Raw genomic sequence first — 57,424 nt, 5'->3', positions numbered from 1 at the left:
CTTGCCTGATGGCAGGAATCGAGGTCGCTTATGAATTGAAAGATAAGACTGAGTATATTTTGGCTTCTTCGGCGGAAATTGTTTCGCCGGGATTTACTGAGATCTACGAAAAGTCGTTGCACTATCTTTTCGAGCCGACAGCCAATCTGCCGGATTCGGGAAAACTGTTTTCAATCATATTAATAACCTAACGGGGTATGAATGTTCGGGCACATTCAGCTTGATAAAAACATCCGCGGTGGCTCCATTGGCTACCTATGTGCATGGCCATTGCGACTATTCATTGGCAAATGAACTCGATACTTACCAAAGATTCGGTCGTTCCAGCTTCTCTCACTTGTTTTTCGATTTCGGACATTACTACAGTTCCTTGTTGAATACATCGGATGAAAAAGATGAGTTGACTCGTTTGCTAAGCGACTGTGTTATTTGGAAAGCTGCAACGCCTGCATTTATGAATGATTATGGCGGCTTTCCCATTCGCGAGCACTCCGGATTGACAACATACATCATTCAAGATAGATACCCTATCCTGAATGATGCATATGCTGAATTGAGTTGGAATGCGGATTTTGTTCCGGATGCTTACTAGATAGCCGTTCTTAGTCGCTCTTCAATGCTTGAAGAAGCTGTGGCATCATGGTCCAGATGGTGTTTTCTTCTTGTGCGGTGAAGAAATTACCGTCTACTTCCGACTTATTATCAGTGGCAATCCCATTGCGGATAGCTGCTTTGCCTAGTGGATGTACAGCTACTTTCTTGCCCTGAGTGATGCCGGTCAGGTCGAACATCATGGCGCCTGCGCAATGTCCGATCATTAACTTGCCTCTTTCTCCGAACGTCTTGATCACTTCAAGCAGGTTTACATTGTAGGCTTTGTCGGCGTTATCGCGAAATACTGGAATGGCATCTCCGCAGGCAAATACGAGTGCATCGTATTCATCTTCATGTCCTTTCAGATTGGCTATTACGTCGTCGGCAGACAGGCTGATGCCGGAGTTGGTCCGAATCTCTTTTTGATCGGCCACTGCAAATACTTTATATGAAATACCATTCTCGAAAAAGGCCTCTAAATACTGGAATAATCCGAAACCATTAACCGGATCGACTGCTAAAACAGCAACTCTTTTTGTCATAATTTAAATTATTAAGTGAGACAATAGTTATTTATAGTAAGTTTATTACTTTTGTGCGGCAAATGTATCTTTCTTACCTGAAAGAAACAAGAACGAACTTCATAATAAGAGACTTACGCAAAGGTAACGATTGCTGTAAGTCAGCTAACTACAAAAGGTTAAAGAATGATAAACTTCCATCCGACAGGAAATTGTCCCATAAGAGATGTATTGAGCCGTTTAGGCGATAAATGGTCAATGCTGGTTTTGGTAACTTTGCATACGAACGGTACCATGCGTTTCAGTGATATCCATCGAGCTATCGAAGATATATCTCAGCGTATGCTCACTGTAACATTGCGCACGCTCGAAGCAGATGGTTTGGTAGAGCGGAAAGTCTATGCCGAAGTTCCCCCGCGTGTGGAATATTGCCTTACTGATACAGGCCTTAGTTTAATACCTCATATACAAGGCTTGGTCGATTGGGCACTGAAAAATATGGTTCAGATTATCGATCATCGGAACGCTTAACTCTTTCGATAAACAGACAACTCACTGTCCGCTCAATCATTTGATGTGCTTGCATTAGCCAAAGAGAAAAATGACTGAGTGGACAGTGCGTGTGATTATCTGTCGTTCGACCAATCTATTTGCTTAGAGTAGTACATAACGAGAGCCAGAATAGCGAATAATCCCAAACTACCTGCTAGGAGCGCATAAGTCTCCAACTGTATGAGGATGAATATGTAGGCATATAGCGTACTCAACAATCCGCTAAGTATAAGCGCCGGTTTCTTTTTTCGAATAATACCCAACATATATCCTCCAATCAGTAGCACGGTCAATGCAGCTGATAATAGATAAGCCGGATTGAAGCCGATGTGCTCAGAGAAGGAGAGGAGTAGGCTGTAGAATAAGCAAAGTGCCAATCCCACCAGTAAATACTGAAAAGCGTGAATCTGTGTTTTATTCACAATTTCGCAGAAGAAAGTAACGGTGAAGGTCAACAGTATGATGAGGATTGCATACTTGGCCGTACGTGTAGACTGTTGATACTGTTCGACCGGTATCTTTAAATTAACGCCGAAACTAGAATTCTCAATATCTCTAATGTTGGCTTGGGTGTACTTATTCATCACCTGTGAGTAATTACGGTTTAGGTTCAACACTTGCCATTCGGCGGAGAAGTCCTTTTCAGTTACATCTCGTTGGGCCGGCAAGTAGTTGCCTGTAAAGCTGGGGGTATTCCAATTCGCTTGCAGATTAACCCGGGTTGTTCTACCCAGCGGGATGAAGTGGATGGATTGCGACCCTTTCAGTTTGATTTTTATCTCATAGGGAAGTTTTTGGTTTGTTTTCAGTGCGGATAAGTCGGCAATGGCATGTACGCCCGTATTGCTGATACCTCGATTATCCATACCCGGTTCAAAGACATAGGTCGAATCGCCTAAAGTAATATGCATCTGTTCGCTTATTCCTCTCATATCAGTCAGGTTTAAGCAAATGGCGGCTTTACTCAGCTCCAATTGGCTCATGTCTATTCGGTTTTTGATCAACTCTTCCGCACTGAATGAGCCTTTCAGCGTTAGCTCCGACTGATATACATTGACTTCGTAGGAGCTTCTTTGTAGTATTTGCGTAGTCAGGTTTCCGGTAATCTGTAAGTCATCCGGGAATAAAAGCAAGTTTTCGATGCTTATTTTTTGCTTTTCAATACCTTCTACTACATCCGGATATTGTAAACTCAGGTAAGGTCCGCTGATTGTTTGCGCCAGACTCCACTTTTCGCTTACTTCCATGATGGCTGTTTCTTGTGTCGACTTTCGTTCGCGGATCAAATCCTGAATCATAAACATCGGTATCATCAGCAGAAGAACTAATGCTGCTATGACTACTACTTTGATTGTTTTAGAAAAACGGGTGAGACATCCGGGAAGTTGTTTTTCACCTTCATTCGTTTCTTTGTTTAAATTCTCCATAAAATAGTTATTTAAGTAAGTTGTTAGTTTGATTTTAAGAACTTCTCTAGTGCTTCGATATGGGCTTGAAAGGCTTTTCGTCCCTCTTTAGTCGCTTGGAATGTGGTCCGGGGTTTTCGACCGATGAAGCTTTTATTGCAAGTGATATAGCTCAATTCTTCTAGCGCACGGGTATGGCTAGCCAGATTTCCGTCGGTTAATGAAAGCAGTTCTTTCAAAGCGTTGAAATCCAATTCTTCATTAACCATCAGAACCGCCATGATACCTAGCCGAACTTTGCTCTCGAATGCCTTATTGATATGTTGGAATGCTTCTATCATCGGTTGCTTTTTCTCTCGTAGTGTACATAGAACCAAATACCATATAGTAGGTGGAGGCCGCCAAAGCCGATCGTCCAGAATAAGAGTCCGTGACCGATAAAGAAACAGTCGACAATACCTATGAGTAAGAATCCATAGCCTAGCCAGGCAAAATTAGAATATGTATATTTAGAGGTGTTAACCAATGACAATCCATAAAACAATAGCATAATGGATGAGGTTAGTCCGTAGCTTTTATGCAGTATGAGGGAAAGGCAAAGCAAACCTCCGACTAATAGAGGGAGAGCGAAAGACCATAAAGTACGATAGGTAAGTTTACTGAAGAACTTTTGCTCAATCTTCTTCGCTTTGTAGTATGATAACACAAAGGCGGTGACGATTGAAGCGCCTAATACGACCAGTGCAGTGACTGTTATTTCTTGCAGGGTCAGCCCTGGCGATAATACTTTGGCGACTATAAAGGAGCTGCCAAAGAGTAGATTCCCGCCATTATTGCTGCTAAGCCACTAAAAGAAACGAACTTGGAAGACTTTTCCATTAATTCTTTGATCTCGTTTACCGATGCTAATGCTTTATCTTTATCCATATTAAAAGTACTTTGTACTGCAAAGTAATATAAAAGATTTGAGAAGACCAATTGTTTGATTGATTATTTGCATGAGTGATGCTTAAATTAATTCAGTATGAGTGTTTTATCTGCATAATCTTTCTTGGCAAGAAGATTAACTATTGGTATGTAGCAAATAAAAAGAGAAATGAAATTAGTCAAATGTTTGACTAATTCTTCAGGAATGACTACTTTTGCAGCCTGAAAGGTAAAAAGATGTTTTATGAGAGAAGGAGCAGAGTTTAGAGAACTTATGTTGCAGATTTTTCGAACCCGCATGGCTTTCCGCCGTTCCATGCAATGCACGTTGAAAAAGAATAATGCCGGTATTACATTTGAGATGCTTCAAGTATTGAGTAGCTTGTGGCATGAGCAAGGTATCAGTCAGCAAGTATTGGCCGAACGCACGGCAAAAGATAAAGCGTGTTTGACTAACTTGATGAACAACCTCGAAAAAAAAGGGTATGTTTTCCGCAAAGAAGATCCGACCGATCGCCGTAATAAGCTGGTATTTCTAACTCCGGAGGGAGAAGAGCTGCGCGAACAGATTCGTCCGGTGTTGGATCAGGTTTATGTAAGCGCTGAACATGCTATTGGTACGGTACGTGTTGAGAAAATGCTGGCGGAGCTAAAAGAAGTGCATGATGTCCTTGAAGATTTATAAAGGTTATCGGAGATGCCTCTTGGGTCTCATCTTGGCATACCAACCGGTTGCCGCTCAAACAGATTCATTGTTGCTTACCGTCGATCGACTTTTCGATCGGGGAGTTCAGCATAGCTTGCGACTTCAGGCTGATGATCTGAAAGAGTCGATGGCTAAGGAACGTTTGCAAACCGCCAAAGCGGCACGACTACCCGACATACAGCTTGGTTTGAAAGGAGGAGTACTTGGACAGCCAATTGTTTGGAAGCGCGGAATCACCGATCCGGCTTATCCCGAAGCGCCCGATTGGTCGCAGAACTATGCGGTTGATTTGGTACAGCCGATCTATCAGGGAGGAAAAATACGGAATACGGTACATAAAGCAGATATGGAGAAGCAACTCGCCGCTCTGCAAACATTGACTGATCGGGCGGAAATAAAACTAGCTTTGTTGAGTCAGTATATGGATCTGTTCACTCTTTATAAACAACGTGAAGTGTTGGTGCGAAACATCGAAGAGTCGGAATTGCGCTTGCGTGATATCCGACGCTTGAAGCGGGAAGGGTTGATTACGAATAATGATGTGTTAAGGAGTGAAATGCAACTGACCAATGACCGTTTGTCTCTGCAAGAAACAGAAAATAGTATTGCGCTTGTGTCGCAACAGTTAAACATCCTGATGGGGCAAGAAGAGGATTTGATACTGAAACCCGATACATCTATGCTCTACCCAGTTGTTGCGCTACAATCCTATGATGATTATATCACTCAGGCTTATACAAATGATCCGGAAATGAAGTTGGGACGGGCGATGACCGAACTGGCGCAAAATGAAATCCGGTTGGCTCGAGCTGCTTCGCTTCCCAGTGTGTCTCTCTATGCTTCGAATGCATTGGCTCGTCCGGTTTCTCGTACGTTGGCCGATATGTACAATAATAATTGGAATGTAGGAATTTCGGTTGCGTATTCTCTATCTTCGTTATATAAGAATAATCATAAGGTAAAAGAGAACCGGCTCACGAAATCATTGCGTACGAATGAAGAAGAGCAGAAAATGCAAAGGCTACGCGTAGAAGTACGCACTGCTTTCTTGCGTCACAAAGAGGCTTTGCAACGAGTCGAAGCACTTAAATTATCCATAAGGCAGGCGCAAGAGAATTATCGCATTATGCAGAATCGCTATCTGAATCAATTAGCCATACTGACCGATTTACTCGATGCGAACTCTGTTCGTTTGAATGCGGAATTGCAGTTGGTCACTGCCCGTACTCGTGTGATTTATACTTATTATCAACTTCAGAAGGTTTGTGGATACCTTTAATTAGATTGAACTGATATGGCAAATGCATTGAAGAAAAGACATCAAAAGCTGAAAAAGAGAAGAATTCGCAATATAATTCTGAATGTGGTATGTATTTCTTTGGCTTGTTCGGGGCTTTGGTGGACTGCCGCCTATTTCTGGCGACATATTAATTATGAAATAACAAATGATGCTTTTGTGGATCAATACGTTGCTCCACTGAATATTCGGGCTTCGGGTTATATAAAGGAGATACGTTTTCGGGAACATCAATATGTACATCAGGGAGATACCTTGCTGGTACTTGACAATCGGGAGTATCAAATTAAAGTGAAAGAGGCGGAAGCTTCCTTATTGGACGCGCATGGTTCGCGGGAAGTTCTTCATTCCGGTATTTCGACCTCACAAACAAATGTTACCGTGCAGGAAGCCAATATAGCCGAATCGAAAGCCCGGCTGTGGCAATTGGAGCAGGATTTTCATCGATTTGAACGTTTGTTGAAAGAAGAATCGGTTCCAGAGCAACAATATGAGCAGGCAAAGGCGGCTTATGAGGGTGCGAAGGCACGTTATCAGGCATTGCTTGCCCAGAAACAGGCGGCCTTATCACAATATTCGGAGACTACTAAGAAAACAACGGGAGCGGAGGCAGCGATTCTGCGCAAAGAAGCCGATTTGGATTTGGCAGAGCTGAATTTATCCTACACGGTTCTAACAGCTCCTTATGACGGAATCATGGGGAGGCGAACTATTGAACCGGGGCAATATGTACAAACGGGACAAACTATCTCTTTCTTGGTACGTAGCGATGATAAGTGGATTACGGCCAACTATAAAGAAACACAGATTACCAACATCTATATCGGGCAGCAGGTACGTGTTAAAATAGACGCTATGCCGGGAAAGCTCTTTTATGGTGCGGTCACTGCGATATCCGGAGCTACCGGATCTAAATATTCTCTCGTTCCTACTGATAACTCTGCCGGAAACTTTGTGAAAGTACAGCAGCGCATTCCTGTGCGAATAGACTTGAATGATGTAAGTCCGGATGAAATGGCTCAATTACGAGCTGGAATGATGGTCGAAACGGAGGCTTTGCGTCGATGAGTATCCTGAAAAGACTGGAGCTCCCGTACGACAATGGGTGCCCGACTGGCTTGGCATACTTTGCATCTTCATGGTTATTCTTCCCGTGATTATGTTGAACGGTTCGTATACCGGTAGTATGCTCGAAGTCTCGAATACCTTGGGTACGAATTCCGAGGATATTACGATGGGCTATTATGCGGCTTCGGCGGGTATGGCTATCGCTTATCCCATTATCCCTAAAGTATTGGCCGCTTTCTCTGTCAAACATCTGCTGTTGATCGATTTGGTCTTGCAGTTTTTCCTGAGTTGGATTTGTGCGCGTACGCAAAACGTTGATATCTTGATTATCTGTAGTTTTGTTATCGGATTCTTGAAAGGTTTTCTCATGCTGTGGTTTATTCGGTATGCGCAAAAGATCTTTAGTCCACAAAACGTCCGAAGCGAATTTTATTCCTATTTCTATCCGTTGGTCTATGGTGGCGGACAAGCTTCTATGTTGATTACCGCTCAGTTAGCATACCACTACAATTGGAAGTACATGTATTACTTCATGATGCTTCTGATCCTGGTTTCCATTGTGTTTGTGATTATTTGTTTCCGACACAATCGCCCTACGCGAACCATACCTTTGGCCGATCTGCATATTCGCGAAATGCTGGTTATATCAACGGGATTACTGATGTTGATGTACGTCATCAATTATGGTAAGATGCTCGATTGGATGGCTTCTACTAAGATCTGTGTCTATATTGTGATAGCCCCTGCATTGATTGCTCTATTTATTTGGATTCAATATCATTCGGATACTCCCTATGTCAACTTGGCTCCTCTGTATCAACCCAAGGCGATTATCGGCTATTTCTATATGATGCTCATCATGTTCTTTAGTAGTTCGACCACCTTGCTGACTAACTACCTGAGCGTGATTCTGAAAGTTGATAATACGCATACATATTCCCTGTATATCTATTTATTGCCTGGTATATACTGGGAGCTGTCATCTGTTTCTGGTGGTTTCGCTGGCAGCGCTGGCGCTTCCGTTTCCTGATTGCCGGTGGGATGGGATGTTTTGTGATATTCTTCGGCATTCTTTATTTGGGTATTTCGCCGGATAGTACATACGAGATGTTATATCTGCCTATCTTTTTCCGTGGATTAGGGATGCTGACCCTTATCATTGCCTTTGCTTTGTTCGCTGTGGAAGACTTGAATCCGAAGTTCCTATTGTCGAATGCTTTCTTTCTGATAATCTTTCGATCGGTACTTTCGCCTATTATGGCTACTTCTTTTTATAGCAATACGCTGTATCGGTTGCAACAAAAGTATATGTATTCCTTGTCGGAGTCTGTGACTGCAGTAGATCCGTTGGCGGCATCCCGTTATCATCAGGCTTTGCAGACGGCTCTTACGGGAGGAAAGGGTAGTGATGAGGCTGCACAGTTGGCAACAAATACGCTCTATGCTACCTTGCAACAGCAAAGCTTACTGCTTGCACTGAAAGAGATTTTTGGCTATTTGCTAGTCATCTCGATTGTTATAGCTGTTGTCTCACGTTTTATCCCGTTTCATAAAACAATCCGCGTTACCTTTGCTAAGACAGGCGACGATATGGTTTAAAATCCTTTCCATTATCGACCTGTGTAAACAAGAAGAGCCGGAGCAATTATAAGAAATCGTTCCGGCTCTGTTTTATATTAATCGAATGGAATTTATAAAGTAACCCCTGTTTTGAAGATGGCTATTTCACGATATCCTTTCTTTTCATTATTCACAAACTCACCACTGGCCACTTTGATGATGTAGTCAATGAAGTGTTCGCAAGTTTTCTCCATCGTTTCGTTTTCTACGATCACTCCGGCGTTGAAATCAATCCATCCCGGTTTGTTCTTTGCCAAGGTGGAATTGGTTGAAATCTTCATAGTCGGTACAAATGTGCCGAAAGGAGTACCACGTCCGGTAGTAAACAATACCATGTGACAGCCGCAGGCAGCCAATGCAGTCGAGGCAACCAAGTCATTTCCCGGTGCGGATAGCAGGTTTAAACCTTTTGTTTCCAAACGTTCGCCGTAAGGCATAACGCCTGCTACATAGCTTTTACCACATTTTTGTGTACATCCCAATGCTTTCTCTTCCAGTGTAGAGATTCCACCTGCTTTGTTTCCCGGAGATGGGTTTTCACCAACGGGCTCATTATGCGATAGGAAGTATTCTTTAAAGTCATTGATCAGGTGTACTGTTTGATCGAACAGGCCCTTATCCAAACAACGGTTCATTAGAATCGTCTCTGCACCAAACATTTCAGGAACTTCGGTCAGTACACTTGTACCTCCCTGAGCAATCAGGAAGTCGGAGAACATACCCAACAGAGGGTTAGCGGTAATACCCGAGAAACCGTCGGAACCACCACACTTCAATCCTACACGTAGTTCGGCCAAAGGTACATCCGTACGTTCGTCGGTTTTCACTTTGTCGTACAATTCGCGGAGAAGTTCCATGCCTTCTTCATATTCATCGCCCACTTTTTGTGTTACCATGAATTTTACACGATCCTTATCGTAGTCACCCAAGAATTCGCGGAACACATCCGGTTGGTTGTTTTCGCAACCCAGACCGACTACCAATACAGCGCCGGCATTCGGGTGAAGAACCATATCGCGGAGAATCTTTTTCGTATTCTCATGGTCATCTCCCAATTGTGAGCAACCGTAGTTGTGTGGATAAGCTACAATCGCGTCTACGTTCTTACCTTCGGTTTCACGGCGTAAGCCTTCGGCAAGTTGGTTAATAATTCCATTCACACAGCCTACAGTCGGGATGATCCAGATTTCATTTCTAACTCCTACGGCACCATTCTTGCGGCGATAGCCTTTGAATGTTAGGTCTTGGTGAGGGATATCCAACGAAACTTTTACCGGATTGTATGTATAATCCAGTAGTCCCGCAAGGTTTGTCTTTATATTCGACTCATTCATCCATTCGCCTTGCTTTTTGCTTTTCAAAGCATGACCGATGGGGTAACCGTATTTGATAACGTTTTCACCTTCGGCAAAATCTTTAAGAGCAAATTTATGACCGGCTGGAATATCTTCGTTTAATGTAATCTCAATACCATCTATGGATAGATGCTCTCCTGCCGGGAGGTTAACAATGGCAACGGCTACGTTGTCGGCAGGATTGATTTTTAAATACTTTGTTTCCATATAACTTGTTTGTAGTTAATTTATTACTTGCTATGATAATAATCAATTGTTTCAGCAGTTAGTAAGTCAATAGGCATATAATTAATACTGGTAACCTCTTTCTTGAAAATGAGATGGTCGCACAGTGATTTAATGCCGTTGAAACCTTGTAATTCGGGTTGTTGAGCAATCAGAAAAGAAACACTTCCTTCCTTTAGGCAGGTCACATTCCGTTCTAGTAAATCGTAGCCGATCAGCTTAAATTCCGTTCGCTTGCGATTCCGTAAATACTCACCGATAATAAATGCCTTGGAGTTAAATGTAATTCCGTTGTTAACCGTAGGGTGAGCACGGAAAAAATCGTCCAACATTTGATTGTCCCCATCATTGCTTTCGGCGCGCAAATCGAGTTCCAATATATTACATGACGGATGATACTCTTTCATGTACTGTCTAAATCCGATTTCTCTGTTCTCTTGCTGGTTCGAGCCGACAATACCTTCGTGTATCTTTCTGAATATCACGATTTCTTTCTCGTCTCTGGCTAGCAGCATCAACATCCGGGCGGCAAAGTATCCGCTTTGGCGAGAGTTCTGACCGTAGTAGGCTAAAGCAGCCGTATCTTTGATGTTGGAGTCTATATATATATAAGGTATATGCTGCTCATTGAGTCTGCCTATAAAATTCCGAGTATATTGAGGTGCAGTAGGAGCCATCATAATCCCGTCCGGTTCTTGGGCTAAGATCTCTTCGCTGGAAGCAGCGAACGAACGGTAGTCATACGGGTCGTAATAGCAGATTTTGACTGATGTGTTGAAGTCCGAGTAAGTCTCTACGGCTTCATTGATACCTTCTTCTACGGCAGTCCAATATTCACCGGCCAGATGTCGGGGCAATAAGCACCCAAATAGGTACTTCTTGTTGGAAGCAAGCGCACTGGCATACATGTTAGGCTGATAGTCTAACTGTTTGAGTATCTCTTCCACTCGTTTTTTACTCACTTCCGACACACCGCTTCGCCCATGTATTACACGGTCTACTGTGCCGACTGAGACGTTTGCCAGTCGGGCAATATCTTTAATTCTGATTCGTTCAGGCAACTTATTCATATCACTACCTTCGTTTATATACCGTTTTGTGCTCGAACACAATGATAAACTTATTTTTTTCGACACAAATATATAACAATTTTTGTAATTACGAAAATTATTGTATCTTTGTGCCCGCACACGGTGATTATGTGATTTGTGTTTTATATCAATTATCTATCATGTAATCAATGCATTATGCCTAAAATAGGTGTAAAATGATAAATTGAAAGTTAACAATATTAATTACTTGTATTTTTAAAACATAGAATTATGAGAAAGAAAGTCGTTACATTAGGTGAAATCATGTTGAGATTGTCAACTCCGGGCAATACCCGTTTTGTTCAATCTGATTCTTTTGATGTTGTGTATGGTGGTGGCGAAGCGAACGTAGCAGTGAGTTGCGCAAACTATGGACATGATGCCTACTTTGTAACTAAATTGCCCAAACACGAAATTGGACAGTCAGCCGTTAATGCTTTGCGCAAATATGGTGTGAATACGGATTTTATTGTTCGTGGTGGTGACCGTGTAGGTATTTATTTTTTGGAAACCGGTGCTTCGATGCGTCCTAGCAAGGTAGTTTATGACCGTGCTAACTCTTCTATCGCAGAAGCTGATATTGCTGATTTCGATTTTGATGCAATCATGAAAGGTGCTGATTGGTTCCATTGGTCGGGTATTACTCCAGCTATCTCCGATAAAGCTGCTGAATTGACTCGTCTGGCTTGTGAAGCTGCAAAGCGTAATGGTGTAACTGTTTCTGTGGATTTGAACTTCCGTAAGAAACTGTGGACAAAGGAAAAGGCACAATCTATTATGAAGCCTTTGATGGAATATGTTGATGTATGTATCGGTAATGAAGAAGATGCTGAACTTTGTCTGGGATTCAAACCGGATTCGAATGTAGAAGCAGGTCATACAGATGCTGAAGGCTATAAAGGCATTTTCCAACAAATGATGAAAGAATTCAATTTCAAATATGTGATCTCTACACTTCGTGAATCATTCTCTGCTAGCCACAACGGTTGGAAAGCGATGATTTATGACGGAAAAGAATTCTATATGTCTACTCGTTATGACGTTGAACCGATTGTTGACCGTGTAGGTGGTGGTGATTCATTCGCAGGTGGTGTAATCCACGGCTTGATGACTAAAGCTACTCAGGGTGAAGCTCTTGAGTTTGCTGTTGCTGCTTCTGCATTGAAGCATACAATCAATGGTGACTTTAACCTTGTTTCAATAGAAGAGGTAGAAGCACTTGCCGGAGGAGATGCCAGCGGACGTGTACAACGTTAATAGAATACTAAAAACAATCGTTTAAATAGAAGAGAAATGGCTAAATTCGATAAAATAGCAGTCTTAAATAAGATTGGCTCAACAGGCATGGTTCCTGTTTTCTATCACAAGGATGCAGAAGTTGCAAAGAAAGTAGTAAAAGCTTGTTATGACGGTGGAGTTCGTGCTTTCGAATTCACGAACCGTGGTGACTTCGCTCAGGAAGTATTTGCTGAAATCGTAAAGTTTGCTGCAAAAGAATGTCCTGAAATGGCTATTGGTATCGGTTCTATTGTTGATCCGGCTACTGCTGCTCTATACTTGCAGTTAGGTGCCTGTTTCGTAGTAGGCCCATTGTTCAATCCTGAAATTGCTAAGGTATGTAACCGTCGTCTGGTAGCTTATACTCCGGGCTGTGGATCTGTATCTGAAGTTGGTTTCGCACAGGAAGTGGGTTGCGATCTTTGCAAAGTATTCCCGGGTGATGTATACGGTCCTAACTTTGTGAAAGGCTTAATGGCTCCAATGTCATGGTCTAAGCTAATGGTTACAGGCGGTGTAGAACCTACCAAAGAAAACCTAACCGCTTGGATTAAAGCAGGTGTATTCTGTGTAGGTATGGGCTCTAAGTTGTTCCCGAATGATAAGGTAGCAGCTGAAGATTGGGCTTATGTAACAGCAAAATGCGAAGAGGCTCTCGGCTATATTGTTGAAGCTCGCAAAAAATAAGAAAAAGGAAGAGGCTGATTCTCTCAGCCTCTTTCAAATATGCCTCTAAGGGTTAGTTAGTTTGTTAGTACAGAGGCATATTTTTCATTTTGTTTAAAGGTGTTTTAAAGGGGACAGGCCATTGAAATGAGCAATCATTTTGATGGCTTGTTTTGTTACCCCCATATAATAAGGCGTACAAAGTTAAACAAAAAACAAGTTGTGGAGGTGATTACTTTACTCTTTTTTGTTAGTGGGAGTTCTTTGACCGGGTTTCTCTCTTTTTCTGCCGGTGGTTGAATATGTATAAAGGCAATAGGATGAGTAGCATACAGAAGAAGCTAATAAGTGGCAGATAGCGGTTGTAGGTATAATCTTCTTCTTGGGTAGAGCGGTTGGTCAGGCAAGAAAAACAAGCGCATTGGAGATCGCCTGATAGTGATGAATAGCACTGAAAATGAAAATCAGGATGCAGATGAGCATGGCGACGATTACCAAACATATATTTCTTTGGTAATGTGTCGGCTTCTTCTGAATTTTGTGCGACTGACTCATTGTCATATATTACTTTATTTCCTATGCAAAAATAGGAGTCAGCCGAAGGAGAAGCAATACCTAGAAAAGATGAAATGCACTTTATGCGAATACTTATATCTAGGTATTGGCGTCAAGCCGATTGATGAATTTAGCGGATAAAACCAATGATAACCTCGAAATAAGGTATCAAATTTCTATTATCAATAATGAAAATCATCATTAATAGTGATTGGCTGTTAAAAGAATAGTTTGTAACTTTGCCGACTGAAAAAATAAAAGAAGAGGTGAAACGACTGCTATTGCAATCCATGCGCTACTTTCTGCCGATACTTTTTGTATCTTATATGGCAAGCATTACTTTCTTTGGTCACGTGCATGTGGTCAACGGAGTGGTGGTAGTTCACTCGCACCCCTTTAAGAAGTCGGCAAATCACCAACACTCCACAGTTGAATTGCAACTGATTCACTTCCTTTCCATTCTGACTGTTGATGATCTTCCGCCAACTCTATCTATTGCTCAATTTATTCCTAGCTTACTATTTACATTACTAGATAATTGCCAATCTCTAAGTTGTCACGCTCCCTATCATGGAGTAGTGGGATTAAGGGCTCCTCCGGCTATTCATTTTCTGTAACTCAAGAACACAGATATGAGCCATCATTCATTAGGATGGCACTGGATATATCTGACTTTCATATCTATATTTTACGAAAACGAATAAGAACGAAAAATGAAACAATACATATTTTCGCTTCTCTTTCTGTGTTGTGCATTATTGCCTGCATTGGAAGGAAAAGCAGCTCTTCCTGAACAGCCGGAGTTACGTAAGTCGGACGCTAACATTATGGGGCATATTTTGGATAAAAAGACTCAGGAACACTTGCCTTACATAACTATATCTTTAAAAGGAACGACCATCGGTACAGTGACTGATGCTACAGGTCATTACTTTCTGAAAAATCTACCCGAAGGAAACTTTGTACTTGTAGTCAGTTGTGTGGGATATAAAACCGTAAGTCGCAATGTTACTTTGAAAAAAGGGCGTACGTTGGAAGAAGATTTTGAAATCGAAGAAGATGCCGTATCACTCGATGGGGTAGTAGTATCCGCCAATCGGAACGAAACGACACGCCGTATGGCTCCTACACTTGTGAACGTGGTAGACTTGAAGATATTTGAGAATACCAATTCTACAACACTTGCCCAAGGGTTGAGCTTTCAGCCGGGTGTACGTGTAGAGTCCAACTGTCAGAACTGCGGATTCCAACAAGTACGTATCAATGGTTTGGACGGGCCTTATACCCAGATTCTACTCGATTCCCGTCCGATCTTTAGTGCGCTTTCCGGTGTGTATGGAATCGAGCAGATTCCTGCCAGTATGATTGAACGTGTGGAAGTGATGCGTGGTGGAGGATCCGCTTTGTTCGGTTCATCTGCCATTGCCGGAACGATTAACATTATAACTAAAGAGCCGATCCGCAACTCAGGCATGTTGTCGCATACCATTACCGGTATAGGCGACGGAGATGCTTTCGACAACAGTACGGCTTTAAACGCGTCTCTGGTGACAGACGATCAGCGTGCCGGACTCTATATCTTCGGACAGAATCGGCACCGTGCAGCTTACGATCATGATGGTGACGGATACTCGGAACTGCCCAAGCTACACGGACAAACAGTCGGCTTTCGTTCCTACCTGAAAACGACTACCTACTCGAAGTTTACTCTTGAGTACCATCATATGGAAGAGTTCCGTAGGGGAGGCGACTTGTTGAATCGTCCGCCTCATGAAGCCAATGTAGCCGAACAGACCGAACACTCTATTAATGGTGGAGGCTTAAAGTTCGATTATTATTCTCCTGATGCCAAACATCGCTTTAATGTATTTACATCGGCCCAACACATCAATCGGGATAGTTATTATGGGGGAGGACAAGATCCGAACGCTTATGGTAACACAACCGATCTGAACTGGATGGCAGGATCTCAGTATGTGTATAGCTTCGACAAATGCATCTTTTTACCGTCCGATCTGACTGTCGGAATCGAGTATAATCAAGACCGATTGAAGGACAATATGTGGGGCTACAACCGGGAGACGAATCAAAACGTGAACATTTACAGTGCTTTCCTACAGAATGAATGGAAGAACGATCATTGGGGATTTCTGCTCGGTGGCCGCTTTGATAAGCACAACCTGATCGATCATCTCATTTTTAGCCCACGGGCTAACCTACGTTACAATCCAACGAAAGACATTAATCTTCGGTTGAGTTATTCATCCGGCTTCCGTGCTCCACAAGCTTTTGATGAAGACTTGCACATCGAAAATGTGGGTGGTAATGTGGCGATGATCGAGTTGGCACATGATTTGAAAGAAGAAAAGTCACAGAGCCTGAGTCTTTCCGCCGATATATATCAGCGTTTTGGTGCGTTTCAGGTTAACTTCCTGGTAGAAGGATTCTATACGAAACTATCGGATGTGTTCTCTCTTACAGATGGCGAAGTAGTTGATGGTATTTTGAAACGTACTCGTATCAATGCACCCGGCGCCCGTGTAATGGGATTGACGCTGGAAGGAAAGATGGCTTATCTGAATAAATTCCAACTACAACTTGGAGCAACGTTGCAACAGAGCCATTATGACGAAGCGCATGAATGGAATCCGGACGCTCCGAAGGTGAAGAAGATGATGCGCACGCCAAATACGTACGGTTATTTCACGGCTACGTATACCCCGATCAAGCCGTTGTCTATCGCGCTATCCGGTACCTATACCGGTTCCATGTTGGTGCCGCATGAAGCTGTTCCGAATTATATTGAGAAGCCGATTACGGTTGATACCAAAGACTTCTTCGATATGGGTGTGAAGCTGGCTTATGATTTCAAACTATACAAATCGGTGGCTTTGCAGGTGAATGCGGGTGTACAAAACATCTTCAACGCATTTCAGGATGACTTCGATAAAGGTCCCGACCGCGACTCCGGATATATGTATGGACCTCTTTGCCGAGAAGCTTTTTTGCCGGGGTAAAGATCAGCTATTAAACCTTTATGACCGCAAAGTCGTTATATCATATGGGCCCTCTGAGTCCGAAGCAATTTTGCTATATGGTTTATAACTAACAAATGAAACAATTGTATCTCAATATAATGAAGTGTTTCTTGCCTGTACTATTCGTATCGTACATGGCAGGAATCACTTTGTTTACTCACTCCCATGTGGTGAACGGAGTTACAATTGTCCATTCGCATCCATTTAAAAAAGGTAGCCAACACTCTCATACGACTGTTGAGTTCCAACTGATTCACTTGTTGAATCATGTGTTGGTGACGGATAGCGGAATAACTCCTCTATTCACGGCTGCTGTTCTGACTATTCTCTGTATTATCATTACCCGTCCGCGCGAAGTACGCTATAAAGTTTCTTGTCCGGGTATAATTTCTCTTCGAGCACCTCCTGTCGTTTAGTCCGAAGGCCGAACAGCCCGTATGCTGTCTTTCTCGGCTTTATTCCCTACATACTTATTTTAAATAATTAAAAAGACTAACGACAATGAAAAGATATCTTTTAGTCCTGGTCAGCCTATGTTGTGCTTTATTGGCTACAAAGGCTACGACCCCGGAGTACCCCGTGTTAAAAAAGTCCGATGCGAATATTATCGGACACGTATTAGATAAAAAAACAAAAGAACATTTATCCTATATCACAGTAGCCATTAAAGGAACTACTATTGGCACCGTTACTGACAATACAGGCCATTATTTTCTAAAGAACTTGCCGGAAGGAAGCTTTCAACTCGAGGTGAGTTCCATCGGATACAAAACCGTAACCCGAAGTGTGACGCTGAAGAAAGGGCATACGCTCGAAGAAGATTTTGAAATTGAAGAAGATGCTGTCGCACTGGATGGGGTAGTGGTTTCGGCCAATCGCAGTGAAACGACAAGACGACTGGCACCCACGTTGGTTAACGTGATGGATATAAAGATGTTTGAAACGACAAATTCATCCACACTGTCGCAGGGACTGAACTTCCAACCGGGTGTTCGTGTGGAGACCAATTGTCAGAACTGTGGCTTCCAGCAAGTACGTATCAACGGATTAGACGGGCCCTATACACAGATCCTGATCGATTCGCGTCCTGTTTTCAGTGCTTTATCGGGTGTTTACGGGTTGGAACAGATTCCTGCCAGTATGATTGAGCGTGTGGAAGTTATGCGTGGAGGCGGCTCAGCGCTTTTCGGATCATCCGCCATTGCCGGTACCATCAATATCATCACCAAAGAACCTTTACGTAATTCCGGTCAGCTGGCTCACACAATAACCTCCGTTGGTGGCAGTAATTCGTTTGACAACAATACGTCATTGAACGCTTCGCTGGTGACAGACGATCATCGGGCAGGCTTGTACATATTCGGGCAGAACCGTCACCGTTCGGGATATGATCATGATGGCGACGGCTTCACGGAACTTCCCGAACTGAAAAACCAGACCATCGGTTTCCGCTCTTACCTGAAAACCAGCATTTACTCCAAGCTTACTTTTGAATATCATCATATGCAGGAGTACCGCCGTGGGGGAGATATGCTCGACAAACCACCTCATGAAGCGCATATTGCCGAACAACTAGAGCACTCCATCGATGGAGGAAGCTTGAAGTTCGATTACTTCTCGCCGGATGAAAAGAACCGATTGAGTATTTTCGCTTCGGCTGCCAATACCGATCGGGATAGCTATTACGGTCCGGGTAACGATCCTCTAAAAGCATACGGTAAGACGACCGATCTGACCGCTATGGGAGGCGCACAATATGTACATGTGTTCGATAAACTTCTCTTCATGCCTTCTGATCTGACTGCCGGCCTGGAATACAACCGCGATCGTTTGAAGGATAATATGTGGGGTTATAACCGTTCGACTGATCAGACGGTCAACATTTATAGTGGATTCCTGCAAAATGAGTGGAAGAATGCCCATTGGGGCATTCTGATCGGCGGACGTTTGGATAAACACAATATGGTGGACAATGTCATTATCAGTCCGCGAGCCAATATCCGCTTCAATCCGACGGAAGATATCAATTTACGTTTAAGTTATTCATCCGGTTTCCGTGCTCCGCAGGCTTTTGATGAAGATATGCATATTGAGAATGTGGGTGGTACGGTAGCCATGATTGAACGGGCGAAAGACCTGAAAGAAGAGAAATCACAAAGCTTCAGTGCTTCGGCCGATATGTATCATCGTTTCGGAGCCTTCCAAACCAATTTCTTAGTGGAAGGATTTTATACGCGGCTGACTGATGTCTTCGTCTTAGGCGAGCCTCACGACCGGGGTGATGGCGTATTGATAAAGACACGAAGCAATGGAGCGGGAGCTAAAGTGATGGGACTTACGTTGGAAGGCAAACTGGCGTATCTCTCCTTGTTACAGTTGCAAGCAGGTGCTACGTTGCAACGTAGCCGTTATGATGAGGCGCATAAATGGCACGATGACGCACCGGCAGAGAAGAAAATATTCCGTACGCCCGATATTTATGGATATTTTACGGCTACCTATACACCGATAAAGCCTTTAAGTATTGCCTTGTCGGGTACCTATACCGGACGGATGTTGGTACAACAGATGGATATCACAGCCGAGAACGCCTTGTTGGGTGATATGCCCGAACGTAAGGCTACCGCTATTAAAACACCCGATTTCTTCGATCTTGGGGTGAAGCTGACCTACGATTTCAAACTTTATAATGCAGTCGACCTGCAAGTGAATGCGGGGGTACAGAATATATTTCAGGCTTATCAGAAGGACTTTGATCGTGGAGCTAACCGTGACTCGGGTTATATATACGGTCCGGCATTACCCAGAAGTTATTTTGCCGGTGTGAAAATAAGCTATTAGAATCCTTATCTCAATCTACAGGTGAGTCGGTAGTTCTCGACTCACCTGTAAGAGTATGGGATACAAGTCATTTCAACTTCTTTCCGTCATAAGTTACTTTGTCTAACATGCGCTTAGCATATTCTACAGCTTTCTGCGGTAGTGGTGAGCATTGCACTTGGGTGGTTACCGCCTGTGCTTCGGGGCTCACTAACCATTCCAGCAATTTCACACTTGCTTCCGCTTCACTACGGCTACGTCCCGCATAGTTCTGTTCCTGATAAAGTATCACCCATGTGAAACAGCTGATGGGATAGGCGTTGCTTCCTTCCGGGTTAGTTATCATTCCGGTAGCATCTCCCATACCTGCGGCAGCAGTAACACTTTCCGAGGTGGCCTGCACAAAGTTTCCGGCCAAGTTTCTTACCCACGCACTTTGCGTCTTGAAGCTTGTGGCATATTCCGAGGCCACATATCCGATGGCACCCGGCACTCTTCCTACCAATCCGGCTACACCTGTATTACCTGTGGCAGCTACGCCACGCGGAAATGTCAACGACTTTCCCGTACCTATTTTCGTTTTCCAATCCGCGTTTGTTTTTGTCAGGTAATCACTGAAGATATAGGTTGTTCCGCTACCGTCTAACCGAAAAACGGGATAAATCTCCTTGTCGGGCAGCTGTTTACCGGGATTTATGGCGGCTATGCGCCCATCGTTCCATTTCTGTATCTTACCCATATAAATGTCTGCTATCAGTTCTCCCGTTAGATGCAGGTTATCCACACCTTCCAGGTTATAGGCGATAGTTACTGCTGCCATACAAGTAGGAACCAGAATTGATGGAGCGGGCAAACTATCTAACTCCTCTTTAGTGGGTGGAACATCCACACCCGCGAAGTCTATTTGTTGGTTTTTCAGGCTTCTGAATCCACGTTCCGTACCAATGCCGGCATACGTTACGGGGATGTCGTTCTTCTCCCAATACATTTTGAATGCTTCGCTATAGAATGGTAGCGGCAAGGTGGCACCCGCAGCGGTGATAACAGGTTTACGGCTGGCAGCGGTGTTTTTGGGCAATTCTTCAATCGGCCTTCCACTGGTAAATAGAGTTGCTGCGGCTATTGCAAGCACCATTGTAAAAGACAGGCATACACCGCCTGCTTTACTTATTTTGTTGATTTTAGTTGTTTCCATAAGCATTTCTTCTTTCTCTAACTATTTCTTGCTGATTTCAAAACGTTTTCTTAAAAGCTCCGTAACCGATATAAAGCTGTATAGACGGTTTCGGAGAGACTCAATGCGCGAGTTTTACTCCCATGGAGTACTTAAGCCCGCTTGGAAATTACAAGCATTACCACCATCTTTTAGAATGAATGTTCCTTTTTTGTAAGTCCAGGTCATGTAGTCTATAGTTGGGATATTATTTATTCCCAAGGATGTTGCATAATTGTTATGATCCGCAATTATCATTTGAGAAACGGGATCTACTACGTCATAGTAAAAAGAATACCCATAAGACTCGGCCGTACACCCCCCGTATAAATCCGGTTCTTTGAAAGAATAGTCCAAGTCTATATAATCAGTCAGCTTTCCCTTCTCCAAGGTAACCGTAGCGACAGGTTCTGCGAAGAAAGCCCAGCACCAGTCGTCATGGACAAAGAAGTCCAGTCGCACTTTATCCATCGACAAAATCTCATCACCTAAATATAAGAAGCGAGCCTTTAATATTTTATTGGACGACGGATCGGGTTCCTCATCTTCAGGAATTTCAATGAATGTGGTCTCTTCCAATTGCATGATATTTATTTTCATATCGGCTACAATAGATACATCATGCATGGTTGCGACTAAAGATTCTTGTTCATTACTTCTTTTATAAAATTCGATATCTCCATTCGCTTTGTCTTTGTGGATGTAATTTAGTCCATCCACCAGCTCTTGACCGTTCAATTTAGCTACGTACCCACTATTCAGAATAAAGCTTCCATTGAATGGAATGTAGTCTTGTTTCGAATACAACTTTATGATCTTCCCCGGTAAAAGAATAACTTGAATTGCTTGTCCGGATTTCAATGTCACTTGTTGTTCAAACACATTATAATCTTGATAGATTAATTTTAAAGTCCCTGTTTGCTCTGCTTTACCGGGAAACAATGTCTTGGCAACATTCTGCCCATCAAAGGTTACGGTAAGATTGGCGACGTCTGAAAAGTCATTGGGATATACGACTGAAATTTGATAGGATGTAAATTCAGTATCAATATATTCGCCTTCCTTCTCGCATCCGGCAAGTACTATTGAAATAAAAAATAGTAGACTGATATATCTTGTCATCTCATTATAATTAAAAAGCTATGCTCAAAGAAAAGAACTTTCAGCATAGCTTTATTCATACTCTGTTTATCTTACCCAAGTTCCAACCATCAACCAATTAGCACCTGCACTTGTCGGAGCAATTGCACCTACGTAATCTGTTGAAGCAAACCAACTGTCTAACGTTGAAAAGTCTGCACTATCTATTGCAGGAGTTGCGTTAGGCCTCAAGTTTGTCTGATTCTTGTAAGTTCCCCAAGCATTGGTCAAACCAATGGCAGCTACAGTTGCGGCGGTAGTATTGGTCGCATCAGCGGTAATACCGGAGTAGGTTGTATTAATAGCGTTTACAACGTTGTTTTTGAAAACATTGCTATTTGTTGTCTGGCATAAAATACCGGTAGGAAATCCGTAAAGGATGCTATTCACTAAAGTAAACTGACAATTACGACGGAAATTAGCGGCGGATTTCAAACTTGTACCCGTTGTGCTTCCAATCAATGTAAAGTTACTTAATACCGGGTGCGTGTACGGAGTGGCGCTACTGCCGGCTTATCATTATCACATTCGATACCGTTAGGATCGCTCGTTAATCTTGAAGATGCTACGGTAGATACGGCAAACTGAATTTTACCTGTATATCCGAAGTCGAAGTCGAATGAATCATCAGTTGTACCGGTAGCCACCAGATACGTAGCGTTTACACAACCGCCGAAGAATTCAAAGCCGTCGTCATCACCAAAGTATGCCTGGCAGTGGTCGATAGTCGTGCCGGCACCTACGCCACCAAAGGTGAATGAATTTAGCTCATTATTTTCTCCAATTGTAGCACCTGCATATTCTACACGGACATAGCGAAGCGTACCTGAATTGTCATTCGAGTCATTGCCGCCATAAGAAGTGTCTACTCCCGGAAGACTACCTTCTACAATACCTTCAATATACTGAGTTGCCGTTTGATTAATGGGAGCGTTGCCTAATACAACCAAACCTCCCCAACCACCGACTTGACCATTCTTAGCCGACATAACAATTGGGTTGGTGGCCGTACCAATCGCATTAATCTTTGCACCTTTTGTGATAATCAATGCGGTTGCATCGTTGGGATTACCGGTAGCCTGACCATAAATCTTAGTTCCGGCCTGAATGGTTAACGTAGCACCATTAGTAACCGCAATCTTTTTCGCCAACTCTATTTCACCGGACCAAGTGGTGTTAGAGGTAACATTCTCTGTGATGATTGTAGCCGCACGGGTTTTACCGTCAATAGCTACTTCTTCTTCATTGCTGCATGAAGACATTACGGAAGAAATTCCAAATACCGCCACTAATACAGTAGCACCTTTCAAAAAGGATTTCATTAAATTTGTTTTCATTACTGTTCAAATTTAAATTGTTATTAATTAAGTTGTTTTTTGACTGCCTTTGGCATAGGATGCAATCAGTGTCCGGTTTTACTCTTTATCATTTACAGATCTTAAAATCGATAGCTTACTGAGAACGAATAGGTGGTTCCGCGTTTATACTGGTTCACTATCCAGTCGCCTTCGTCATAATTCATGCCGATGCCGGTACGATCGGTATATGTCTTGTCCGGTTCGGTGTTTTCTTCTGTGTTTCCGCCGGAACCTTTTATTTCTCTACTACAATTACGATATACACGATACACACTGTTCAGTAAGTCGCTGGCATTGGCTTTCACTTCCAATCGTTCTTTCAAGAACTTGGCCGAGAGTTGCAGATCGAGAATATGGCGGGGCGCTTCGTACTCATCGTATTTCTCGTACATACCAGCTTGTACCAGTTTACGTCCTGTTGTTCCGTAGTTCACGGCTGCTCCAAAACGCTTGCCGGAATAGCTTAATCCTGCATTAATAGCATAAGGTACCAAACCTTGTAGAGGACGGTTACGCTCATTATCTCCTTTTTCGGTAGAACCCGTGGAACCGACTACCATATTTATCAACTTTTCAATATCATACGTAATATCTCCTTTCAGGATCGTGGCATTAGCTGTCAGGTAAAGATCATCCAAAAACGTTTTGGGTGCTAAAAAGCCAAAAGACTTACGTAAGTTGAATTCCAATCCCAGTGTGCTTGCCTTCTCCAGATTAAAAGAATACATATCGTAATTGGCTCCATCGTTTCCTCGTTTCAGCGAGATAAGTTCGATGGGGTCTTTGAACTTTTTGTAGAAGCCGCTGATGGAAATCACCTCTCCCGGTTGAGGATACCACTCCAAGCGTACATCCATGTTGTCGATGTAGGTCTGTTTCAGATTTCCCAGGTTTATGATGTCGATGCGATCGTCCACATTATAATACTCCGTTACTGCCAATTCGCGGAAGTCGGGACGTGCCAGTGTTTTACTATATGCGGCACGAAAGTTCAGTTTATCCGTAATGTTATAGACAGCAGTCGCAGCAGGCAACCAATCGGTTTTCTTGTTGACCAGCAAAGTATCTACGATTTCTTGTTTCACTTTATCATTATAAGAAGAGACGACTTTCATATGACCGGCTTCCATACGTACGCCGGTGGTGAGGTGAAGTTTTTTGAAGAATGTGAACTCACCCATTAAGTAGGTAGAATGTATGTCCTGCGTACCGTCATAGTAGTTCTTTATGCGGCCTGCCGCACGCAGATAGAGTTTTCCGTCCGCATATAATTCCGGTGCAAAGGTCTGTTCCAATGAACTACCTTCCACGTATGGCAGGTATTCGTTGTCTGTTCTGAGCGTTTGAATATAGTCCTGATTGAATTTACCTTTTCGGAAAGTTCCCAGATAGCCGGCTTTGATGGTCTGTTGGTTGCCTTCTATAACGAAAGGATATTCCAGGTTTCCACCTATGTTCTTTTTGTCTTCTTCGAGTTTGCTATACATTTGGAAGCCTTCCTTCAAGCTGTTTTAGTCGGGTATTGCCAGTTGATCAGATAGGAGTCGTTGCCAGAGTTAGCGCCGGACATTACATCGCCATAGGCAAGACGGTCATCGGGAGTGGTACGGGTCAGTTTACTGTAATCCGCCGTCCATGTGAATTTCAAGTTTAGAGGCAATTGGTGATCACCGGTTAGCTGTGTCTGCCACAAACGGTTTGTCAGAGGATTGCTATACTGCTCCATGCGATTATGGATAACGGCGTCATCATTATAGACCACACGTTCCGTATTGGTATGAGTGAAACGATTGTTGAACATATTGCGCCAGGTGACTTTATGGCCCGGACGTTCCCAACCCACATTAGCAACTGCCCCTATGGCAGTAACAAACGCATAGCGATTTCCTGTCACCAAACTATCGGCATTATTTATATAAAATGCTTTCTGCAAGTCATCCGTCGTTTCCTCATGACGATAAGTCAATGATGCGATAACTCCCAATTTATTATCATCACCCAGATTAAAAGGAAGCCCAACGGTGAGTGCGTAGTTCTGAGTGGGTGCTCCATTGTATTTGCGGAATCCCCAGCGGTTGGGAACCTTGGCATTCATGGAGTTGAGTATTTGTTGTTGGTCGGGCGATAACTGACTATAATTGGTTATCTCTTTCCCAAACATATTTTCTGTTACTTCCGGTTGATAGATTGTGCCATACCACTCACGCTTGTTCCCCAGAAAATAGTCACCATTCAGACGCTTTGTGCTTTTGAAAGTCTTTCCGGTACTATTGGTATTAAAGCCCGTACCGATGGAAAATTGAATAAGTCGTTCTTCCGGTATGGATAAGGTATTCACTTCTACCAAACCACCGGTAAATTCACCCGGCATATCGGGCGTAAAGGTCTTGGAAATGGTTACATTGTCAATCAAAGCGGTAGGAATAATGTCGAAAGAGAAGTTTCTACGATTGGGTTCCGTACTCGGCAAAGAGCTACCATTTAGTTGCACATTGTTGTATCTCTCTCCTAAACCGCGCACGGTTACATACTTTCCGTTCTCTACCGTTACACCCGATACACGCTTTAGTACTTGTGCTACATTGTTGTCGGCAGTCTTCTTGATCAGGTCGGCACTTACCCCGTCGCTCATGGCTACCATCGCTTTCTGTTTGGCATAGAGTCCGTTAGCACTGGCTTTATTGTAAGTAGCTGTTACTACCACTTCAGCCAATTGTTCGGTATCATCCTGCAAAACGACATCCAAAGGTGTTGTTTGTCCCGAACGTATTTTGACGTCGCTAATGCGCATTGTGACATATGAGATGCATCTTACCTCTACGGTCAGAGGATGATTGGGGACGTCTTTCAATGTGAACTCACCTTTCAAGTTCGTAGCCACACCATTGGTAGTTCCGGCTACCAATACCGATGCTCCGGGAATAGGAAACCCATGACTATCCAGCACTGTTCCCGTAATCGCTCCTTTTCCCGTACTCTTCTTGTTTTTATTGTCATCCTGATATACCGAGTAAGATTCAGCAGATATCTTCTTGTATGAATAATTGGTATTTGAGAGACTGTTTGATAAATCCACATCTACTGAATTGCGTTTGGTCGTTGCCGGTACACTTACCGTCTTCATATTCTTCCCGTCGAATGCAATCTCTACATTGTGTGTTTTAGCGATACGGTTCAGACGTAGTTCCAACGCTTCTGCCGGATAATTCACCGTCTCTTGATTATCACTTGCGTAGCAGACCGCTGATAGTAGCAGCATTCCCAGCAGGAACAATAGGCCCGATTGTAAATTCATTTTCTTATTACTCCTTTTCATCTTTAATCAGTTAATATTCTACTTAATAAGTTACTTGTATTCAGTTAATTAATTTCCAGCTGATCCTTGGCGAAAAGACATGGCAATGGCCGTTTCCCTTTGCGAAAGGAAAATCTTTTCATGTATGCAGTTCTTCACCGCATCGCACAGACTTGTCTTTCTTTATTCTTTGTTTTACGTACGCAGTCCTCGTAAGGTGGCACGTGGGCTTTATATGGTTACCGGCTTATGACGATCCGGCTCTCGCTGATTTCATATCGTGTACCGTAAATGGCACAGATGTTCTTTATCACGCCATCTACTTCGGACTGCGCTAATTTATACGAACAGTAATTGATGCGGGCATCCGAAGGTATCGCGTCTTTCTCAATTACGAGTTCTCGATGAAAACGGTTCTTCACCCTTACTTTCAGCTCCTCGATTGTAGCATCTTCGAGTATGAATGCGCCGTCCTTCCATACACCGATGTTGTCGGGATTCATCGTGTCATGCGAAGAACGATGGGTTGCCTTATTATAAACTACCCGGTCGCCACGATGGAACTTCCCAAACGACTGTTTTCCGCTCGCTACTTCAACGCACCCGGTACGAACCGCCACCTGACTCTCTACGCTTCCGTTGTAGGCAACTACATTAAACGAGGTTCCGTGTACGATGGCATTGACCTCTTTGGTCTTGACCATGAAAGCTTTTTCCTTATCTTTTGCAACCTCAAAGAAAGCTTCTCCCGTCAGGCTTACAATTCGATCTTTCTTTCCGAAGTCTTTGGCTATGATCAGGTCACTACCGCCTGCCAGGTAAACAATTGTACCGTCTATCAGGTGTACCACGCTATCCTGCTGGCATTGAATTACATTACATACTCTAGCATCCGAGCCATTTACGATCTGGTCATTTATATACGATGAGATACCTAGGGCAAACAGAACGCTTGCTGCAATTCCCACTCCCGCATACTTTATGCCTTGAGACAATTGTGCGTTCTTCTTTTTATTGGGTTGTTTGGTTAAACTGGTAAACCTTTTTTCCACCCCTTCGATACCGATTGTTCGTGTCAGCATATCCAGATCTCTTTTTGTCAAGTTCTCCAGTTCCTGCTGAGTCGTTTCCGCTTTCTTCCTTTGGGTAGTAGCCATGATTATCTTGGAGATGTCGTCAATCTGCTTGAGTTCATCTTCGGTAGCCTTCCCTTCTTCAAGTTTCCGGTAGAGGGAATCAATGTGATTCCATACATGCTCTTCTTGTTCGGCAGTTACTTTCTTATTATTTCTCCAAAACTTAATCATATCCATTGTCTCTTATTAATTGGTCCTATATGCAAGTCCTCGCATCACGTTGAGAACCTTTACACTATTAAATCGTTGCTAAGTGCCAAAACCTTCCTTTAAAAATAGTTAAAGCTGATGAAACCTCTCCTTACGACCTTCTCCCGGACTTCTGGCCTTAAAGCATCGCTCGTGCAATAATAATCTAAATCAATTTATCAAATATTATCTCAATATAGATTTGCTAATCTTTTTTGTGTTTTCCAGATGATTAATCGGCGTTTTGTTGCAGTTCTATTGCAGATACATTGCATCCGTGTAAATTTTAACAGCCTGTCAGTCTTTTTAATAGCTTGTTATACCATTGAAATAATCACTCTTTATTTTTGAGTCGTGAAATCTAAAAAAGAATTATGAATAATATGCAATCGAAACAACTGAAAAGACAGCAGACAGACAAGATATTGCTACAGGCAATTGCTACATCTGCTGATGTGGACGCATTTTTAATTCTTTATGATCGCTATGGGCAAAGGCTGCTGAGACATTTCCATCGTTCGGTCAACAATGTAGATACAGTTTTTGATCTGAGTCAGAACTTCTGGCTATATATATGGCAAAATGCTTCTCAGCTTATTTATGAGAATAATGATTCGGCTGAGAGATTATTCTTTTATATGGCAACAAAGCGGATAGCCGATTACTATCGTTCTTCGATTCATAAAAGAGAAATCCCATTGGATGATTTCCCCAATCTATCCGACAAGGATCATCCTCTTCGTCACCGGAATCTGATTATTGCACGGAAGAGATTCGGAAGATAACAGAGCGGGTCCTCAGCAAATACTCTGAATTGGATAAACAAATCTTTATCTGTCAAAAAGAATTGGACTATTCCGCGCAACAAACAGCCAGCCAGTTTAATATTAGCATTGAATGCATTTACAAGAAGGTATCAATTATCATGAAGGAGCTGCGCTTTCAACTCCGACTGGCAGGTTACTATAGCCTATTTGCCTGTCTTTGTCTACAACAGATGATGTAATAGACGCATCCGCACACCTGCCTTTATAATTACCGGGAGAAGGAAAGCCTACGAATGTCAGTTATAGATTCCTCCCCACTTCAGACTTTCAAAATAATATTTATATTCCGTATGCTCTTTCCATTTCTTTAGGGGAATATAAACGCTCAATCCGCAATATTTATCTGTATGGATAACTACATTTTTAAATGAAGATGTAGCCGCCGTATAAAGGACTGTCTTTTTCAACTGCGCTTCCAGTAAGGCTTCATTCGTACCTTGTAGACTATTCAACATATCTTTTAAGTCGAAGAAGACCTGAGGAACGTCGCTTGTATGGTAAACTTGCAACCCGCTGACATCCATTTCGGCAACTTCCGACAGACGACCGGATAATATGCCATGAGTGGCGTCGTACAAATTGTCCAGTTGCGCCGCATCCACTAAGGTTATCGTAGCCGAACGGAGCACATCATACTTCATCTCGTTATAATGGTGATAATAGGCATTGCACGCTTGCTTAAGTTCTTCCGCACCACCAAACATATATGGCAAAACCTTTGCATATGGGATTCCCGACGCGTTATAGGCGGCTTCGGCAAGTACCTCCGTGGGAGACGCAACCAGATAATCGCTCTTATTGCGCAATTCATACAGAGATTCCACACTACCCATCAGGCATACATCGAACCAGATATATTCGGCTACATGATCCGGTAGTCCGGCAGCTAATGCATCTATCTCTATCGAGTTATCGGTTGTCGCATTCCCCGGATGAAAATCCAGACCGATATAGCGCGTGCGTGGAAATGCCTGTACTTCTTTACTCTTCCGTATAGATCGAGTGTTGGTACTGCCATAGCCGCTCGGAACCCAACCCATAGAATGTGACCACAATACCAATCCGAACTTCTCAGCCGGAACCAACTCCTTTGTTTCTTCAATCACCCTAACCAGCGTTTCTACATTGGCGGAATTCTCTTCTTCATAACTTTTGAGCGGTACTTCTTCTCCTGTCTGTGTAATTTTAAAAAGCCGTGGTGCTTCGTTCATTCGATCCAGGTAGACTACGACTATTCCCGCACTTCGTTTTGCTCCGGCTTTCAGTTGGCTGATGCTGTAGTCCACGTCATCGTCCATGGTGTTATCCGCAGCCATATATAATAAGGTGGTGTAGGATATGGGAGTTGGAGGCAAATCTTCTTCATCGTCCGAGCATCCGGAGCATATGGAGAAGAGCAGACATATACCTGATAAGAAAAACAGGTTATAGCTTTTGAAAAATGCGCAAACGGATGGTTTCATATATTATTCTTTTGATTTGTTACGCAGATGCTGTTTTTGTACGATAAAGTGCCGCTTCTTCCGCTACTAGCAGGCTGGCGGATTGCCATGAATAGCTTTTGGCAAATGGGTGTATCACGCTGTTAATCTGCCAAATGTAGTAAATCTATGTTACGGTTTCGCTACAAATGAGAAATCATTGGGCAGAACGGATTAAATTAACGCAACTGTAACAAGAAAGTAAAGCTGGTAGAAAGCAGGAGAGGAGCGCAATGATTATTTGTATCTATCCACTGTCATAATCATTCCAAAGCGTTGTCACAATCGTAGACTCGGCTGTGCCAACTGTTTTCGTACCGCTGTCACAGTTGTGCCACTACGGTGGCACGGCAGTGCCATCGCGTTGTCACAACTGTGACACCGCAGTGGCACAACTTGATACCCTTGATCGTTCTTAGACTATTTAGCAGGGAGATGGTGTACGACAAAAGAGCATTTCTTCAACTTGTTTTACTACTAAGTTGAAGAAGAGGCATTTGCTTTAGATATAAGAAGGAATCGAATTAATGAAAGGAAAGTCAACAATGGGTAATGATATAGAAACGGGCGAGGCTCTTTGCTCTGTTTAGCTTTTCCATTGTTTTAAATAACTCTTTAGCAAAGATAAACTATTAATTTGTCAAATCAATAACTTCCCCCATTCGTTTAATTCCCAAAGAACTTTGACTAATTTTTCACCAAGTTCAGTTAAAGAATATTCTACTCTGGGAGGAAGTTCGTTAAATATCTTTTTGGTAATAAGTCCATCAGACTCCATTTCTTTAAGTTGTTGGTTTAAAACACGTCTGTCAACTTCTTTGATACCACGAAGAAATTCACTTGGACGTTTTTTCCCTTCGTTTATTTGCCAAATAATGGGAACTTTCCATTTTCCTGAAATTGTATTTACAGCAATTTCAAGGGGACATATTTTTTCCGTTATAGCTCTTTTATGCTGTTTCATTAAAAAGTGACTTTTTTATCCATACCGCATAAAAATATGCGGTATTGCGCATTCAAGTTAAAATGTCGAATTTTGCACAATTCATTTTAAATAAATAAGATATGGCAAATTTACAAAAAAAAATCGATAAATTGAATAGAGAGATTAGTTCACAGCTTCCTAAAGAAACCCTTTCTGCTTTTGCCGATTCTATAACCGATTTAAAGAAAGAAGGAATAGAGGGTAATTGCATCAGTAAAGGGATGAAAATACCCCGATTTGCTCTAAAATCTACAAACGGAACTTTTGTTAGTTCAGATGATTTATTGGCTAATTACGATAAGGTTATCATTGTCTTCTTTAGAGGAATTTGGTGTCCCTATTGTAATTTGGAACTAAAAGCCTTGCAAGATTCATTAAGTAAAGTAGAAAAAAGCAATGTCAAATTAGTTGCTGTATCGCCACAAAAAGCGGAATATAGTTCATCAATGAAAGAAAAGAATGCAATCACATTTGAACTTTTGGTTGATGAGAACAATACGTTTGCTAAACAACTTGGCATTTCTTTTTATCTGCAAGAATTTGTTGTACCTCACTATCAACAATTAGGTATTGATTTAAAAGAATTTAACGGGAATGACGAGAATGGGCTCCCTATACCTGCTGTTTATGTTTTCGATAAAGATTATAATGTAACGTATTCTTTTACGGATGTAAACTACATGAATAGAGTTAATATTGATGAGTTAATAATGAACCTATAATGGAAGAAAATAAACGTAAAGGAGCAAAAAGTCAAAAAGACGTTTCTGATTCGATATTGGAGCAGTTAAACAATGGATTAATAGAATCTGCTAATTTAACGGAATGGCTTTGTATTGACCATATTTCGTTGATAAAAAATGTATTACCAACAGCGTATCAGGAAGACTGTATAAATAGTATTGAAGATTTGAAATCAAAGTCAGTAATGTCGATGATAAAATCTATCGGAGATGTTCTTTGTATAAGTAGTAAACAAAAGAATGATAAAAAATTGTTTGACCAGCTAAAGACACATAAATCGGATAGTGTTAGATGTTGGGCTGCTTATATAATCGGCAGTGATAAAGAAATATCCTTGTATAAAAAGTTAGAACTGATTCAACCGTTCGCTGCTGATTCTCATTTTGGAGTACGAGAAATTTCCTGGATGGCTGTTCGGGAAGATATTGATGAAAATCTTGATATTGCGATTCCTATTCTTCAAGTATGGTCGAAAAGCGACAATCCCAATATTAGGCGTTTTTCTTCTGAATCTATACGCCCCAATGGGATTTGGTGTAGAAAGATTGATAAATTGAAAGCTAATCCTGAAATAGCATTGCCTATACTGCAAAATTTAAAATCAGATATTTCAAAATACGTACAGGATAGTGTAGCCAACTGGTTAAATGACGCAAGTAAAACTAAACCTGAATTTGTAACCGCACTTTGTAGAAAGTGGGGACAAGAAAGTCCGACTAAAGAAACTGACTACATTATTAGGCGAGCGTTGAGAAGTTTAAAAAAGTAGAAACCTTCATTCAGCATATACGGATTAATAAATATGGAATCCACATTATTCCCCTTTTAAAAAATATGCCAATGAATGATTTAATGAAAACAGAGTTTTTCAGGCTGATGAACGAGAACTCGCAAGAGATTACAAACGAACAAATGTAACGTGCCTATGGAGAGTTTATTATACATATAGTCACAATCAGCCATGTCGGAAATGGACTCGCGAGCATTATGAGAAAGTTGAACATTACTCGTGCCGAACTAGTATGCTTATCGACACTCTACCAATATACAATCTAGCAGTCCTAGAGTCTATTTCCTCAGGGATATACAGGATAAGTAGGTTTCTTAATTTTGATTCCTACACTTTTTCGTTTTTCTTCTACCAGCTCTGCAAATTCCTGCATCAAAGTATTGCGATTGCTTTTTATCTTCTAGGTTCAGGAAGCAGAAGAATAGAAAGGAGTATGGAGCCTTACCACGCGAAACTATTCGTTTCACCCGGGAAAGAACTTCGAATAAAAACGATAAAACGAATTATTTGCAGCGTATTCGGATGAGGCTAACCTCGTCATTGATTAAGTGCAAGTCTGTGATGGGTATGACAGTGTATGGTGCAGGTTATATGTTTACGATATGTGATTGCCTTTTTCTTGTATTTGTTAAGCTTTGCCCATACCGGTTAAGATATAGCTACCTTTAAGATTATGCTCGGTCATATATATTTGAACTTCTATCCGACAGGCTTGCATTAGCGCATAACCTGTTAGGTTCTCTTTTACAGCTTTGATGAACGTATATTCAATGTCGTTGTGAATAAAGGAAATGCGATGATATTCCATAACAGATTCTCTTTTAAATATCTATTTGTGAAGCCAAATATACGGATAAAATAAATAGCATGGAGAAAATTGACGAACTATATTCTAGGCATTTGTAAAGTAAGCGACTTTTTTGTCGTTTTACAAATGGACATTTAGTGCAAAATAATCGTTTTACAGACAAGAACCTTACACTTGATACGAATCTACTTATTGAAGATTAAACGCTATTTCCTTTTCGGAGAGCAATGATCGCAAAGCCCCTTCAATACGTAGTTGATGCTTTCCAGCGTGAAATATTGAGGTAGACTGACGGGCGGAATATGAATATTACGCAAGCAGTATGTCTTGTGACAGTTGGTGCAGTAGAAATGAACATGCAAGTCGTTGATGTCGCAGTTGCATTCGCTGCTGCATACCGAATACTTCAATGAACCCGAACCATCGTCGATGCAATGAATAAGATGGTGCTTTAAAAAGAGGGTGATGGTTCTTGAAAGCGTTGACTTGTCGACCGTGTCGAGAGCTATTTCCAGATCAAGTAAACTAAATGCCCGTTCGAACCGACTCATGGTCCGCAAGATAAGCAGCCGCATAGCGGTTGGCTTAATCTCGCGTTCTCCTAATTTATGTAAGTAAACATCTTCTTCTTTCATTGTCACTCTAGTTTTTATTCCACATCCGGTGCCTTGATTCGGATGGCATTCAGGATGGCGAGCAAGGCTACGCCTACATCAGCGAATACGGCTTCCCAAAGAGTTGCCACTCCGAATACGCCTAGTGTCAGCACAAGCAGCTTTATACCCAATGCCATAACAATATTCTGCCATACAATGTTCCGGGTCTGCCGGCCAATCCGAATGGCAGTGGCAATCTTCGAAGGCTGATCGGTTTGAATAACCACATCAGCCGTTTCAATAGCCGCGTCACTGCCTAGACCACCCATGGCGATACCGATATTACTCAGCGCTAGTACCGGAGCATCGTTGATACCATCGCCTACGAAGGCAATGTAGTTGGTTGGATTCTTTCTCAAAGCTTCCATTTTTTCTACTTTATCTTCGGGCATCAGGTCGCCGTATGCTTTGCTAATTCCCAGATGCTCCGCTAATTTACTAACAATCGCCTGTTTATCTCCGGATAACATCTGTATATTATTAATATTTAAGCCTTGCAAAGAAGTAATAGCAGTTCGGGCATCATCCTTCGGGCTATCGGCTAACAGGATATAACCGGCATAGGTTTGGTCGATAGCACATACCGCAATTGTGTCGACAACAGCCGATAGGGAAGCGGGGTAGGCTATTCCGTTAGCATCCAACAAACGAAGGTTACCGATTAAGACTTGGTGTCCGCTGATTTGAGATCGCAGTCCGTGTCCGGAGACTTCTTCGCTATGCTCTACCGCAAGGAGATCGACTCCCTGTTGACGGGCATATTGCAAGATTGCTCTGGCAATGGGATGCGTACTTTTCTGTTCGGCGGAAGCCATATAGGAAAGCAATTCTTTCTCCTTGCCGGTTGCTGCGCTGGCTAGTTGCTGTACTTCAAAAACGCCTTTGGTAAGGGTACCTGTTTTGTCGAACACGACCGTGTTCACCTTGGTGATTCCATCCAAGTAGTTGCCCCCTTTAAATAAAATACCGGCTCTTGAAGCAGCTCCGATACCGCCAAAGTAGCCTAAAGGAATGCTGACTACCAAAGCGCATGGGCATGAGATGACCAGAAATACCAGCCCTCTGTAAAGCCAATCACTGAAGTCATATTGGAAAGGTACGGCGGTTGGCAGCAAGAGTGGTTGTACAACCGAATAAATGTAGGGTAGCAGGACTACCAAGGCCGCCAACAACGTGACGGCTGGCGTATAGACACGTGCAAAACGACGAATGAACAATTCGGTCGGTGCCTTGCGTTCGCTCGCTTCCTGAACCATTTTAAGAATGCGTGATAAAGCACTCTCGTCATAGCGTTTGTTTACTCGTATACGTACCGTTTGTTCCGTAGCAATCATCCCCGCCAACACCTCGTCTCCTTGGCGAATGGTGCGCGGACGACTTTCACCGGTTAGCGCAGCGGTGTTGAAAGAAGCATATTCGTTCAGCATCTGTCCGTCCAATGAGACCCGTTCGCCTGCTTTGACTTCAATTACTTCTCCGATACCGACTGTGGAAGGAATTACGTCTACCGGATGTCCGTTGCGGATAACCGTTGAAGACTCCGGTCGAATGTCCAGTAGAGCTTTGATGTTACGTTGAGCTTTGCCGACCGCACGATCCTGAAAGAGTTCACCAATGGTGTAGAAAAGCATAACTGCTACACCTTCGGGATATTCGCCGATACAGAAAGCACCGATTGTGGCGATGCACATCAGCGTAAACTCATTGAAAAACTCTTTCTGTTTCAACCCCTCGAAAGCTTCTTTGAGCACAGGCAAGCCCACCGGAAGATAGGCTATGATATACCACGCTAGTGCCAAGGCATTGTTTTCGAATAGCCCGGCATGCTTGAGAAACATTCCGACTATGATCATGGTAAAGCTTACCAAAGCCGGAAGATAAATTTTGTAAGAATCGGTTTTGCTCTTGGAGCAGGTCGATTCCGTATTTTGATTACAACAGTTACATCCCATATCGTTTCTTATTTAATGCTGCAAATGTACACAATTCCGGATGCAACTAGGTTGCAAACTGCCTAAGCATTGGCGTAACTGTGCATTCCGCCTAAAATATAATTGACTCCGAAGTAGGTCATCAGGACCGTAAGAAAGGCTATAATCATATAGATGTGAAAGAATAACGGATTCCGGAAGATACGTAGGTTTTGCGAATGGAAAGCTACTCCATAGACAAGGAAAGTAATCAGTGCCCAAACCTCTTTTGGGTCCCAAGCCCAATAACGCCCCCACGAAACATTCGCCCAAACCGCACCCAGAAAGATACCTGCGCCCAGAAAGAAGGTTGCCGGATAAAGCAGCAAGCGGCTGAGTATGGTCAACTGTTCCACCCGTTCGTCTGCGATCTCATCGTCGTCGGCTGTTTGATTCTGCGTCCCTTTCTTGCGAAGACACAAAGCCAGTATGCCATTCAGCATCATGAAGGCCAAGAGTGCATAAGACATCATAATCAGCGAAACATGGATGCTCAACCAGGGAGAAACAAGAACCGGCATTAAGGGAGTGATCTGCGGATTCATCTGTCCCAGATAAGAAACCAGTAGCGCGAAACCCGAAAGAAGGAATCCAAACGGAACCGTAAATGGGAACCGACGGTGTAGCAAGCAGGCGAGCAAAAGAATGCAAAGTGCCATGAACTGCATCGTTTCATACCCGTTACTTAGCGGAACGCGTCCACCAATGTACCACCGAAGGCAATAACCCGCCAGGTGGAATAGGAAGACTGCATAAAGCGTAATTGAGCAGGCAGTCTTGGCTACTCGCGAAATTCGTTGTGCTTTCGGTGAAGGCGAAGTCCTTCGCAAACTATTGTGTAACAAAAGTAAGAAAGCCAATAAGCCCACGGTGAGATTCACCATGAAAAGAATTTTGCTGAAGGGAATATGATTGTAGAGCAATTCAGCTTTGACGTGCGTTGCGGATAAGGGCTTCACACTGCCGTCAGTCGGCAGGGGATGGATAAATGTTCCTTTCTCCAACATCAGTATCAGTCCCACTTTCTCATCGGTCTCCTGAATAGCTTTTGCCAGTTTACTCTGTCCTTGTTCCCGTTGCCAGTGTGCTTGCAGGCGGTAAACGGGTCCGTCAAATAGATCGGTCAGGGAGGCGTAAGAGGTTTTCAAACCCAGTAGATGGCGTAGCTCTGCGTTCTTGATATATATCAGGGGTTCCTTGCGCCATACTTCGGGATAGAGCAACCAACCTCCGATAACCTGTTCGGCAGTCAGCCCTTGGTAGGATGCTTTGCCCGATAGTTTCTGAACAAAATCCCGCGCTAGTGTATTGAAAGGCACGACTCGATCCTGGTAGATCACCTGTTCTTGTGCTAGACTATCCGCTTGTACCCGATTGAGTGCCGGAAGTGATCTCTTTTGTGCCTGCATGGTTCCTGCCAAGCAGCCAAGTAGTAGCACAAATACTCCTCCTTTTTTGAGTAGAGGATGGCTCAATAGTCGCCGGAACTCTCCGCTACGAGCGAACAGGGTCCAAAGCATAGAGATGCCCAGCAGGATATATCCCGCGTAAGTTACCCCCGTACCCCACGGATCGTAGTTTACCGTCAACCAGCTTCCTTGTCCGTCATCATCGAAAGACGACTGATAGAAGCGAAAGCCATGGAGCGTAAAGATGCGATTCATCGATACCTGTTCGTGTAAGATAGTAGGCTGCCCTTGCCCGGTAAAAGAGTCGGGTAGTGAATAACTGATATAGCTGATGTAATCGGCCGGTGCTTCCGTACCCGGATAATAGGCTATCCGGAAACTATCCAACTGTATGGTAAATGGCAATTGGATGCTTTTACCATTATCCGGATTGTGGAAATTACCGACTGCGACACCCGGTCGTAAATGCATCTGTCCCTTCTCGCTACCGATAAATGTGATCATGGCTCCTACCAAGATAACAAGGAAGGAGCCATGTAATAATACAATGGGAAGCCGCCGCCATACACCGCGTTGGATGAGAGCAACGACTGTTATTGCGGCAATTGCTCCCCACAAACCACAAAACCAATAGGTATGATAGATATGCTTTTCTACAAAATCCGTCCCATACGCTTGCTCTACGAAGGTAGTTGCAGCAAGTAGTCCCACCAGACAGATATATAAAACAATAAGCAGCTTTTTCAAGAGTTTAATCTTTTTTCGATGTTAAAAGGGAGCGTATTCCTTGTTCTGGCAAGCTTTCACGCCCATACATTCCATCTCGATCAACCATCCCGGGCGACATACGGGCGCATGAACAAACACCTTTGGTGTATGAGGGAAACGTTCATCGTGCATCTTTCTAACGATTGCGTAATCCGCAATGTCTCGCAGATATACGATCATATGCCCCAGATCTTCAAAGGTGCAGTCCGCTTCTTTGAGTAAGGTTTCAACATTTTCCCACATGCGTTCGGTCTGTTGGCGAATATCACCGGGATACATCACTTCGCCTTTGTTATTGATGCTTGCTGTGCCGGAGATAAATACCTGTCGACGGTCGCCATAATCCACATACGTTCCCCGTTCGAAGCTGACTCCATATTCGTAAGTCGGGTTCAAATGAGTAGGTGCGTACAGGAAGTGAATCTGTTCGGGAGCTACACCGAGCACGGCATAGGTATCCATTTGTACCAGTACTTTCGGATCGGCATGACGTCCTCCGATACCGGTGCTGGAAATGTAGTGCGTCTTCTCGGTTAGGTTCTGGGTGATGAAGACTTCATTGCGCGCCTTTACTACACCGGCGTAATTGACATCTACATTTTGTACGAAGAACCAGGTGCGAATACAGTTATCCGCCAGTTTGCAATTTTGTTCCATGAGTTGCATCACGTAATCGTTGAGCAGCAAACGGGTTTGGTATTCTGAGTTGGCAGCGCGGTTGAAGGCGCTTCCTCCCCAAAGATGGCGGTAAGCACTGTGTTTTACCTCAAAAAGTCCGTTGTGTAATACTTGTGTCTGTACATCTGTTTGCAGGTAGACCCATAAGGCAACTTTGGTGCCGTCCAATGGCGGTTGTTCCACAATGGAAAGTGCGCAATCGGAGCTTTCGGTTGTCATAGCCAGCAGGGTAACTGCCTGATTGGCGGCGTCGCTCAGAAAGTAACGCTTAAATACGGCAACCGCACCTTTCAATTCTCCTACAAGTAAATTATCGTAAACATTCAGTATGGCATTCAGTTGTTCTTCATACGTCTCCTCAGGGTTGGTAGCATGAATCATAACGTGATACTCCGAAGTTCCTCCTTCTGCATTATATTTAAAAATCTCAGTTAAAGTCTTTTCTGACTGAATATTCTGTTGTTTCTTGTTGTTCATATGCAATATTTCAAATACTAATTGTGTTATACGCTGACCTAAGTCAGTTCGGTCCTACGCACTTCTTATTCTTGTGCGCCGTTGTCAATCCAACTGTCAATAAGTGTCAGCATCGTGGACGAAGTAATCATCTGTGAATGGTCAATTCCCCAATTCGAGCTGATATTTGTGTTCAGTATCTGGTGGAGGACGCTTTCTTTCGAATTGTTGGGCGTCACTCGTGACAGGCCGCTAACAAATACCGAAGGCTTGTTGACCAAGTAGCTGTAACTCCTTCCCGATAATAAAACCAGTCCGGCTGCCGGTTTCTCACTTCCTCCATGGCAAGCTGTACAGGTCTTATCGAAGACCCGTTGCTGGATTGTGTGATACATACCGACATCAATTGCGCCTACTTCCATAAGCGTTGTGTCGGCCGTTGCCGTGAAATCGTCGATTGTCTGGAAACTGACTACTCGTTTTCTCAAGCGATTGATGACGCATAGTTCTATCTCTGTCACTTCTTCACTGATACCGGACAGAAGTACTTGTACCTCATCACCATCGGTATCCGGAGTAGGAATAACTTTGGATACAACGGCATAATCGCTCTCAGCATTGAAGCCTGCGATCACTACACTGTAGCCTTCAGACCATTTACCGATGCCGCTGAACTTACCGGATAGTTTGAGTACCGTCCTTCTCTTGGCACGATACTTGTATTTTCATAAATCCGGCCGTCGTCACAAGAACTCAATCCCGCGATGAGCAGTCCCAAAGCAAAGACAAGCATGTATTTCTTCATAAACAGATCCTTTCTTGCATGTATTAGAATGTATATTGAAGCAAAATACTGGCTGAATGTACAGCTATACCTAAATCATCATTATCTCTGTCGAGTTGCGTGTCATGTCCGGTACGTCCAATGTACTGATACATAGCCTGCAACTTCAAATTGCAATCCTTGAAGAAATAATTCACGCCGACAGCAGGCATGTTCAGATAACCGTTTGCATCCATTCCGTTTCGGTCGTAGAACTCGTAACGCAACGCTGCTTGCAGGCGTGGGGCTACAAAATAACCTCCTTGTACGTATCCGCCCAGGTAATTATACGACTCGGGAGTTTTCTGGCGTTTGGTAAAGCCTACGTTCATATAATACACCTCAGCACCTAGATAGAGCTTGTTCTTCAGCATTGCGAATTCAAGTCCGGCACGGTAATCATTGGTACTTTCGCTTTCACTTTCTACATTGATAGAGGTAGAAACACCAAACATTATTTTATCTTCATGCAATCGGTTGGGGTTTCCCTGTGTGGCGGGCATCACCCCTTTAGGCATATAGGTAAAACGTCCGGCGTAAAGTAGCGAAGGGATATGCCAGTCGTCGCTAAAGGTTTTGGTTGCCGTGTTTACCGAGGCACCTGTTCCGTTGAATAAACCGACCTCATAACCGAACTTATCGGCTAGCAGACCGTGAATCTCTACACCTAAATCAAATCCGGTACCGATGTTGGGTGTTACCGCATTCAAAGAGTAGGGGAGGATAACGGGCGCAGTGAGTGATACCGGTAAGTTGGGCAACAGGGTTTCTCCCAATGTTGTCAGGTAAGCGTGCGAGAACGGAGTCTTGAACTTACCTACACGAATGGCGAATTGTTTCTTTAGCTGCACGTCAAACCAGGCTTGTTGAAGCAAGGCTCCGCCACTGGCTGCGGCATTCATCGAAAGATTGAAAGCGACTTTTCCAAAAGCTTTTCCGGTGAAGCCGAGTACAGCGTATGGAATTGAGAAGCCGGAGTTGGCAACATTGTCCTGATTGTAGGCTTTGTCCAATCCCTCGTCATCGTACCAGTTGAAGTTTCCACTAGTCTGCACAAGCAAATAGGGCTTGAATACAAAATCTCCTTTTTTAGTCTCAATGGTGAATCCTTCTCTTCCGGCCAACGATACTACTCCGTTTTCCGTATCTTCTTCATGTTGTGCCATCGCGGCCAAAGGGATTATGGCGGATAGGATGGCGATGAATATAACTTTTTTCATAATACTTGTTTATACTGCTTTTTATTAGAGTGAATTAATGAATGCAATCAGTGCGTCGCGGTCTTCCTTATTCATTTTCTTGAATAGGTTCTTCGACGCTTCGCCTTCGCCGCCGTGCCACATGATGGCTTCGACCAGGTTACGGGCACGTCCGTCATGCAGGAAGTACGTGTGTCCATTTACTTTTTCTTGCAGACCGATTCCCCAAAGAGGAGTGGTGCGCCATTCGTTTCCACGGGCCAGACCGCTCACGTAGTTGTCGTTCAGTCCGACTCCCATGGTTTCAGAGCCCATGTCGTGTATCAGGTAGTCCGAATACGGATGAATTGTCTGTCGGCCAAGCCACGGAAGCTGCGTATTGTTCAGCAATGTCGTACCGCGGGGTTTGGTGTGAAGGGTAGTCACATGGCAAAGGTGGCACTTCGCTTTATAGAAGTTTTGTTCTCCTTTAACGACTTGCGGATCTTTCACATTACGTCGTGCAGGTACACTGAGAGACTGTAGATAGAGATCTACATTTTCCATATCTTCGGTGTTAATGTCGAGTTGATCGTAAGAAAGCCCCATCATGCTACCTTGGTCCATTTGTATTTGTCCTTCGCAGATCTCTTCGGGATAACGGCTGTTGGTGGCACCCATATCGCTCGAGAAGCCTAACTCTACCGTGAGGTCGGCATGTTGAGCTTTGTTGCCGGATAGTCCCAGACTTCGCACGCCCCGTTCCATAATGTAGTTGCAACGCCCGCTGATTCCGTATTCGGGATAATTGCTTTTCGCGGCAAGCGCTTCGATCTCGATAGGATCTAATGCCATCATTTGTCCCATGCCTACGTGGCGCAAGGGGATGCGGACGGTACAAAACAAATCTTCGGGTTTGATCTCTTCGGCATACCATTCGGATATGGTATAAACAGGTTTGCAGAGTTCATACTTCTCGCCGTCCGGAAAGGAGAAGGCTTCTTTGATATACTCCACTGCTAGTTTTCCTTCCGGCTTTACGCCATAGATTGCCTGATCATGAAGTACGCGCCCATAGTTTTGAAAGAATGCTCCGTTCTTGCGACTGATGTAAACCAACATGGACGAGAATCCGTAACTGCCCGAACCACCTTCACTCCATAAAGATGGCTTCGTACGTCCGGCGTTTCGGTGACAACTTCCACAGGAATAGCCGGCGTAGACGGGTCCGAGTCCACCGCCATGCTCATTGCCGCTTGTGCGTACATCATCGTAGAGCCTGTCTCCCTGGTTGAAACGACTTTCGTAACTTCCCGATACCCAATCCGCCGGCGTATCGTAGGCCAGTGATGAGTTCAGAAAGTTGGTCGATGTACCGGCTGATAGAGCGTATCCGTCCGGAATCTCTATATCCAATACATCAATTCCGTCATTATCGCAAGCACTGCATGCCAACAGAGAAAGGAGAGAGAATGAATATTTTAGTATGCAATTCATCTTAAATTGACTTTATTATCGTATAATATGCTCAAACATGCCAAAGAAGCAAAAGGAGATTTTGCCAATCTCGCTTTTACTTCTCAATGCTATTTGATGGAATAACCGCTTATTTTACTGTACGTGCCTGGCCATTTTTGAATAGCAGGAATTCTAGTGTGTGGAAACCACGAACATTCTGTGCAGCAGCGATACCGTCATTGTCTTCATCATAGTCACCGCTCCAGTTCAGTTGTTCCCAGTCGCCCGAATTCAAAAGCTGAACAATTGCGTTCTGGTCCAAAGGCCAGCTATCCATGTTGGGGTCAAGACCTAAGTTGGCAACCGGGCCGAACAAAAAGGCTTCACTTGTTTCCCAAGGTTGACGGGCTTCTAACCAAGCTTCACATGCTGTTTCGAAAGTGGTGTTGGATGGAGCACTGGCAAGTGCTACTACTGTGTCATAAAGATGATCGACTTTACTTTTCAGTGAAGCGTAGGTTGGCAATACAACTACCTCAACATAGGTTTTTACGACCGGTTCCAATACAGCGTTTGTATTAATGGCTGCTGTGCTTTCGATATGAGATTTCAACTCATTCAATACAATTTCCAATTCCGAGCATGCTGCCATGGCGGCTTCTGCTTCCGAACTGTTGATGTTATTACGGAAAGGCTGTGGAATAGCCAGATTGCAGTTGCTGCTTTGGTTATGGCTAGTTTGACTTTAGTGTCCAATGCAGAATTGCTACCTTCGATAACTTTTGCAATGGAGTTGGCTGCAACATTGCCGTTCAACGAACCATAATAGGCATTCCGAATTGAGTAGATGTTATTTCTATAGTCTTCACGGGAGTGCCAGCTATACCAGGATTCTACCGCATAAACTGCTTCAATCGTTTTTCCGGCTTTATATTTGCTGATCGGATCTCCAATTTTCTGAGAACCTACTTCACCGGCAATATCGATGCAGCCTTCAACAATCTGCTGTACGCAGCTTTTGGCTGATGTAAATTCACCTTTATGATTGATAAAAGCATCACCGTAACCACCTGTTGTCCAGGCTGCTTGAAGATTGGTTGCATCCGTTTGCAGAAGACGGGCAACGTTTTTCATGTAATTGTGCCAGCTAGTTGCGTTATCTGAGTTGTAGTCGATATCAGCAGCAGATACTTCTTTGTTATCATCACTACTACAAGAAGTAGTTGTAAATGCTAGTCCCAACATGAGGGCTGCAACATAGAAAAAACTTTTTTTCATCGTATAATAATTAGTTGATAGATTGTTTCTTTATTTTTTAATGAACCATCCAACGTAGCTATACCAATGGCGAATTCATTTTCGCTATTGTACTTGCCGGTTCCAAATACTTTGCCTGTCCCTATTTGACGTGTCGAATAATCAGCCTTAACTACTAAGTTGGGCAGGGCGTACCAGTTAACTCCGGCAGTCCACATGCTTACTTGGCAACGCTTTTCCATTGTTTGGCCTTTCTCTCCTTTTTCCTGTGGATTGTAGTATTCATAGCGGGCGAATGGGTAGATGACCGGAATCTTGGCATCACTTTTGAAAAGAGCGCTAACATTGAAACCTGCTTCGGCGGCGTAACTTACCGCATTCTTGGCCACAGGGATTAAGCGGCTATAAGGAGATTTATTTGATTGTCCGATATTCACTTTGCTAACTTCGGTCGAGTTGCCCAAATTTCCATAGACAACATTACCACGGGCAATCACATACTTATTGCGGTATTGAGCATCCGCTGTGAAAATGCGTACCGGAACTTTGCTTGAATAACTGTCGAGTTTGTCCGAGTTGGAACCTGCATCCGCACAGTAATAGAAAGATGTACCTACGCGTAGCCCGGAACACCTTTATAGTCTAAGCGGGCTACATAAGCGGGAGACGTGAAATTATCTTCTTCAAATATACCTTGCTTGCCACTGCCGACCCAGGTGTTACGATCGAAGCCGTTCGGATTCAAACCGGCTACAATCATGGCTTGATAGTCGAAACTAGCGTAACCTTTTCCGAAAGAACCGAAGACTGATAATCCGTTTTCGTGCCAAGTGGAAGGCAAAATGGTTGTTTCGCCTTCGGGACGGGAGGTTCCAAAGAAGTTAATCGGTTCGTGGTGAGCGTTGGTGATTCCTACCGGAATGATGATGTGTCCGGCACGTACGTTGAACGAACGATGAATCAGACGTGTAATGTGGAATTGCTCAATGGCGACTTCACCTCCTTTTTCTACTTCGGTTTCATATTCACCATTTTCCGAGTTTTCCAGTTCGAAAGCTGTGCCTGTGCCTCCGGATTCGAACTCGATTTCAGCACCGAGTATCCATTTGGAATTGAACTTGTAATCGAAAGCTATCACGAAGCGAGGAATTGAAATTGTGTTTCTGTCCTTTTTAGGATTACCGTCACTTCCCCCATAGAAGCGGTTGATGCCATAATCTTTGAAGTTAGCGACCATCTCGCCGTACCCGCCAAAGCGGAATTTTGAATACTCCTCTGTGGAAAGCTTTTCATTCTTAGAATTATCTTTGGTTTCCTGTGCAGAAAGTGTGTGGAAAGAAGACAGGAAACAAAGACTAATAATTGCGGTTAATTTTTTCATCTTTTTTGTAATTTTATCAACCGCAAAGATAAGGGAGGTTAAAAAACAGGGCAATACCTAGAAATAGGCATAGTTATTTCTTAAAATCAGTATATATAGGTAGACGTACCTTTGTTGGATTAAGTGGGGAAATTTCGTTGTGGGTGCGAAGGAAGTTCATCATCGGAGGATGAGGCGGCATTGGACGGTAAATACAGTTTCTACAAAAAATAACTGCCGGATGTCAGCCGAAGCAAAATTGAACTACAACGATGTAGCTGGGCAGTTGCACCCATGTAGTCTAATTTTGTTTCAGGCTGTTCCGACAGTCTACATAACTATAAACAAGCAATAAGTGATAATTATTTTTAGTTAGTTGCAGGTAGGCGTTGTGCCGATACTAAACTGCAATTTGAATACTTTCTTTCTTGTTACAGTACCGTTTGCATTGCTGGCAGAGATCATACCCTAACATGGCTCCCAATATGAAGTCTTCTTCAGCCGTTAGCTGGTTTAGCGGGCGTATGATGATATGCCGCATGGCTTCCATACATTCGGATTTCCCAAAGAAGAGGTTGATTTTGTTTGTACCGACTTCTTGTATCATATAACTGATCTTTTGGCTTTTCAGTCGACGAACGGCAAAACTTTCATACTCTTTATTCATGGTGTAAAGCACCATGTTGCGCACTCCTTTTTTAAACTCATAAATATGATTAAGGAAAATGCGTATTTCACTGGGAAGGATTCTTTCGGTAGCCATAATACATGCAACTCTCTAATTAAGGTAAAGATTAGCTAATCTCTTGTTTCAATTGTTCAACCCATGTGCTAATGCGGTCGTCTGTTTTGTTATCTTCATTAAGTTCATCGATGGGAAGGCCGATAAATTTGCCATCTACTACCGCGATTGATGAATCGAAAGAGTAGTTGCCTGTATCTGTAGCACCACAGAACTTGCAGCGGGTATCTTTCAGATCTTCATATAAAATACCGATGGCGTCACAAAATGTATCGCTGTAAGAATCGGAATCGCCGCAGCCAAATAGAGCTACAAACTTATGAGACAGATCACATTTCTTCAATACTTTCACACCGTCGTACCAGTCGTCCTGCAATTCTCCGGAACCCCAGGTTGAACTACCCAATACCAGTACATCGTATTCACCGACCATAGCTTCGGTCAACTTGGCTGCATCAAAAATATGGGTGGAAGGAACATCTAGTTTCGCTGCGATGCGACGTGCTACGTCTTCGGTTGTTCCGGTTGTGGAACCGTAAAAAACTCCAATTTTATTCATCTTTGATTCGTTTTAATATTAATGCTGCAAAGATAAACGGTCTGCTTGGAATAGAAAATCCCCATTTATAATGGAATAATGTCTTGATTCTCATTATAAATGGGGATGCGGTAGCCTTTGAGACTAACTCGTGCAAATCTCCGCTTTGACTTTGGCTACCTTTTTTCTTTAATGGTGGAATAGCCGGATGCCTGTAAAGGCCATCGCCATCTTATATTTGTCGCATGTTTCTATAACATGGTCGTCGCGTACGGAACCTCCGGGTTGTGCGATGTAGGTGACGCCGCTTTTATGTGCCCGCTCGATGTTATCGCCGAATGGGAAGAAGGCGTCGGAACCTAATGAGACTCCGGTCAATGTATTTAGCCATGCACGCTTTTCTTCGCGCGTCAAGACTTCGGGCTGCTCGGTGAAGAATTGTTGCCAGGCACCATCGGCCAAAACGTCTTCATGATCGTCGGATATATAAATGTCGATGGTGTTGTCACGATCGGCCCGACGAATCTTTTCCACCCAAGGTAGATTCATCACCTTAGGATGTTGACGTAAGTACCAAATATCGGCTTTACTGCCTGCCAGACGCGTGCAGTGAATACGTGATTGCTGTCCGGCACCAATCCCGATGGCCTGTCCGTCTTTGACGTAGCATACCGAATTGGATTGTGTATATTTTAAGGTAATCAGTGAGATAATCAGATCTCGTTTGGCTTCGGCCGGAATCTCTTTGTTGAGGGTAGGCATTTCAGCAAACAGGCTTTCGTCAATCTTCAATTCATTGCGTCCCTGCTCGAACGTAATGCCGAACACGTCTTTGGTTTCAATGGGAGCCGGACTGTATCCCGGATCTATCTTGACTACATTGTAAGTGCCTTTGCGCTTGTTTTTCAGAATTTCCAGCGCTTCCGGGGTATAGTCAGGAGCAATCACGCCATCGGATACCTCGCGGTTGATGATGCGGGCAGTCTCTTCGTCACACGTATCGGATAGAGCGATGAAGTCTCCATAGGAGGACATACGATCGGCGCCTCGTGCACGCGCGTATGCGGTAGCAAGTGGAGAGAGTTTTAAATCGTCTACAAAATAGATCTTTTTCAATGTGTCATTCAGTTCTACGCCAACTGCGGCTCCTGCGGGACTGACGTGTTTGAATGAGGCTGCTGCCGGAAGTCCGGTTGCTTCTCTGAGTTCTTTGACTAGTTGCCAGCTGTTCAGCGCGTCGAGCAGATTGATATAACCGGGGCGTCCATTGAGTACTTCAATAGGAAGTTCCCCTTCTTTCATGAAGATACGGGAGGGCTTTTGATTGGGATTGCATCCGTACTTCAATGCAAGTTCTTTTGCCATGTTTAAAAGTTTAATGGTGTAATTTTAATCGTATGATGGGCAAAAATACTAAAAATACCTATATCAAGTGATTGTATACACGCAAAATATTGCGTTTCTTTGTACCATAATATAAATAGAGATATAAATGGATAAATTGCAGAAGTATAAATCCACTGATAAAATGGCCGATCTTATCAGTGACAATTATTCTTTATTGCAAGTGATGAGCCGTTTTGGACTTTCACTTGGTTTTGGTGACAAAACAGTAAAGGAGGTTTGTGAAATCAATGGAGTCGACTGCAAGACATTTTTAGTCGTAGTCAACTTTATGGCAGAAGGCTTTTCGCGTTTCGATAGTCGTGATGACGGAATTTCGATCCCGGCATTGGTCGATTACTTGCGTCAGGCGCACATTTACTTTTTGGAATTCTGTCTTCCCGCTATTCGGCGTAAACTGATTGAGAGCATCGATTGCTCGCAAGATGAAGTTGCGTTTCTCATCCTGAAGTTTTTCGATGAATACATGAGTGAGGTGCGTAAGCATATGGATTATGAAGAAAGACTGTTTTCAAGTATGTAGATGCGCTGTTGCAGGACGAGGCGCCGAAAGGTTATCAGATTTCCACTTTCTCCAAGCACCATGATCAGGTGGGAGAGAAGTTGACCGAATTAAAGAATATCATTATCAAATACTGTCCTGCTGAGGCGAACACTAACCTGTTGAATGCTGCCTTGTTTGATATCTACGCTTGTGAGGAAGGGCTTGATGCTCACTGCAAGGTAGAGGACTATATCTTTGTTCCCGCTATTTTGAGACTGGAAAGGAGGATCAGAGAAAATGAAAAATAGCGATGTGATTCGTGTAGCCGTTGCTGAAACATCTGTGATTATTCGCAGTGGATTGACTTCGGCCTTAAAACGACTGCCGAATCTGAAAATACAGCCGATCGAGTTGCTTTCTGTTGAGGCGCTGAATGACTGTCTGAGTACGCAATATCCGGATATACTAATTGTTAATCCGGCGTTTGGCGATTACTTCGACGTTGCCCGCTTTCGGGAAGAAACAGTCGGCAAGCGCATACGTTTGATGGCTTTGGTTACTTCTTTTGTTGATGCGTCGCTCTTGAGTAAATATGATGAATCGATTTCGATACTTGATACGTTGGAGACGATAGCGGAAAAGATCAGTAAATTGCAAGACTTGGAGACGGCTGATGAGGAAAACGAAAATCAAGAGTCGTTGAGTCAGCGGGAAAGAGAAATTGTAATCTGTGTAGTGAAGGGGATGACCAATAAAGAAATAGCCGAAAAACTCTTTCTTTCCATTCATACGGTGATTACTCATCGGAGAAATATTAGTAAGAAACTTCAGATACACAGTGCGGCAGGTTTAACAATTTATGCCATTGTAAACAAGTTGGTGGCACTGAGTGACGTGCGGAATTTGTAATTGACAATAAAATTATGTTGTAAAATGCAAAACCGTTTGCGCACACGGAGGACAAATACTATATTTGCAGTGCAATTGGGAAATTGCTATATTAGTTTTAATAATAAGGTAAAAGAATAAAAAGATTTTTTAGGTATTAGAATTTAGTTTCAATAGAAACGTTTTTGATTTTAATAAGGTAGAAAGATTAATTAGGTAAGTTTTTAGGTAAAGAAGATTAGTTTTAGGAAAACAGAAAATTGTAGGAAAAGCCATTTGGGCTTTTCTGATTGGGAGGCGAGTGATTCGATAATGAGTTTGCTCGTTTTTTTTATATCCTTACCTCACGCCTTGGAGCTGCGGAACGTCTGAACAACCAAGTTGGCTCTGCATTAAAATCTGGTGGGCTCTGCATAAAACTTCATTAATCTATACTGGAAGAAGGACGTGTCTACGACGCTGCTTGAGAAGAGATCGACGTGAAGCCTAGGTTCCTAAGTAGATTGGTTTGCATCGCTAAGCTAATTAGCCGGTAAAATACGCTATTCAGGCGGGTTAATGCAAACGACTATCTGATCAAGTCACTTTTTGCTGTGATCAATTGATCGATAGTCTAATATATTGCGGGTACTTTTCTGAGACTGCTCTTTTCAATAGATAATGCCAATTTTAAAGGCTATACACTTTTCCCCTTGGCAGATAGTGGGTCATCCGTTAAAGCAAATGGAAATGATAAGCTGAAAGTTACTTCATTCACAAATTCCGCTCTGTTTGCTTAGGCTCACTTACGTTGTTTTCGTGATATGCTTTGTCAACCTGTAAAGATGACGATAAGAACAAGACGAGTCAATTAAAAACAGGCAGAAGCTAGTATAAAGTCAAAACATTGGGCTCTTTAACACAACTACCAGTCGCGAACATACAGTTCCACCGTTTAGTATATTGGCTTCATGTAGAGAACTAAACTGTTTCATAAGCATGAGAATTTTGTTTCACCCTTATGAAACATTTGTTTCATAGGGAAGAAACACCTGAGAAAAAGGTAGGACTGTGACAATGTCCAGGTTCTGTTTACACGTTTGCATTTATTCTTTCTGATTCACGCTACTACTTTATTGAAAGACTTCTGATTTACTTCACAGGCATTCCATATTCTTCCCAGCTGGGTTTACCTAAGAAATAGATGAAACTATGCGGATTTTGCATAATACTTTGTTTATCTCTGCACAAGAAGAAGGAGATGTCATCTATTCCTCCTTTAACTCAGATCAACGTGAAAATTGGAGGATGCATTGCATCGATGGATTACGTAACCGACGAAATGAACTCTTAAAGCGGTTGAATAAATATAATCAAAAAGAAGATGCAAAATAAGTGCTTGATATACTGATAAATAGGCGGAAAAGTGACAAACACATCAAAGTGTTATCTTTTTGTACAGAGTGCTTATATCAAGCTCTGCTGATGAAATTAGGAACGCAGAGTAGGTATCCGGATGTTGTATAGCTTGCTAAAAGAGTCGAAACTTTAGCGGATTTCAGGAAAAGTGAGTGTTCGTAAGTTCTATACTTTTGTAAATTGTCTCATTTGATTCCGTAAAAGGAAAAGCTGGATGGGGCATAAAACAAAATCCCGGCGAAATCACTTCGGCGGGATCCTATCTCATTTTACTTAAATGTGGCTACGTAATAAAATTATGACTAATTAATTCTAATTCTAATACTGCAAAGATAGCGGGTCTCGCCGAATGCTGCAATCCCCTTTATAAGGTATATTGCGTGAGTTATCTCACTATAAATGGTTATAAAGTACTTGTTAGTCAGCTTTTTTCCATTTTTTTTCAGCAAAATCATAGACTTTGACCACTTTAGCCGGACATCCCATGCAGATACTATACGGCGGAATAGAACGGGTGACAATACTTCCGGCAGCAACTACGCAGTGTTTGCCTAAAGTTACGCCAGGTAGGATCACCGCATGAGCACCAATCCATACGTCGTCTTCAATTATAATAGGACTCGTTGAGATTCCTTGCTCATCGATCTGCTTGGAGACATCTTGGTAATTATGGTTTAAGGCGGTTACAGTCACATTTTGCCCCAGGTTGACGTGGTTGCCGATGTTAACAGGCCCAATAATTGTATTTCCTAGTCCGATGCGTGAGTAGTCTCCAATAATCAAGTCGCCTACGGCATTATTCAAGCATGAGAAGTCTTCTACTACCGAATAGCGACCCAACGAGAAGCGTTTGAAAGGAGGTAGATCTTTCCGGACACTGCGATAAATAACAGAGCCCTTGCCTCGTTTCAGGTATACGAAGTCAAACAGGCGTATCCACCAGTTAGGGCGTGTTCGAACGGGATGCATAATGAAGCGATGGATGGCTCTTTTTAAGGCCGGATATTGCTCGATTTTCTGTTTGAATGAGTTATTTTCCATAAGAGCGATTTTTTATTTTTGTCCTCGATCAGGTAATCTGGTATAGCAAGGCTGTATGTGACCAACAGGAGGAAAAGCAAAATCCACCATTTTAATGACAATGGCCATTCGTATCCGGTCATAAACAGCATCCAGATGCCGGTAAAGATACAAAAAAAGAGTGGGGACGGCATCAATTGTTGTACAATTCGATTGAAAAAGCTCCAGTTGCCTTCCAATAAGCTGGGGAGAAGATCGGATACCGCTTTTCGTTTGCGTCTCTTATATAAATAGGTAGAAGGTAATTCTGAAGAAATTGTCACATTGGGTAAGTATTCAATATAAATGTGCTGGATGAGTAGCTTTCGTTCTAGGTTCGTTTTATTGCTTTTCAGGTTCTCCTGAATCCATTGCAGGTCGATAGCCATATTGGTACCGGTAAGAGTTGATGATAGCCCCAAGCGGCTGTTGCCTTTACAAAAGAGACTATTGTTTATCTCCGCTTGTAAAGCGGATAGGTATCGATGGATGCCTTTACGGTTTTGGGCAACGGTATGCAGTTGAACAGCTTGTATACCGGCGTCATAGACTTTATCTATTTCGGATAGAAGATTATCGGGTAAACTGTGGACTGTAGCGTCTAGGATTATGGCTACATCATAAATCATTTCATCCAATTCATCAATCGTTTTGACTAAGTTGTCATAGACAATGAATTGGTGTTGAGGATGTGTTGACGGCAAAACACTTTGGGGAGGAACGAGTATGGCATACCGATACTGTCTTTTTGACGGAGAGTAATCGACCGTTTGAGATGGGAGGCTACGACTAGGACAAAAAGGTAGATGAATGCACTTCCTATAAAGAAAAAAAGTAAGTCATCTGTTATGTAAACACAAGCATCAGTCATTTGATAGCAAGTTTTATACGTTTTCTTTTTGGATAAATGCGGTTATCGTTTTAAATATAATCTTTATATCCAACCAAAAAGAAAATGTTTTGGCATATTTAATATCCAGCTCTTTTCGTTCTTCGGCCGACATTTTTCCGGAGTCTCCTCTTTTCTCTACTTGCCAGAGTCCGGTTAATCCGGCAGGTCCCATGAATCGATCGATATGGTCGTCACCAGTTAGTAATTCGGCTTCATAGAGTGGGAGAGGACGGTTGCTACAATAGACATGTCTCCTTTCAATATATTGATAAGTTGAGGTAACTCGTCGATGCTATATTTACGTATAATGTGACCCACTTTCGTAATTCTCGGATCGTTCTCCAACTTGACAAAGGCATTGCTATGTTCTTTGTTTTTCTGCTGAATATAGGCGTCTTCTGAAATGACAAAATCGTCCGAAATCAAGAGGATTTCATCTTCTTCGGCAGCATCCGGGGCAATATCTTCGCCCCATATGTCTTCCTCCTCTTCCTCTTCCTTGTATTGATTAAGCGAATTGAAGTCTTTCAAATGTTTGTCGGCATCCGTATACATGGAACGGAATTTCAGGAAATCGAAAATCTGATAGTTGCTTCCTACGCGTTTGGATTTATAGATTATCTGTCCCTTGCTTTCCAACCGAATGGCAAGAGCTGTTAGTATCAATAGAGGTGATAAACAAGTTAAAGCGCATAGAGAAAAGAAAATGTCGAAGGCCCTTTTCCACAAAGGTAATTGGAAATGCTCCAAGTTTTGTGACTTGAGTTGTAGCGCCTTTATTTTTTGCTCTTTTCTACGTTGCAGGAAGTAGGAGAAATCCTGGAATACTTTTTCTTCTGAGGTTTCGTATTTTATGGTATTGTTAATTCCTGCCTTCAGGTATTTGAGCCCTTCTTCTTTTGACAGGCTTTCGTCAATCACCAATACCATATAAAGAAACGGATATTGCTTCCGCAGATATTCAATATTGGGTATGTCAATAGAAGGCTCTATCTGCTCGAAGAAAACAATCATGTCATACTTCTCGCGTATATTGTCTAGTATTGTGATGGCTTTGCTGCACGTGGGTACGGAATAGAATATACCCGCACAGAGATTCGAGAATAATTCGATAGTTCTATTATGCCTACCTATGTAAACAAAATATTGCATGAGGGGCAGTGTTAGGCTATAATTTTCTTTATACGGACTTTAAGTTCCAGTGGATTGAATGGCTTCAAGATATAATCGGCGGCTCCTTCTTCCAGCAACCGGATTCTTTCTGTTGTACTTTCTTCACTGGAAAGTATTACAATAGGAATTGATTTAAATAGTTCGTTGCTTTTCATGTATCTCAGGAATTCATCTCCTGTCATGAGAGGCATACGAATATCAGAAATAATAAGGTCCGGATAGTTACCTTCATTCAACCATTCTATCGCTTTTAAAGGATCTTCCAGATAAGTAAAATCGTATTCTTTGCCTAAATAAACGTCGACAATTTTTCCAATGGTGGCTTTGTCGTCTACTAATAATATTTTCTTTTTCATATTAAATAGAACCAATCTATCATTGTTATACTACTCAAATAGTTAAAATTGGGTAGATTCCTTACATTGTATACAAATGCAGGACAAATATATGTATTATTTTAGAATAAATGTCCAAGAAGGAAGGTAAAAATAGTGATATTTAGAGTTTTATCGATAAATTTGGTATCATGTTGGTTGAGTTTATGAATAAATACGGATCTCATACTCACGTATGAAATCCGCATCAGACAAGATTATGAAGCTAGTTCTTATTTGTTTGGAATACCTTTGCTTCATTAAAGTCATTCCACCAATTCTTATTTTCTGTACCACCGCTGTTTACCCAACTTTCAAATTTGGAATAAACGGATTTTATATTGTTGTATTCAAGCGTCCATTTAAAGTTTGTGGGAACGATAATACCCCAAGCCAGATTTTCTTTACTGATATAATACTTCTTACCGGATACTGAACTTCCGTCATTGTTTCCACCGAACAAGTCTGTATTAGCCAATTTGGTTGGCTGATAGCCTGCTATATGGATCTCTCTGCGTTTGCTGCTATTTCCTTCTACTATGATGAAAATATTTAGCTTGTTGATGTTGAATGCTTCTGCTGTGAGAGACGGGTTATCAAACTTCATTGTAAAGGTTATGTTTTTAGCAGTTGTATTGCTTGCATATCCGCTAAGTGTATTGATCGGTTCGTATTTGCTCGAGCCTAAAGCAGCATGTGCATTGTCGAACAGTGGAACAACAGCGTTGTCTTGACCGTTCTCAATATTTCTATTGCTTAGACTGAACGATTTAACGAGATTGTTATCGCCCAATACTACTGCTTGTGATATGGCACTTGCAGGAATTGCGTCAAACATAATTGCAGCAGCAATACTCTTAGTTGCTCCAACGGCATCCAGGTTAATACTGAAACTAAACTCTTTTACTTTATTGGCATTATCCAGTGTGTATTTACGGTTTTTGATAGTCATCACAACGTCATTCATATCGTAGTCACCATATAGTGGCCATTGGTCTTCAAACGTATATGTGTATTGGTGGTTGTCCTCTACGATGATTGGGAAAGTAGGATTGGTAGGATCAGTTCCTCCATTTCCTCCGTTCTTTGTACCGGTACATACTTCAATATAGACCTTAGATTCACCTGTTTTAGTGAGGTATGCACCATTGATTACATAGTAATTACTCCAATTTTGCAATACTACGTGATTATTAGACTCGACAGCGAGATTGCCATCATATGTGAAGCCTTGTCCAGTTACGGTAGATGCTTTGATTAGAGAAGCATTAGTGCCGCTCGCTTTGAAATAGGCACTCCAAGTTTCGAGTGTTAATTCATTGGCTGCTTCTATCATTGAGCCATTCTTCATTGCGACATTCGATCCTGCTAAATTTACATTATTGCCTTTCATATAACCTTTATCTAAAGTTATCGTACATCCTCTTGCACTGAAAGTTGTTTTCGCTTCCATACTGCAATTATTGTAAACAGTGGTATTGTTTAAGCTAATTTCATTGAGAGTCATCACATTGTTATTTGTGATAGTAGAGGATGAATTTCCCGTTAGCTTGTTGCCGGTTATTGTTCCATTGTTTTCTAATGTGAAGTTGGATGGTAGGGTTATGTCTCCTGTAATAGCAAAACTAGTATTATTGATAATTTGAGAATTGGAACTAGCAGTGAAACTTTTGCTTGTTAATATTCCGAGATTGTAGAGAGATGCTCCAGAAGAAAGTGTTATAGCATCACCAACTGTTAAGGTACCCCAACTTCTCAATCCTGCAGGAGAACCATTGCTAAAGGTGATGTTGTTCACAGAAACTGTTCCGTTATCCATGATAGTCATCATAGAAGCCCCATTGAATTGGATGTTGCGAGAGCTTGCCACTATCTTACCATTTCCCATTACAATAACTTCAATACCACTTTGGAAAGTGAAATCCTGCGGTACATCCCATTTGGCGTCGACGTAAAGTTTCACATTACTACTGTTTCCATAATAGGTTAATGTACCACTATATGTAGATGTAATTTTATAAGATGTGTTAGGTTGCAAATTACCAGTCGAACTTGTAATCTCGATGGCATTACTTGGGACGGAAGTGTAATTAGGCTTTTCAATCGTTGTAGCTCTAGTTGTGGCAAGAGCTGTACGTGTTTTTAAAGCACTACTCTGAGCTTCCGTATAGTATAGCTTACAAGTTATATTATTGCTATCTTCAGGTACGTTAAACGGATAGACTTCTACACGACCTTTAGGGTCTGTTTGTTTAACGAAGAATCCCAATTGACCCTGAGATATATTGATTGAAGCAATGAAATTTTGTCCTTTCTTCGCAGTCCCCTTAGCAAGTAAAGGAGCATTCGCATTGGAAAGCGGATTCTCATCGTATATCTCTATCGTATAAAAATAAGCCCCTAAATATTCATCGTTGACTTCCACTGTCACAGTCTTGGCTGTAGTCATTGCCCAGTCAAAACCTTCAGGAGCAGTAAAGCCTTCTCCCATTGGATTAGACGTTTGATAAGACGGATCATAGAGATCCTTCTCAGAATCTACGCAGCTAAAAAATGTGCTAACCATCGCTATCGCAACAATATGCATCCGTACAAGTCTTTTTGTTATCATATTCTCTGTTCTATTTGATTGTTTATTCTCAAATCCGTTACAAATTTAGTTGTATATTTTGGATTAAAGATGTATTATCTGTTTTTTTTTACTTATATAACAAAAAATACGCTGGTTTTGTTGCAGTTTTCATTTGATAAAAAGAAATAACCCTCTGATTTTG

The 57,424-nt window shown here is 42.6% G+C and carries 46 protein-coding genes and 7 pseudogenes; 18 read left to right on the top strand and 35 right to left on the bottom strand.

Annotated features, from left to right (window positions below):
- On the top strand, positions 1-191 hold a 191-nt coding region (locus tag JCM10512_RS21625; protein ID WP_244437288.1), incomplete at its 5' end, for a clostripain-related cysteine peptidase.
- A 47-nt stretch (positions 192-238) separates the two neighbouring features.
- Positions 239-592 (top strand): hypothetical protein, encoded by a 354-nt coding sequence (locus JCM10512_RS21620; RefSeq protein ID WP_052517286.1) that lies wholly within the window; start codon positions 239-241, stop codon positions 590-592.
- Between the two features lie 10 nt (positions 593-602).
- Here JCM10512_RS21620 and JCM10512_RS18070 read toward each other — a convergent pair whose 3' ends face one another.
- The gene (locus tag JCM10512_RS18070) at positions 603-1,136 is read right to left on the bottom strand and encodes a DJ-1/PfpI family protein (RefSeq protein WP_044165114.1); all 534 of its coding nucleotides are present in this window, start codon (positions 1,134-1,136) and stop codon (positions 603-605) included.
- A gap of 165 nt (positions 1,137-1,301) precedes the next feature.
- On the opposite strand from JCM10512_RS18070, the gene JCM10512_RS18065 reads away from it, so the two are divergent.
- A complete protein-coding gene (locus tag JCM10512_RS18065; RefSeq protein ID WP_044165112.1) occupies positions 1,302-1,646 on the top strand; it encodes a winged helix-turn-helix transcriptional regulator in 345 nt (114 codons plus the stop codon).
- A gap of 95 nt (positions 1,647-1,741) precedes the next feature.
- Here JCM10512_RS18065 and creD read toward each other — a convergent pair whose 3' ends face one another.
- The 4 genes and pseudogenes from creD to JCM10512_RS25160 all read right to left on the bottom strand — a co-directional run bounded on the left by creD (position 1,742) and on the right by JCM10512_RS25160 (position 4,000).
- Complete coding sequence (gene creD, locus JCM10512_RS18060) at positions 1,742-3,094, bottom strand: cell envelope integrity protein CreD (protein ID WP_044165111.1); 1,353 nt, start codon at positions 3,092-3,094, stop codon at positions 1,742-1,744.
- Positions 3,095-3,117: 23 nt separating this feature from the next.
- The gene (locus JCM10512_RS18055) at positions 3,118-3,414 is read right to left on the bottom strand and encodes a winged helix-turn-helix domain-containing protein (RefSeq protein WP_044165109.1); all 297 of its coding nucleotides are present in this window, start codon (positions 3,412-3,414) and stop codon (positions 3,118-3,120) included.
- Positions 3,411-3,818: pseudogene (locus JCM10512_RS18050) on the bottom strand (hypothetical protein); the annotation flags it as partial. The gene JCM10512_RS18055 and the pseudogene JCM10512_RS18050, both read right to left, overlap by 4 nt.
- A 50-nt stretch (positions 3,819-3,868) precedes the next feature.
- The gene (locus tag JCM10512_RS25160; protein WP_439644386.1) at positions 3,869-4,000 is read right to left on the bottom strand and encodes a hypothetical protein; all 132 of its coding nucleotides are present in this window, start codon (positions 3,998-4,000) and stop codon (positions 3,869-3,871) included.
- 244 nt (positions 4,001-4,244) lie between these two features.
- Here JCM10512_RS25160 and JCM10512_RS18045 point away from each other — a divergent pair, with 244 nt between their 5' ends.
- The 4 genes and pseudogenes from JCM10512_RS18045 (at position 4,245) to JCM10512_RS18030 (ending at position 8,670) form a co-directional block, all read left to right on the top strand.
- On the top strand, positions 4,245-4,685 hold the full coding sequence (locus JCM10512_RS18045; protein WP_044165108.1) for a MarR family winged helix-turn-helix transcriptional regulator: 441 nt from the start codon (positions 4,245-4,247) through the stop codon (positions 4,683-4,685).
- Complete coding sequence (locus JCM10512_RS18040; protein WP_044165105.1) at positions 4,666-5,985, top strand: TolC family protein; 1,320 nt, start codon at positions 4,666-4,668, stop codon at positions 5,983-5,985. The genes JCM10512_RS18045 and JCM10512_RS18040 overlap by 20 nt, the downstream gene beginning before the upstream one ends.
- Positions 5,986-6,000: 15 nt before the next feature.
- Positions 6,001-7,071 (top strand): HlyD family secretion protein, encoded by a 1,071-nt coding sequence (locus JCM10512_RS18035; protein WP_044165104.1) that lies wholly within the window; start codon positions 6,001-6,003, stop codon positions 7,069-7,071.
- Between the two features lie 37 nt (positions 7,072-7,108).
- Positions 7,109-8,670 (top strand): annotated as a pseudogene (locus JCM10512_RS18030) (MFS transporter).
- A 92-nt stretch (positions 8,671-8,762) separates the two neighbouring features.
- Here JCM10512_RS18030 and JCM10512_RS18025 read toward each other — a convergent pair.
- Together JCM10512_RS18025 and JCM10512_RS18020 are read right to left on the bottom strand one after the other, a co-directional pair.
- Entirely contained in the window at positions 8,763-10,253 is a 1,491-nt protein-coding gene (locus tag JCM10512_RS18025; protein WP_044165102.1) for a UxaA family hydrolase, read from the bottom strand.
- A gap of 23 nt (positions 10,254-10,276) precedes the next feature.
- Positions 10,277-11,341: a LacI family DNA-binding transcriptional regulator gene (locus JCM10512_RS18020; RefSeq protein ID WP_044165119.1), complete on the bottom strand. Its 1,065-nt coding sequence runs from the start codon at positions 11,339-11,341 to the stop codon at positions 10,277-10,279.
- 252 nt (positions 11,342-11,593) lie between these two features.
- Between JCM10512_RS18020 and JCM10512_RS18015 the strand changes: the two genes are divergently transcribed.
- From JCM10512_RS18015 to JCM10512_RS17995, 6 genes and pseudogenes are all read left to right on the top strand, one after another.
- On the top strand, positions 11,594-12,619 hold the full coding sequence (locus JCM10512_RS18015; protein WP_044165100.1) for a sugar kinase: 1,026 nt from the start codon (positions 11,594-11,596) through the stop codon (positions 12,617-12,619).
- A 36-nt stretch (positions 12,620-12,655) separates the two neighbouring features.
- Complete coding sequence (locus tag JCM10512_RS18010; protein ID WP_044165098.1) at positions 12,656-13,327, top strand: bifunctional 4-hydroxy-2-oxoglutarate aldolase/2-dehydro-3-deoxy-phosphogluconate aldolase; 672 nt, start codon at positions 12,656-12,658, stop codon at positions 13,325-13,327.
- An 824-nt stretch (positions 13,328-14,151) separates the two neighbouring features.
- Positions 14,152-14,478, top strand: coding sequence for a DUF8478 family putative metalloprotein (locus JCM10512_RS22155; protein ID WP_500778531.1), 327 nt, complete (start codon positions 14,152-14,154; stop codon positions 14,476-14,478).
- A gap of 96 nt (positions 14,479-14,574) precedes the next feature.
- Positions 14,575-16,892: pseudogene (locus JCM10512_RS18000) on the top strand (TonB-dependent receptor).
- 81 nt (positions 16,893-16,973) lie between these two features.
- Positions 16,974-17,315, top strand: a complete 342-nt coding sequence (locus tag JCM10512_RS22150; protein ID WP_081741453.1) for a DUF8478 family putative metalloprotein — start codon at positions 16,974-16,976, stop codon at positions 17,313-17,315.
- A gap of 85 nt (positions 17,316-17,400) precedes the next feature.
- Positions 17,401-19,740 carry a TonB-dependent receptor gene (locus tag JCM10512_RS17995; RefSeq protein WP_044165094.1) on the top strand — a complete coding sequence of 780 codons (2,340 nt, stop codon included), beginning with the start codon at positions 17,401-17,403 and terminating at the stop codon, positions 19,738-19,740.
- Between the two features lie 67 nt (positions 19,741-19,807).
- Here the strand turns inward: JCM10512_RS17995 and pstS are convergent, their stop codons facing one another.
- From pstS to JCM10512_RS17970, 7 genes are all read right to left on the bottom strand, one after another.
- Complete coding sequence (gene pstS / locus JCM10512_RS17990; protein WP_162472336.1) at positions 19,808-20,920, bottom strand: phosphate ABC transporter substrate-binding protein PstS; 1,113 nt, start codon at positions 20,918-20,920, stop codon at positions 19,808-19,810.
- Between the two features lie 108 nt (positions 20,921-21,028).
- Positions 21,029-22,054, bottom strand: coding sequence for a hypothetical protein (locus JCM10512_RS17985; protein ID WP_044165093.1), 1,026 nt, complete (start codon positions 22,052-22,054; stop codon positions 21,029-21,031).
- Between the two features lie 66 nt (positions 22,055-22,120).
- Positions 22,121-22,534, bottom strand: a complete 414-nt coding sequence (locus JCM10512_RS23110) for a hypothetical protein (RefSeq protein WP_244437286.1) — start codon at positions 22,532-22,534, stop codon at positions 22,121-22,123.
- 11 nt (positions 22,535-22,545) lie between these two features.
- A complete protein-coding gene (locus JCM10512_RS24270; RefSeq protein WP_244437284.1) occupies positions 22,546-23,409 on the bottom strand; it encodes a beta-helix domain-containing protein in 864 nt (287 codons plus the stop codon).
- Positions 23,410-23,510: 101 nt separating this feature from the next.
- Positions 23,511-24,935, bottom strand: coding sequence for a TonB-dependent receptor domain-containing protein (locus JCM10512_RS24265; RefSeq protein WP_244437283.1), 1,425 nt, complete (start codon positions 24,933-24,935; stop codon positions 23,511-23,513).
- Entirely contained in the window at positions 24,932-26,725 is a 1,794-nt protein-coding gene (locus tag JCM10512_RS24260; RefSeq protein ID WP_244437281.1) for a TonB-dependent receptor, read from the bottom strand. The genes JCM10512_RS24265 and JCM10512_RS24260 overlap by 4 nt, the downstream gene beginning before the upstream one ends.
- Before the next feature lie 239 nt (positions 26,726-26,964).
- Complete coding sequence (locus JCM10512_RS17970; protein ID WP_044165117.1) at positions 26,965-28,032, bottom strand: FecR family protein; 1,068 nt, start codon at positions 28,030-28,032, stop codon at positions 26,965-26,967.
- A 392-nt stretch (positions 28,033-28,424) separates the two neighbouring features.
- On the opposite strand from JCM10512_RS17970, the gene JCM10512_RS17965 reads away from it, so the two are divergent.
- Entirely contained in the window at positions 28,425-28,835 is a 411-nt protein-coding gene (locus JCM10512_RS17965; RefSeq protein ID WP_244437280.1) for an RNA polymerase sigma factor, read from the top strand.
- Between the two features lie 278 nt (positions 28,836-29,113).
- On the opposite strand, the gene JCM10512_RS17960 is transcribed toward JCM10512_RS17965, so the two are convergent.
- Positions 29,114-30,340: a clostripain-related cysteine peptidase gene (locus tag JCM10512_RS17960; protein WP_044165091.1), complete on the bottom strand. Its 1,227-nt coding sequence runs from the start codon at positions 30,338-30,340 to the stop codon at positions 29,114-29,116.
- 658 nt (positions 30,341-30,998) lie between these two features.
- Positions 30,999-31,322, bottom strand: a complete 324-nt coding sequence (locus JCM10512_RS17955; RefSeq protein WP_044165089.1) for a winged helix-turn-helix transcriptional regulator — start codon at positions 31,320-31,322, stop codon at positions 30,999-31,001.
- A 101-nt stretch (positions 31,323-31,423) separates the two neighbouring features.
- Between JCM10512_RS17955 and JCM10512_RS17950 the strand changes: the two genes are divergently transcribed.
- Positions 31,424-32,065 (top strand): peroxiredoxin-like family protein, encoded by a 642-nt coding sequence (locus JCM10512_RS17950; protein ID WP_044165088.1) that lies wholly within the window; start codon positions 31,424-31,426, stop codon positions 32,063-32,065.
- Positions 32,065-32,856, top strand: a complete 792-nt coding sequence (locus JCM10512_RS17945; RefSeq protein ID WP_044165086.1) for a DNA alkylation repair protein — start codon at positions 32,065-32,067, stop codon at positions 32,854-32,856. The genes JCM10512_RS17950 and JCM10512_RS17945 overlap by 1 nt, the downstream gene beginning before the upstream one ends.
- 649 nt (positions 32,857-33,505) lie before the next feature.
- Here the strand turns inward: JCM10512_RS17945 and JCM10512_RS17940 are convergent.
- The 14 genes and pseudogenes from JCM10512_RS17940 to JCM10512_RS17875 form a co-directional block, all read right to left on the bottom strand.
- On the bottom strand, positions 33,506-33,685 hold the full coding sequence (locus JCM10512_RS17940; protein WP_044165085.1) for a hypothetical protein: 180 nt from the start codon (positions 33,683-33,685) through the stop codon (positions 33,506-33,508).
- A 206-nt stretch (positions 33,686-33,891) separates the two neighbouring features.
- On the bottom strand, positions 33,892-34,320 hold the full coding sequence (locus JCM10512_RS17935; protein ID WP_044165084.1) for a Fur family transcriptional regulator: 429 nt from the start codon (positions 34,318-34,320) through the stop codon (positions 33,892-33,894).
- A gap of 14 nt (positions 34,321-34,334) precedes the next feature.
- On the bottom strand, positions 34,335-36,293 hold the full coding sequence (locus JCM10512_RS17930) for a heavy metal translocating P-type ATPase (RefSeq protein WP_044165082.1): 1,959 nt from the start codon (positions 36,291-36,293) through the stop codon (positions 34,335-34,337).
- Positions 36,294-36,355: 62 nt separating this feature from the next.
- Positions 36,356-38,467 carry a cytochrome c biogenesis protein CcsA gene (locus JCM10512_RS17925; RefSeq protein WP_044165081.1) on the bottom strand — a complete coding sequence of 704 codons (2,112 nt, stop codon included), beginning with the start codon at positions 38,465-38,467 and terminating at the stop codon, positions 36,356-36,358.
- Positions 38,468-38,488: 21 nt separating this feature from the next.
- Positions 38,489-39,643 carry a Rid family hydrolase gene (locus JCM10512_RS17920; RefSeq protein WP_044165079.1) on the bottom strand — a complete coding sequence of 385 codons (1,155 nt, stop codon included), beginning with the start codon at positions 39,641-39,643 and terminating at the stop codon, positions 38,489-38,491.
- Between the two features lie 65 nt (positions 39,644-39,708).
- Positions 39,709-40,257: a hypothetical protein gene (locus tag JCM10512_RS17915; RefSeq protein WP_439644385.1), complete on the bottom strand. Its 549-nt coding sequence runs from the start codon at positions 40,255-40,257 to the stop codon at positions 39,709-39,711.
- On the bottom strand, positions 40,257-40,427 hold the full coding sequence (locus tag JCM10512_RS25155) for a hypothetical protein (RefSeq protein ID WP_439644384.1): 171 nt from the start codon (positions 40,425-40,427) through the stop codon (positions 40,257-40,259). Before JCM10512_RS25155 ends, JCM10512_RS17915 begins: the two co-directional genes overlap by 1 nt.
- Before the next feature lie 23 nt (positions 40,428-40,450).
- Complete coding sequence (locus tag JCM10512_RS17910; protein WP_044165077.1) at positions 40,451-41,665, bottom strand: porin; 1,215 nt, start codon at positions 41,663-41,665, stop codon at positions 40,451-40,453.
- Between the two features lie 24 nt (positions 41,666-41,689).
- Complete coding sequence (locus tag JCM10512_RS17905; RefSeq protein WP_044165076.1) at positions 41,690-43,120, bottom strand: di-heme oxidoredictase family protein; 1,431 nt, start codon at positions 43,118-43,120, stop codon at positions 41,690-41,692.
- Positions 43,121-43,229: 109 nt separating this feature from the next.
- Positions 43,230-44,359, bottom strand: a pseudogene (locus tag JCM10512_RS21615) (imelysin family protein).
- Between the two features lie 30 nt (positions 44,360-44,389).
- Positions 44,390-45,719 (bottom strand): annotated as a pseudogene (locus JCM10512_RS17890) (hypothetical protein).
- A 379-nt stretch (positions 45,720-46,098) separates the two neighbouring features.
- A complete protein-coding gene (locus tag JCM10512_RS17885; RefSeq protein WP_044165073.1) occupies positions 46,099-46,461 on the bottom strand; it encodes a DUF2023 family protein in 363 nt (120 codons plus the stop codon).
- Between the two features lie 31 nt (positions 46,462-46,492).
- On the bottom strand, positions 46,493-46,999 hold the full coding sequence (gene fldA, locus JCM10512_RS17880; protein ID WP_044165071.1) for a flavodoxin FldA: 507 nt from the start codon (positions 46,997-46,999) through the stop codon (positions 46,493-46,495).
- Between the two features lie 168 nt (positions 47,000-47,167).
- The gene (locus tag JCM10512_RS17875) at positions 47,168-48,343 is read right to left on the bottom strand and encodes a phosphoribosylaminoimidazolecarboxamide formyltransferase (protein WP_044165069.1); all 1,176 of its coding nucleotides are present in this window, start codon (positions 48,341-48,343) and stop codon (positions 47,168-47,170) included.
- Positions 48,344-48,470: 127 nt separating this feature from the next.
- On the opposite strand from JCM10512_RS17875, the pseudogene JCM10512_RS17870 reads away from it, so the two are divergent.
- Both JCM10512_RS17870 and JCM10512_RS17865 read left to right on the top strand, forming a co-directional pair.
- Positions 48,471-49,174: pseudogene (locus JCM10512_RS17870) on the top strand (hemerythrin domain-containing protein).
- A complete protein-coding gene (locus JCM10512_RS17865; RefSeq protein ID WP_044165067.1) occupies positions 49,164-49,775 on the top strand; it encodes a helix-turn-helix transcriptional regulator in 612 nt (203 codons plus the stop codon). Before JCM10512_RS17870 ends, JCM10512_RS17865 begins: the two are co-directional and overlap by 11 nt.
- Before the next feature lie 1,794 nt (positions 49,776-51,569).
- On the opposite strand, the gene JCM10512_RS17855 is transcribed toward JCM10512_RS17865, so the two are convergent.
- The 5 genes and pseudogenes from JCM10512_RS17855 to JCM10512_RS17835 all read right to left on the bottom strand — a co-directional run bounded on the left by JCM10512_RS17855 (position 51,570) and on the right by JCM10512_RS17835 (position 57,261).
- Positions 51,570-52,193 (bottom strand): acyltransferase, encoded by a 624-nt coding sequence (locus JCM10512_RS17855; protein ID WP_044165065.1) that lies wholly within the window; start codon positions 52,191-52,193, stop codon positions 51,570-51,572.
- Complete coding sequence (locus JCM10512_RS17850) at positions 52,145-52,915, bottom strand: glycosyltransferase family 2 protein (RefSeq protein WP_369346499.1); 771 nt, start codon at positions 52,913-52,915, stop codon at positions 52,145-52,147. Before JCM10512_RS17850 ends, JCM10512_RS17855 begins: the two co-directional genes overlap by 49 nt.
- A 180-nt stretch (positions 52,916-53,095) precedes the next feature.
- Positions 53,096-54,255 (bottom strand): annotated as a pseudogene (locus JCM10512_RS17845) (sugar transferase).
- Positions 54,256-54,266: 11 nt separating this feature from the next.
- A complete protein-coding gene (locus JCM10512_RS17840) occupies positions 54,267-54,632 on the bottom strand; it encodes a response regulator (RefSeq protein ID WP_044165064.1) in 366 nt (121 codons plus the stop codon).
- A gap of 244 nt (positions 54,633-54,876) precedes the next feature.
- Positions 54,877-57,261: an LruC domain-containing protein gene (locus JCM10512_RS17835; RefSeq protein WP_044165063.1), complete on the bottom strand. Its 2,385-nt coding sequence runs from the start codon at positions 57,259-57,261 to the stop codon at positions 54,877-54,879.
- Positions 57,262-57,424 lie beyond the last annotated feature (163 nt).

The sequence above is a fragment of the Bacteroides reticulotermitis JCM 10512 genome (genome assembly GCF_000517545.1).
In the GTDB taxonomy this organism is placed as follows: Bacteria; Bacteroidota; Bacteroidia; order Bacteroidales; family Bacteroidaceae; genus Bacteroides; species Bacteroides reticulotermitis.
The sequence above is the reverse complement of the archived record's forward strand: the minus strand, read 5'-3'. Positions and strand labels throughout refer to the sequence as shown.

Bases quoted from the DNA above. Each gene is read 5' to 3' on its own strand.
- JCM10512_RS18070 (WP_044165114.1), bottom strand. From the start codon at position 1,136: ATGACAAAAAGAGTTGCTGTTTTAGCAGTCGATCCGGTTAATGGTTTC.
- JCM10512_RS18065 (WP_044165112.1), top strand. From the start codon at position 1,302: ATGATAAACTTCCATCCGACAGGAAATTGTCCCATAAGAGATGTATTG.
- creD (WP_044165111.1), bottom strand. From the start codon at position 3,094: ATGGAGAATTTAAACAAAGAAACGAATGAAGGTGAAAAACAACTTCCC.
- JCM10512_RS18055 (WP_044165109.1), bottom strand. From the start codon at position 3,414: ATGATAGAAGCATTCCAACATATCAATAAGGCATTCGAGAGCAAAGTT.
- JCM10512_RS25160 (WP_439644386.1), bottom strand. From the start codon at position 4,000: ATGGATAAAGATAAAGCATTAGCATCGGTAAACGAGATCAAAGAATTA.
- JCM10512_RS18045 (WP_044165108.1), top strand. From the start codon at position 4,245: ATGAGAGAAGGAGCAGAGTTTAGAGAACTTATGTTGCAGATTTTTCGA.
- JCM10512_RS18040 (WP_044165105.1), top strand. From the start codon at position 4,666: ATGTCCTTGAAGATTTATAAAGGTTATCGGAGATGCCTCTTGGGTCTC.
- JCM10512_RS18035 (WP_044165104.1), top strand. From the start codon at position 6,001: ATGGCAAATGCATTGAAGAAAAGACATCAAAAGCTGAAAAAGAGAAGA.
- JCM10512_RS18025 (WP_044165102.1), bottom strand. From the start codon at position 10,253: ATGGAAACAAAGTATTTAAAAATCAATCCTGCCGACAACGTAGCCGTT.
- JCM10512_RS18020 (WP_044165119.1), bottom strand. From the start codon at position 11,341: ATGAATAAGTTGCCTGAACGAATCAGAATTAAAGATATTGCCCGACTG.
- JCM10512_RS18015 (WP_044165100.1), top strand. From the start codon at position 11,594: ATGAGAAAGAAAGTCGTTACATTAGGTGAAATCATGTTGAGATTGTCA.
- JCM10512_RS18010 (WP_044165098.1), top strand. From the start codon at position 12,656: ATGGCTAAATTCGATAAAATAGCAGTCTTAAATAAGATTGGCTCAACA.
- JCM10512_RS22155 (WP_500778531.1), top strand. From the start codon at position 14,152: ATGCGCTACTTTCTGCCGATACTTTTTGTATCTTATATGGCAAGCATT.
- JCM10512_RS22150 (WP_081741453.1), top strand. From the start codon at position 16,974: ATGAAACAATTGTATCTCAATATAATGAAGTGTTTCTTGCCTGTACTA.
- JCM10512_RS17995 (WP_044165094.1), top strand. From the start codon at position 17,401: ATGAAAAGATATCTTTTAGTCCTGGTCAGCCTATGTTGTGCTTTATTG.
- pstS (WP_162472336.1), bottom strand. From the start codon at position 20,920: ATGCTTATGGAAACAACTAAAATCAACAAAATAAGTAAAGCAGGCGGT.
- JCM10512_RS17985 (WP_044165093.1), bottom strand. From the start codon at position 22,054: ATGACAAGATATATCAGTCTACTATTTTTTATTTCAATAGTACTTGCC.
- JCM10512_RS24270 (WP_244437284.1), bottom strand. From the start codon at position 23,409: ATGAAAACAAATTTAATGAAATCCTTTTTGAAAGGTGCTACTGTATTA.
- JCM10512_RS24260 (WP_244437281.1), bottom strand. From the start codon at position 26,725: ATGAATTTACAATCGGGCCTATTGTTCCTGCTGGGAATGCTGCTACTA.
- JCM10512_RS17970 (WP_044165117.1), bottom strand. From the start codon at position 28,032: ATGATTAAGTTTTGGAGAAATAATAAGAAAGTAACTGCCGAACAAGAA.
- JCM10512_RS17965 (WP_244437280.1), top strand. From the start codon at position 28,425: ATGAATAATATGCAATCGAAACAACTGAAAAGACAGCAGACAGACAAG.
- JCM10512_RS17960 (WP_044165091.1), bottom strand. From the start codon at position 30,340: ATGAAACCATCCGTTTGCGCATTTTTCAAAAGCTATAACCTGTTTTTC.
- JCM10512_RS17955 (WP_044165089.1), bottom strand. From the start codon at position 31,322: ATGAAACAGCATAAAAGAGCTATAACGGAAAAAATATGTCCCCTTGAA.
- JCM10512_RS17950 (WP_044165088.1), top strand. From the start codon at position 31,424: ATGGCAAATTTACAAAAAAAAATCGATAAATTGAATAGAGAGATTAGT.
- JCM10512_RS17945 (WP_044165086.1), top strand. From the start codon at position 32,065: ATGGAAGAAAATAAACGTAAAGGAGCAAAAAGTCAAAAAGACGTTTCT.
- JCM10512_RS17940 (WP_044165085.1), bottom strand. From the start codon at position 33,685: ATGGAATATCATCGCATTTCCTTTATTCACAACGACATTGAATATACG.
- JCM10512_RS17935 (WP_044165084.1), bottom strand. From the start codon at position 34,320: ATGAAAGAAGAAGATGTTTACTTACATAAATTAGGAGAACGCGAGATT.
- JCM10512_RS17930 (WP_044165082.1), bottom strand. From the start codon at position 36,293: ATGGGATGTAACTGTTGTAATCAAAATACGGAATCGACCTGCTCCAAG.
- JCM10512_RS17920 (WP_044165079.1), bottom strand. From the start codon at position 39,643: ATGAACAACAAGAAACAACAGAATATTCAGTCAGAAAAGACTTTAACT.
- JCM10512_RS25155 (WP_439644384.1), bottom strand. From the start codon at position 40,427: ATGAAGAAATACATGCTTGTCTTTGCTTTGGGACTGCTCATCGCGGGA.
- JCM10512_RS17910 (WP_044165077.1), bottom strand. From the start codon at position 41,665: ATGAAAAAAGTTATATTCATCGCCATCCTATCCGCCATAATCCCTTTG.
- JCM10512_RS17905 (WP_044165076.1), bottom strand. From the start codon at position 43,120: ATGAATTGCATACTAAAATATTCATTCTCTCTCCTTTCTCTGTTGGCA.
- JCM10512_RS17885 (WP_044165073.1), bottom strand. From the start codon at position 46,461: ATGGCTACCGAAAGAATCCTTCCCAGTGAAATACGCATTTTCCTTAAT.
- fldA (WP_044165071.1), bottom strand. From the start codon at position 46,999: ATGAATAAAATTGGAGTTTTTTACGGTTCCACAACCGGAACAACCGAA.
- JCM10512_RS17875 (WP_044165069.1), bottom strand. From the start codon at position 48,343: ATGGCAAAAGAACTTGCATTGAAGTACGGATGCAATCCCAATCAAAAG.
- JCM10512_RS17865 (WP_044165067.1), top strand. From the start codon at position 49,164: ATGAAAAATAGCGATGTGATTCGTGTAGCCGTTGCTGAAACATCTGTG.
- JCM10512_RS17855 (WP_044165065.1), bottom strand. From the start codon at position 52,193: ATGGAAAATAACTCATTCAAACAGAAAATCGAGCAATATCCGGCCTTA.
- JCM10512_RS17840 (WP_044165064.1), bottom strand. From the start codon at position 54,632: ATGAAAAAGAAAATATTATTAGTAGACGACAAAGCCACCATTGGAAAA.
- JCM10512_RS17835 (WP_044165063.1), bottom strand. From the start codon at position 57,261: ATGATAACAAAAAGACTTGTACGGATGCATATTGTTGCGATAGCGATG.